We start from the raw sequence: 55076 nt of genomic DNA, 5'->3' as shown, positions 1-55076 counted from the left end.
CGACCGCTTCGCCAAGGCCCACCCCGGGGTCCGGGTCGACGTCCAGTACCAGCAGTGGACGACGAAGAACCAGAAGCTGGACGCCGTCCTCGCCGGGAAGAACGTGCCCGACGTGGTGGAGATGGGCAACAGCGAGACCACCAACTACATCGTCAACGGCGCCTTCGCCACCCTCGACCCGGCCCGCTTCGACCAGTCGGACGCCTGGCTGCCGGCGCTCGCCGACGCCTGCCGCGACAACGGCAAGGCCTACTGCGTGCCCTACTACGTCGGGGCCCGGGTCGGTGTCTACCGCACCGACTACTTCACCCAGGCCGGTGTTCCGGGCGCCCCGAAGACGTACCCCGAACTCCTCTCCGCGTTCGACCGGCTGAAGAGCACCTTCGGCACCCAGGACCCGAACTTCTCCGCCCTCTACATGCCCGGCCGCTACTGGTACGCGGCCATGGCCTTCCTGAAGGACGCGGGCGGCGAGATCGCGGTGAAGGACGGCAACCGCTGGAAGGCCTCGCTGTCCTCGCCCAACTCCGTCGCCGGGCTCACCGAGTGGAAGCGGCTGATCGACGCCTACTACGTCGGCGACCGCGCCAAGGACAACGGCGACCAGCCGGCCGTCGTCGGCCAGGGCCGCGTGGGCGTCTTCTACGGCAACACCTGGGAGGCCGGCGCCGCCGCCGACGAACGCTCCGGCGGGGACCCGAAGCTGAAGGACAAGTTCGCCACCTTCCCCTTCCCCGGCCCGTCCGGCAAACTCCTGCCGCCCTTCCTCGGCGGCTCCACCCTGGCCGTGCCCGCCAAGTCGACGCGCAAGGACCTGGCCGCCGACTGGATCAGGCTGTTCACCGACCGGGAGTCCCAGAAGACGCTGATCGCCGCGAACACCCTGCCCAACAACACCACCCAGCTGACCGAGGTCGCCGCCGGCGGCATCAACGGCCCCGCCGCCCAGGCCGCGGCGACCGGGGGCTGGATGACCCCGTTCGCGCCCGGCTGGACGTCGGTGGAGAAGTCCAACGTCCTGCCCGAGATGCTGGAGCGGATCGCCAACGGCAAGGCGTCGGTGCAGGACGCCGCGCGGGAGGCGGACCGGCGGATCGACGAAGTGATCAATGAGCGCTGACCGGGTCCGGCGGCGGCGTCCGCTGCTGCCGTACCTGCTGATCGGCCCGACCGTCCTCGCCCTCGTCCTGGTGCTCGGCTACCCGCTCGTGGACATGGTCCTCCTCTCCTTCCAGGACATGACCCGCGAGCAGCTGTTCGGCGGCACCTCGCCGCCGTGGGCCGGACTGGACCAGTTCCGCAGGATCCTCGGGGACGGGTTCTTCTGGACGGTGGTCGCCCGCACGGTGCTCTTCACCGCGGTGTGCGTCGCCCTCACCGTGCTCTGCGGGCTGTTCACCGCCCGGCTGATGCACCGGGTCTCCCCGTGGGTGCGCGCCGTCATCGCCGGGGTGCTGGTCACCGTGTGGGCCATGCCCGTCATGGTCGCCTCGTCGGTCTTCCGCTGGCTCTTCGACGCCGACTACGGCGTGGTGAACTGGCTGCTCTCGAACCTGCCCGGGGTCGACCTGGCCCGCCACAACTGGTTCACCAACCCCTGGCAGGGGTTCACCGTCATCGTCGCCGTCGTGGTGTGGGGCTCGCTGCCGTTCGCCGCGATCACCCTGCGGGCCGCGCTGGCCCAGGTCCCGCCCGAACTGGAGGAGTCCGCGGTCCTCGACGGGGCCCGGCCCCTCCAGGTCTTCCGGCACGTCACCCTGCCGGTGATCAGACCGGTCCTCGTCATGGTGACCACGCTGTCGGCCATCTGGGACTTCGGCGTCTTCAACCAGATCTGGCTCATGCGCGGCGGCCAGCCCGAGCGGGAGTACTACCTGCTGGGCGTCTACTCCTTCATCGAGTCCTTCGCCGTGAACCGGTACAGCACCGGGGCCGCGATCGCGCTCGTGACCGTCGTCCTGCTGCTCGCCGGATCGGTCGTCCACCTGCGTCAGATGCTCAGGACGGGAGAGATCGAATGAGGCGACGGCGGTCGCTGGGCCACGACCTGCTCGGACTGCTCGTCGCCGCGGTGATCGGCTTCCCCGTCTACTGGATGGTGCTCACCGCGTTCCGGCCGGCCACCGAGATCCTGAGCCTGCCACCGAAGTTCTGGCCGGGCCGCCCCACGCTCGACAACTTCGCCCGGGCGCTGGGCACCGAGACCTTCTGGGCCAACGTCCGCTCCAGCGTCGTCATCGGCATCGGCACCGTCCTGGTGTCGCTGGTCGTCGGCGCGCTCGCCGCCTTCGCCCTCGCCCGCTTCCGCTTCGCGGGCCGCAAGGCCTTCGTCGTGGTGATCCTCATCGTCCAGATGGTCCCGCTGACGGCGCTGATCATCCCGGTCTACCTGCTGCTGAACGACGTCGGGATGACGGACAGCCTCACCGGCGTGGTCCTCACCTACCTGGTGTTCACGCTGCCGTTCACGGTCTGGATGCTGCGCGGCTTCATCGCCGGGGTCCCCGTGGAACTCGAGGAGGCGGCCATGGTCGACGGCTGCGGCCGCCTCGGCGCGTTCCGCCGGGTGGTGCTCCCGCTGCTCGCACCCGGCATCGTCGCCACCTCCGTCTTCGCCCTCGTCCAGGCGTGGAACGAGTACGTCCTCGTCTACATCCTGCTGTCGACTCCGGAGAAGCAGACCGTCAGCATCTGGCTGGTCTCCTTCCAGACCAGCTTCGGGACCGACTACGGCGGTCTCATGGCCGGTGCCACCCTGACCGCCCTGCCCGTCGTGGTCTTCTTCCTCCTCGTCCAGCGCAGGATCGCCTCCGGCCTCGCCGTCGGCGCGGTCAAGGGCTGAGCCCCGCCGCGCCGGAAGCCGGCCGCCGGGCGGCGCCGACCTCCTACCCGGGGCGGCCTGTCCCGGGACGGGCCCGCTACCCGGTTCGCGGTGCCGGGATCTGGAGTACCGCGTGCCGGGAGCCCGGCCCGGGCAGCAGCGTGCAGGTCGAGCGGCACGGGACGAAGAGCGCCTGGCCGCCCCGGAGCCGGACCGCCAGCGGCACCCGGTGCGCGTCGGTCGGGGCGGTCGGGGCCGTGGAGCCGGTCGGACCGGCGTTCGTACCGGTCAGGGCGGTCGGAGCGGTCGAGGCGGTCGAGGCGTCGACCAGGACCTCGGTGACGGAGGACAGCTGGAGTACCAGGAGTTCCGACTCGGCCTGTCGCGTCTGGACCGCGTGCGGGTCCGCGGGGTCCTGCGGGAGGGCCCGGACGGTGACGCCCAGCAGTGCGCTCAGCCCGGCGGCGAGGGCTGCCGTGTCCTCCGCCGTGGACGGGTCGCCGGTGACGGGGGGCTCGTAGTCCGTCCAGAGGACGGCCGGCCCTCCACCGGTCCGGGCCGAGAGGAACGCGGCCAGTTCCAGGAGGTAGCCGCCCTCGTCGGCCGGTTCGTTCTCCTGATCGTCCGGCCCCCACTGCACCGTCGTCCTCCGTTCCGGAGCCTCGCGTCGGGAGGCTTCCTTTCGCCGGGCTCCATCATGGGTTCCCGCGGTGGCGCCGGGACAGTCACGCGAACCCGGTCCCGGACTCGCGTGACCCTGCCACCCGCGTGCCCTGGCCGCCCCGGCCGCCCCGGCCGCCCCGGGTGCCGCTACTCGCCCAGCAGCCCGGTACGGGCGGCGGCCACACCGGCCTGGAACCGGCTCTCGGCATCCAACTGGCCCATGATGTCGGCGATGTGACGCCGCGCGGTGCGCAGCGACATCCCGAGGCGGCGGGCGATCGTCTCGTCCTTGAGCCCGGCGGCGAGCAGCCGCAGGATGGTCCGGTCGATCTCCTGGGAGACCTGCTCCAGGCCGTCCGCGGTGGCGGCGGAGAACGGCCTGGCACACGACCAGGACTGCTCGAAGATCTCGCACAGGTAGGCGACCAGCGACTCCTGGCGGATCGCCACCGCGCCCCAGGAGCCGTCGCTCGCGGGGATGAAGGCGAGTTCGCGGTCGAAGACGATGATGCGGCCGAACAGCTCGTGGACGGTGCGGTACTCGCCGCCGAGCGGTGAGGCCGCTTCCACGTACGCCTGGCTGGGGCCGTTGAAGCGTGCGGTGTGGTGGTAGAGCGTGCGCATCCGCACCCCGCGGGCGAGCAGCGCGCGGTCACGGCCGAGCGCTTCCTCCATGGCTTCCGGCACCCGGCTTCCGCCACCGGGCTGGCTGGCCAGCACCTCGCTCCGGCAGCTGTCCGAGGCCCGGTCGAGCGCCGCCCGTACCTCCTGGAGGCTGCTGATGACCTCGACCCCCTCACCGGCGCCGGCCACCCGTCCGCCCCGCTGGTAGTGGGGGAAGAAGCCGACGAGCTGGGCCTGTCCCCTGGCCAGCTCCTCCTGCTCGCGGCGGATCCGGGCCTCGACGGGGGCGGCGAGCCGGGCCATCGCGGCCTCCGGTGCGACGGCGTAGCCCGCCGTCGGGTCCTGCGGATCCGGGTACACCAGGCGCAGGGCGCTCAGCCGGCGTACCGAGGCAGCGGCCTGGTCCGGGTCCAGCCCCAAGTCGGCGGCGATGGCGGCGGGTTCGAGCCGGTGGTGTTCCAGTACCCAGGAGTAGACCGCCACGTCGACCTGATCGGGCTCCGTTCCGCCCGCCCGATCGTCCGGTTCGCCGGAAACGTCCATGTACATCCCCCAGTCACTTTGCTGCCACCCAGCTTGGTGAGGTGGTCGACCCGTAGGCGCGTGATCATCTCGGCGACATGCTAGATCACAGGCCGGGACCCGCTCGGCGATCAGTTGAGGTCCCTCCAGGAGGACTCCATGAAGCGTTTCATCACCGCCGCCGTACTGCTCACGGCACTTCTCGGGATCAGCGCCCCCGCCGCGCTCGCCGTTCCGCAGGACCACGCGACGGCGGCCCGCAACGTTCACGCGGACGACACCTCGTGGGGCGGCGCGTGCACGACCCCCGGCTGCCAGCCCATCTACTGAGCGGTCGCCATGACCACCGCTCCCGTTCGACGTCCCCTCAGCCAGGAGAGTGCCCCGATGTCCCGACCCGCCACCGCCGCCCCCGCCCTGAGCCGCCGGGAGGTGGAGGTGCTGGAGCTGCTGGCCCGGGGAGCCACCTACGACACCATCGCGCGCCGCCTCCAGCTCAGCCCGCACACCGTCGACACCTACCTCCGACGGATCCGCAGCAAGACCGGCGCCACCACCCGCGTGCAGCTGGCCCTGTTCGCCTTCACCCACGGCCACGGCCTCCCCGCCTCGTGACGCGGCCCCGGGGCGCAGGTGCGACGTCGGGCCGGACACGGGCCCGCCCCCGCCGGCGGGTCCCGGCAGGGGCGGAGTCAGGTGCGGAATGGAGCGCGGGACGGTCAGGGCTTGATCGTCCAGCGCTGGTTCCAGTCGTTGGTGCAGGTCCAGACGCCGAGCGCCTTGTTGTCCTCGTCGTAGGTGAGGCAGTCGTCGGTGCTGACGCGGATCTGGTACTCGCCGTCGCCGAACGCGAAGACCTCCCACTTCTGGGCGGCGGAGCCGGTCCAGGGGCGCGCCTCGGCCAGGTAGCTCTTGGTGTTCTCGGTGAGGGCGAGGCCGGTGACGGCGTTGGTGATCTTGTAGAGCCCACTGGCGTCCTGACTGAAGACCCAGCCGGTGGACTTGCCGGCGGTGCTGGTGGCGGCGGTGACCGGGGTGCCGCTCGCGGAGCCGTTGGCAGCGGGGGCCCGGCCGTTCTTGACGCTCGGGTGCAGCGTGCCGGTCAGCTGGGCGGCGCCCGAGTCGGCGACACCGAACCCCATCCGGATGTGGCCGCCGGGGATGTTGGTCCCGGTGTCGCCGGTCTCGTGCGCGGGGATGCCAGGGGTCCCCGGGCTGCTGATGGGGATCGCGGGGACGGTGATGATCTGGCCGCCGATCGGCACCTGGGGCGTCGAGGGGGTTCCGGGCGGCGGGGTGGAGCCGCTGGAGGAACCCGGCACCACCCGGGCCGGGAAGTGGATGAGCCGGCCCCCGCGGCCGCTGGTGTCCGAGTCATGGCCGATGAAGGCCCAGTTCATGAAGCCGCCGTCACCGTAGTTGACGAAGGTCGATTCGCCCGCGAAGACCCAGACCTTGAAGTCGTCGTAGCCCTGCGGCCCGCCCTCCTTGTCGTGGTGCTCCAGCTTGACGTCGTCCTCGAACATCACCCCCCGCATGTTCGCCGAGTAGTCGTTCTTGAACCACTTGGTGTCGAAGGCGTCCGTCCCGTCGTACTTGAAGACGAGGACGTTGTAGCCGGGCGCGGCACTGCTCAGCTTCGAGACCAGGGCCTGGGTGAACTGGGCGTTCTCCATCTTCGCCTGGTTGGCCGCACCGAGGACGAACTTGACGGTGTCGGCGACGGCGCCGATCAGGGCGCTGGTGCAGTTGCCGCCCCCGACGCCGTCCTTGCCGGCGCAGTCGGCCGCGGCGGCCGGGGTCGGGGCCGCGACCAGCGCCGTACCGGCCCCGGCGAGGAGGCTGGCGGCCAGGGCGGTGGCGGTGGCGGACTTCTTCAGGCGGGCGCTAACGGCGCTCATGATGGGCTGCTTTCGGGCGGGTTCGGAGGAAGCGTCAGGCGGACCGGCACAACGCGGCACGGGTGCGGGCGGCCAGGGGGGCCTCACCGCCACCACCTGTCCGGTCCGCCTTCCTGCCGGCGTTCCGTTCGGTGAGGTAGATCCTGCCGAGCCGCGATGGTCACGGAAAGTCACGAAGACCCGGTGCCGGAACGGCGGTACCTGGGTCACGTGACACGCGCCGCGGCCGGGACTCCGCACCGCCGGGCCGCCCTCCGCCGGCCCCTCTTCTCCCGCCCTACCGCACCGAGTTGAGCCGGCCCTTCCACCCCGGGTGCCAGGCGACCAGGGCGGGCCCGGATACCCGTCAGCTCGCGGCGTCGCCCTCGGCGGCCACCCGGGCGAGGGAGTCCGCCACCGTCGCGCAGGCCAGCCGGGCCACGGAGCGCAGCTCGGCGTCCGGGGTGCCGGCCCGGCTCAGGACGGCCAGTGACTGGTTGACGGCGACGACGAAGGCGGCGAGCTCGTCGAGCGTCCGGGCGTCGGCCGGGGAGTCCGCCAGCGCGGCGCGGACCCGTCGGTGCTGCAGGTCGAGGAGGCCGCGCACCCGAGCGCCGCTCTCCTCCGTCAGCGTCGGCGACTGCGCGGCGGACTGGGCGACGAGGCACCCGGCGGGCACCGACGGGTCGGCGATGCGGTCCAGGACGACGTCGAAGAACGCCTCGACGGCGCGCACCGGGTCACCGGGGTGAGCGGCGAACGCCTGCTCGTACCGCGCGCCGTAGAGCGCCGCGTAGCGGTCGAGGCACCGGTGGAACAGGGCGTCCTTGCTGCCGAAGGTGCCGTAGAGGGAGCCCCGGCCGAGACCGGTGGCGGAGCCGAGGGCGTCCAGCGAGGCGTCCGCGTACCCGCGCTGCCAGAACACCTCCATGGCCCGGTCGAGGGCCGCTCCGACGTCGAACTGCTTTCGGCCGGACACCGCACAAACCTCCCGTTTCACCCGTCTGCCATGAGCCTACTCGCATCTTGGACCGATCGGTCAAACAATCTTTGACCGATCAGTCCAAGATGGCTACCGTGACGGCCAGTGGCCAGATCAGCCGGCACCGCGAAAGGAAAGATCATGAGCCAGTCACCCACGCCCGAAGGCCCCGGCTCCGTCGCCGGGGCGCCGAACCTCCCGGCCGGATTCGCGCGGACCTTCACCAGCCGGTACGTCGACACCGGGCACCTGCGCCTGCACGCCGTCACCGGCGGCGAGGGCCCGCCGCTGCTGCTGCTCGCCGGCTGGCCGCAGACCTGGTACGCCTGGCGCCTCCTGATGCCCGTGCTGGCACGGGACTTCCAGGTCGTCGCCGTCGATCCGCGCGGCGTCGGGCTGTCCGACAAGCCCCTGGACGGGTACGACACCGGCACGCTCGCCCGCGACCTGGTGGCGCTCATGGGCGCGCTCGGGCACCACCGGTTCGCCATGGTCGGACACGACGTCGGCATGTGGACCGGCTACGCCCTGGCCGCGGACCACCCCGACCGGCTCGAACGCCTGGCTGTCGCCGAGGCCGCGATCCCCGGACTCTCCCCCACGCCGCCGCTCTTCGGCAGCCAGGAGGCCAACGACCGGCTCTGGCACTTCGCCTTCAACCGCCTCGCCGGCGTCAACGAGCAGCTGGTCGCCGGGCGGGAGCACCTCTACTTCGGCCACCAGTTCGCCACGAAGTCCGCGAAGCCCCTGCCCGACCACGCCGTCCGGCACTACGTCGACATCCTCGCCGCCGATCCGCAGGCGCTGCGCTGCAGCTTCGAGTTCTACCGGGCACTGGACACCACCATCGCCCAGAACCGGCAGCGCGCGGCCCGACGGCTCTCCCTCCCCGTCCTGGCGATCGGCGGAGCGGCGAACCTCGGCGCCTCGGTCGGCGCGACGATGCGGCTGGCCGCCGACGACGTGGAGACCCTGGTCCTCCCCGACTGCGGCCACTACCCCGCAGAGGAGTCCCCGGAGGCGATGCTCTCCGCCCTGACCGCGTTCCTGGCGCCGTACCGCACCGGGCGGACCGTCTCGGACTGAGACCGCCCACACCCACCCGCCCCGCGCGTCGCGGCAGACAAATGTTGAGAATTCAACTATGCTGCTGACAGCGGCGCCGGCCACCAGCGGTCGTCCGCCGAGGCGACCCGCCGCACCCGAGGAGGAACCGTGGAGCAGACCGTCACCGACAACACCGAGAAGTCCCGCTTCGAGATCCACGACGGCGGCGAACTCGCCGGCTTCGCCGAGTACCACCGCTCCGGCGACGAGATCGCCTTCATCCACACCGAGATCGACCCCCGCTTCGAGGGCCGAGGCCTCGCCGGCCGACTGGCCCGCGCCGCCCTGGACACGGCCCGCGACCAGCACCTCGCCGTCCTCCCCTACTGCCCCTTCATCCGCGGCTGGATCACCAAGCACCCCGAGTACGCCGACCTGGTCCCCGCCACCCACCGGGCCCGCTTCGGCCTCTGAGCAGCCGCGTACCGCGCCGTCCAGGCCACCGCGGGAGGGCCCGGACGGCTTCGGTCAAGATCCCGAACCCTTGGTCCACCGTTCGGTAAAGACACTGGATCACCGGACGCGTGCCGCCCTACGGTGGCGGCATGAGTGATCACTCCGAAGCACCCGTCGCACCCGTCCAGGCCTTTGAACCCCCGTACTACGTCGCCGTCTTCACCACGCTCCGGACGCAGGACCAGAGCGACTACAGCGAGACCAACGCCCGCATGGAAGAGCTGGTGAACGACATCCCCGGGTACCTGGGGATGGACCACGCGCAGACGCCCGGCGGACTGGGCATCACCGTCGGGTACTTCCGCGACGCCGACGCCCTCACTCAGTGGCGGACCAACGCCGAGCACCGCGCCGCGCAGAAGCGCGGGCGGGCCGACTGGTACGAGAGCTACACACTGCACGTGGCGAAGGTGGAGCGCAGCCACGGGTTCGTGCGGGCGTAGCTCCCGGGTGAGAGCAGAGCGGGGCGGGCGCCGCAGTGAGCAGCGCCCGCCCCGGCCGGCCATCAGGCGTCGAGCCTCAGGCCTCGACCTCAGGCGCGGCAGGTCCCGGTGGACCAGTCGACGGTCGCGGCGGCCTGCGAGTACTTCCACTCGGGGCCGAGCAGGTCGCGGTCGAGCTGCGCGGCCGCGTTGCGGTTCTCGACGATGTAGCCGAAGTCCTGCAGCCAGGCCGGGTACAGGTTCTTCGAGCCGATGTAGAAGGCCGAGTCGTCGACCGCGACCAGCTTGTGGTGCAGCGCGTACGGGTGCCCGTCGGCCCAGGCGGCGGTGGGGGCCGCACGGAAGGAGGCGAGCTGGAGGTTGCCGCAGAGGGCCGCGTCGGCCTTGCCCCGGTCGCCGGTGAGCGCGGTGAGCCGGGCCTTCAGGACGTCGCTGATCTCGGCGAGGGACTTCATCTGCGAGTAGCCCCCGCTGCCCACGGTGCCCCGGTTGGCCGGGTCGCTGACCACGATCCGCACCTTGACCCCGGCGGCCAGCTTGGCGGCCAGCGTGTCGTAGAGCCGGGAGTCGTAGTGCGAGATCGGCGGGCAGGTGCCGTTCAGGTCCTGCTGGGAGATCTCGATGTGCCGCTGGGCGCTGCCGACCAGGGCGCGCAGGGCGTTCTCCTCGGGGTTGACGGTCTCGTAGTCGCGGTCGGCGTTGGTGTTGTCGTGCAGGGTCAGCGGGCCGCACTTGGCGTCCGCCGCCCCGGGGACGGGGCCGGGCCGGTACCCGGAGGAGGGGTCCGCGTCCTTGATGCCGACGCCGAGGCCGCCGACGGCTATCACCGGGACGTTCCCGGCGGCGGGGGCGGTCGGGTTGAGCTCGCGTTCGATCGACGGGCGGCAGGCGCCGCCGTCCGAGGAGGCGAACCACGCGTTGTCGAGGAGGCCGGTCCGGCCGCAGGTCCACTCCCAGAGGGTGTCCAGGTAGCGGCCGGCGGAGGTCGCGGCGGGGCCGGCGAGCGCGAGGTCGACGTCCGAGACGGGGTGTGAGGTGTCGAGGTAGTCCTTGCTCCAGCCGTTGATGCCGCCGGTGAGGACGGTGCGTCCGTCGACCACCAGGAGCTTGGAGTGGTTCCAGGAGAAGGCGGTGCGCGAGGAGGTCATCGAGGCGATGTTGAGGCTGACCGACGAGGCGGCCGGTCCGAGCTTCGCGACCAGGTCGTCCCGGTACCGCGACGGCAGCACGTTGGCGTTGTACAGCGGCGCCGCGCCGACCAGGATGCGCACCACCGGGCGGTGCCCGGCGGCGACCGAGGCCTTGAGCCCGGCGACCAGGGCGTCCTCGAACCCGCCGTCGGGGAACGGCGCGAGGCTGGAGACGTCGACGGTCCGGGTGGCGGCGGAGACGTCGGCGGTCATCTTCGCGAGCAGCGCGCGGGTGCCGGGCCGGTCGGCGCAGGTGGCGTCGCCCCAGCAACCGGGCGTCTGGAACAGCCAGTTCGCGGGGCCGCCGGCCTGGTCGGCGCCGGCCAGGGCGTTGCCGTCGGTGCGCTGCCAGACGGTGCCCTCCAGTCCGGGCGACACCTGGCGCAGCACCTGCTCGACGGCGTCGATGTGGGTGGTGTCCGCGCCCTGTGCGGGGGCGGGGGCGGCATGGGACGGCGCGGCCGACAGGACGGTGATCAGGGTGCTGGCCGCGACGGCGGCGAGGGCGCCGCGCAGGGCGCGGCGGGGTCGGCGGGAGCCGGGTCGGTACACGTGAGGATCCTTCAGAACGTGGCAGGCGTCGTGCTGTTCGCCTACGAGACACCCAGAGACTACCTGCTGGTAACACCCCGTCAAACTTGCGCATGACAAAAGCGCGCGGGGCTCGACCGGCCCCGGCGAACCCCGGCCCCTGGCTGCCCGTCCGGTCAGCGGGTGACGGCGACGCCCCGCTTCCCGCTCGCCGCGACCGTGGCCGCGGCCGCCGCCCCCGGCACCCCGCGCCAGGCGCGGGCGGCCAGCAGGCCGGAGGCGAGGGCGACGGCACCGAGGGCGACGGCGGCCGCGGTGAGGCCCAGGGTGGCACCGAGCCAGCCGGCCAGGGGGTAGGTGAGCAGCCAGCAGCCGTGCGAGAGGGAGAACTGGGCGGAGAAGACGGCGGGCAGGTCCTCGGCGGCCACCGAGTCGCGCAGGACGCGGCCGGTGGGGGTGAGGATCAGCGAGCCGGCCGCGCCGAGGACGGCCCAGACGGCGAGCAGGACGGGCCAGCGCCAGGCGCCCGGCCCGGCGGCCGTGAGCACGGCGAGCAGGGCGAAGAGCCCGACGATGCCGAAGGCCGCCGGGAGCATGACGATCCGGTCCGGCACCCGGTCCAGCACCCGGGGCAGCAGCAGCGCCACGGCCATCGACCCGGCCCCGTAGGCGCCGAGCGCGATCGGGACGTCGGTGGCGGGGCGGCCGAGCTGGCCGCGGACGTAGACGACGGTGTTGACGATCACCATGGCGCTGGCGGCGGCCGCCGCGAGGTCCAGGGCGAGCATCGCGCGCAGCCGGGGCACGGCGAGGAACAGCCGGGTGCCGCGGACGGACCTGGCGAGGACGCCGTCGCCGGCCCCCTCCCGCACCGACCGAAGCGGCTCCGGCCGCAGCGGCTTGGGCAGCACGGCCGAGAGCACCAGGGCGGCGGAGGCGAGGAACCCGGCGGCGGTGCCCCAGAACAGCCAGTTGTAGCTGATCAGCGCGAGCAGGGCGCCCGCCAGTACCGGGCTGACCAGGCTCTCGGTGTCGTAGGCGAGCCGGGACAGCGACAGGGCGCGGGTGTACTCGCGCTCCTCGGGCAGCACCTCGGGGATCACCGACTGGAAGGCCGGGGTGAAGGCCGCCGAGGCGGACTGCAGGACGAAGATCAGGACGTAGACCTGCCACACCTCGGTGACGAAGGGCAGGGTGAGGGCGACGGCGGCCCGGGTGAGGTCGGAGGCGGCCATCAGCCGCCGGCGCGGGATGCGGTGGGCCAGCGCGGTGACCACCGGGGCGATGCCGACGTACGCGAGCATCTTGATCGCCAGCGCGGTGCCGAGCACCGATCCGGCGCCCGCCCCGGCGAGGTCGTACGCGAGGAGGCCGAGCGCGACGGTGGCGAGGCCGGTGCCCACCAGAGCGACGATCTGGGCGGCGAACAGGTGCAGATAGGTGCGGTTGCGCAGCACGGAGAGCATGAGGACCCCGCTCGGACTGGACGCGGTAGGACGACACGTCCAGGATAGGTCAACATGTGCACGCATGTGCACATATTGACCGGAAAAGCGGCCCGGAAGGCGGCGAGGGGAAGGCGGCGCCGGGAAAGCGGCCCGCACCCCGGAGGGCACGGGCCGGTACGGATCGCTCAGTCGTGCGGCGGGAGCTCGCCGATCTGGTGGTCGGCGACGCTCAGCGCCTCGTCGACCAGCCGGCGCAGATGGCCGTGGCGCAGCGCGTACACGACGCGCCGGCCGTCCTTGCGGGTGGTGACCAGGCCCGCCAGCCGGAGCTTGCCGAGGTGCTGGCTGACCGACGTCCGGGGGGCTCCGGCCGCCTCCGTGAGCGTGGTCACGTCGGCCTCGCCGGCGCTCAGCCGCTGGAGCAGCGCGAGCCGGGTGCGGTCCGCGAGCAGCGCCAGGATGCCGGCCGCGGCCTCCAGCCGCTCGTCGTCCCGTCGCTCCTGCGCATGGTGCGCACCTGACACCTGAAGGCTCCCGCTCATGGCGCCATCGTAGGGCCCTGGGCCGTCCGGGGCGCCGTCCGGGCGGGCCCGTGCCCACCGAAGCGCGGAGGCTTCGGCGGGCACGGGCCGGTCATGCGGTCAGGCGTCCGCGCCCCAGAGGAAGCCCGGCACGGGCGTGAAGCGCACGTACGGGCTCCACTCGTCGCCCGGCGGGCAGGGGGTGGGCGGGCACGGCGGCGGCGGACACTTGCTGTCCTCGACCGTGACCGTCACGCACGCGTGGTCCCCGGTCAGCTCGACCCTGGTCACCGAGGGCCGCGACAGGTTGTAGCCCTCGGGTGCGGAGACCTCCTGCCAGTAGTACGTGCCCAGCGGGAGGTGGTCCGCCGAGCAGACGCCCGACGCGGGGGTCGTGCACGGCGGGCCGACGGCGGTGTCGGGGTTGTCCCCCGTGGTCTGCAGACCGGCCACGCCGTTGCTCTCCCGCCACAGCTGGAACACGGCGCCCGCCAGCGGCTGCCCGCTGTCGGCGTCGACCTTCCTGACGGAGGTGGACCCGCTCGGGGCGGTCGGCGTCTGCGTGTCCTGGACGGGGACCTGGACGTTCGGCCGGCCCAGGTCGATGACGACGGTCGTCACCGGCGACTGCGGCAGGTCGTACCCGGGCGGCGGCACCGTCTCCTGCCAGTAGTACGTGCCCAGCGGGAGGCCGGACGCCGAGCAGACGCCCGACGCGGGCGTGACGCACGGGGAGCCCACGGCCGTGTCCGGATTCGGGCCGGTGGCCTGCAGGCCCGGAACGCCGTTGGTCTCGTGCCAGAGCTGGAAGGTGGCGCCCGCCAGGGGCTGTCCGGTCGCGGCGTCGGTCTTCTTGACGGAGGTGGACCCGGTGGGGGCGGTCGAGTGGGTGTCCTGGACGGGGAGCTGGATGTCCTGCCCGTTGGTGTCGAGGACGACGGTCGTCACCGCGGACTGCGGCAGGTCGTACCCGGGCGGCGGCACCGTCTCCTGCCAGTAGTACGTACCCAGCGGGAGCCCGGACGCCGAGCAGATCCCCGACGCCGGGGTGACGCACGGGGAGCCCACGGCCGTGTCCGGGTTGGCCCCGGAGGCCTGCAGGCCCGCCACGCCGTTGGTCTCGTGCCACAGCTGGAAGGTCGCCCCCGCCAGCGGCTGTCCGGTGGCCGCGTCGGTCTTGGTGACGGAGGTGGACCCGGTGGGAGCGATGGTCTTGGCATCGGCGACGGTGACCATGACGTTCTTCCCGTTCGCGTCCAGCACCACGGTGTTCACGTTGAGGTCGGGCAGGTCGTACCCGTCGGGCGCCGAGACCTCCTGCCAGTAGTAGGTGTCCAGCGGGAGGCCCGACGCCGAGCAGACACCGGACGCCGGGGTGACGCACGGGGAGCCGACCGCGGTGTCCGGGGTCGCCCCGGACGTCTGCAGACCGGCGACGCCGTTGGTCTCACGCCACAACTGGAAGGTCGCCCCCGCCAGGGGCTGCCCGCTGTCGGAGTCGGTCTTGGTCACGCTGGTCGAGCCGGTCGGAGCGGCGGCCGGGGTGTCGGCGACGGTGACCGGGGCGCTCTGCCCGTTGGTGTTCAGCACGACCGTGGTCACGTTGAGCCCGGGCAGGTCGTACCCGGGCGGCGCCGCCGTCTCCTGCCAGTAGTACGTGCCCAGCGGGAGGCCGGACGCCGAGCAGACGCCCGACGCGGGCGTGACGCACGGGGAGCCGACCGCCGTGTCGGGATTGGCCCCCGTGGTCTGCAGCCCCGGAACGCCGTTGGTCTCGTGCCACAGCTGGAAGGTCGCCCCCGCCAGCGGCCGCGCGGTGGCGGAGTCGACCTTGGTCACACTGGTGGACCCGGTCTCGACGACCGGGCTCGTGGTGTCCTGGACGGTGACCGGGACGGTCTGCCCGTTCGTGCCGAGGACCACGGTCGTCACCGGCGGCTGGGGCAGGTCGTACCCGGGCGGCGGCGTCGTCTCCTCCCAGTAGTAGGTGCCCAGCGGGAGGTCGGCCGTGGAGCAGACACCGTTGCGCCCGGTGGTGCAGGGGGCGCCGACCTTGGTGTCCGGGGTGGTGCCCGTGGTCTGCAGGCCGGCGACGCCGTTGCTCTCCTTCCACAGCTGGAAGGTGGCGCCCGCCAGGGTCTGCCCGGTGGCCGAGTCGACCTTGGTCACGCTGGTCGAGGCGGTGGGGGCCGGCGGGTTGCCGCACTCCGGGAGGTCGCCGTTGAAGGGGTAGGCGTGGAACTCGGTCCCGGTCATGCCCAGACCGGAGTTGTGCAGCAGCGAGCCGGTGGTGAAGAACCGTCCGTTCAGGCCGGGCAGGTTCATCGTGGCGGTGCTGGCCGGGTTGCCGACCAGCACGCTGCCCTGGAACTGCCCCGAGCCGGTCAGGGTGACGGTCGTCGCGGTGGGGAAGTTCCACAGCAGGCGCTCGCGCAGCTGGTTCCACGGGTCGGTGTCCGCGAGGCTGCCGCTGTAGGTGTTGATGGTGCGGGCGTCGCCGACGAGGTTGACCAGGACGGTCGCGTTCGCGGGGATGCCGGCGAAGGTGACCCCCTGGGTGCCGCCGCCGCGGCCGACGATGTCGAAGTCGACGTTGAAGACCTGGAGGGCGGAGGTGCCGTCGCCGGTGAACAGGGTCTGGTACCCCTGGTTGACGGCGGTTCCGGTGGCCGGGCGGGGGGTGCCGGTCCCGGCGTAGCACGCGCTGGCCGTCTGCAGCTCGCCGCGCAGCGGCGCGTAGGCGGCCACGGCCTGCGGGTCGTGGACCTTCGTGCCGGTGACGGTTCCCGTGGTGGCGCCCGCGTAGCGGACGACGCCGCCCTCGGCCAGGAGCGACTGCCCCGGGGCCACGGTGACGTTGCCGCCGGCGGTGAGGAAGTCCGCGCCGTTCGGCGGGGGAACGCGCGAGCCGACGCCGACGATGCCGATGTTGTACACGGAGCTGACCCCGGCGGCCTTGCTCATGTCGAAGTTGCCGAGGGTCACCACGTGCCCCTCGGCCTCGGCGGCCGAGCCCCGGACGTTGAAGTCGCCGCCGACGAAGACGTTCACCCCGGCGTCGCGGCCCGCGAAGGGACCGTTGTTGACCGGGGGGAACGTCGCCGGACAGTCCGCGCCCAGGCAGGGCCCCAGGCCGCCCGGCAGGCCGGCCGCCTGGGCGGCCGACGGTGCGATGAGCGACATGCCGAAGGGGACGAGCGTCAGGGCCAGGGCGGATCCCATCACCCTGCCGAGCCTTCGTCTCCAGCCGACGGCGGTCGCCTGATTCTGACTGGGCTTCACCACAGTCCTTTCCTCATATGAACCGAACAACAGCCCTCGGAGTGTTCTCGTCGGAGCCCCGAGCAGCGGCGACCCGCCAACCGTTTCGTCTGAACGCCGCACACGTACACCCGATCGGACGCGGCGGACGCCGGGGCGACTGGGTCTCCCGACCCCGGATTGGGGCCCTCCGGCCCTGACGCGCCGTCAACGGCGGCCCCATCCTGGACTCGTCGAGGCCCCGTCCGCCCGCCGCCACCGAACGACACCACGAGTCCCCGGAGGACCCGCATGTTCTGCTACCAGTGCGAACAGACCGACCGCACCGGCGCCACCCCCGGCTGCGCCGGTCCGATCGGCAACTGCGGCAAGGACTCCCCCACCTCGGACCTCCAGGACCTGCTGATCCACGCGGTCAAGGGCATCTCCCAGTACGCCGCCAAGGCGCGCGCCCTCAACGACCCGGACGACGAGGCGGCGGCCTTCGTCCTGTACGCGCTCTTCACCACGCTCACCAACGTCAACTTCAACCCCACCCGCTTCGCCGCCCTGATCCAGCTGGCCGTCGGCGTCCGGAACCGGACCAGGGACCGGTACGAGCGGGCCGCGCGCGCCGCCGGGCAGCAGCCGGAGACGCTCACCGGCCCGGCCGCGTGGGCCCCGGCCGGGGACCCCGGCGCCCTGGTCGGCCAGGCCTCGGGCGTCCGGGTGGACATCGGGCTCCCCCTGGTCGGGCCCGAGGTGGTCGGGCTCCGCTCGCTCCACCTCTACGCGCTCAAGGGCATCTGCGCCTACGCCCACCACGCCGACGTGCTCGGCCGCCGCAGCGCCGAGGTGCTCGGCGGCGTCGAGGACGCCCTCGCCTACCTGGCCGGCGAGCCGACCGACCCCGCCGAGCTGCTGGAGCGCGCCGTCGGCCTCGGCCGGCTCAACCTCGCGGCGATCGAACTGCTGGACGCCGCCAACACCGGCACCTACGGGCCCCAGCGGCCCACCGCCGTCCGCACCACCCCGGTCGCCGGAAAGGCCGTCCTGGTCAGCGGCCACGACCTGCGGGACCTGGAGGCCCTCCTGGTGCAGACCAGGGGCCAGGGCATCAACGTCTACACCCACGGCGAGATGCTCCCCGCCCACGCCTACCCGCTGCTCAAGGCCCACCCGCACCTGGCCGGCAACTACGGCGGCGCCTGGCAGGACCAGCAGCGGGACTTCGCCGCCTTCCCCGGCCCGGTCCTGATGACCTCCAACTGCGTCATCGAGCCGCACGCCGCCTACCGCCGCCGGATCTTCACCGCCGGACCGGTCGGCTGGCCCGGCGTCCGGCACCTCGCCGACCACGACTTCCGCCCGCTGATCCAGGCCGCCCACGCCCTGCCCGGGTTCCCGGAGACCGCCGCCGCGGAGCAGGCCGTCACCGTCGGCTTCGGCCGGGACGCCGTGCTCGCGGTCGCCGACCAGGTCGTCCACGCGGTACGGCAGGGCGACATCCGGCACTTCTTCCTGATCGGCGGCTGCGACGGCCCCACCCCCGGCCGCGACTACTACACCGACCTCGCCTTCGGCGCGCCCCGCGACAGCGTGGTGCTCACCCTCGGCTGCGCCAAGTACCGCTTCAACCGGCACGACTTCGGCGAGATCGCGGGTCTGCCCCGGCTGCTCGACCTCGGCCAGTGCAACGACACCTACTCCGCCATCCGGATCGCCACCGCGCTCGCCGACGCCTTCGAGTGCGACATCAACGACCTGCCGCTCACCCTGGCGCTGTCCTGGACCGAGCAGAAGGCCGTCGCGGTGCTGCTCACCCTGCTCGCGCTGGGCATCCGCGACATCCACCTCGGCCCCTCGCTGCCCGGCTTCCTGACCCCCGCCCTGGTCGAGGAACTGGTGAAGCGGTTCGGCCTGCGGGTGGCCGGCGACCCGGCGGCCGACCTGGCCACCGCGCTCGAACGGACGGCGTCGTGAGCGCGGGGCACGCCCACCCCGTCACCCTCACCACCACCGACGGCGGCCGGCTGGAGTTCGACTGCGCCCCCGGCCGCAGCGTCCTGGAGGCCGCGGCGGAGGCCGGCGCCGCCCTGCCCGCCTCCTGCCGCCGGGGCACCTGCGGCTCCTGCCACGCCTCCGTCACCGACGGACCGTACGACCTCGGGCCGCACAGTGACCAGGCCCTCCCGCCGGACGGGCGCGAGCGCGGCGAGGTGCTGCTCTGCCGCACCTTCCCGCGCGGTCCGCTGACCGCCGCCCTGCCGTACGAGCAGGCCCGCGTCCTGTACGGCGCCGTCCCGGTCCGCGCGGCCACCGTCACGGCGGTGGACCAGGCCACCCCGGACACCGTGCGGCTGGAGCTGCGCCTCGACGACCCGGACTGCCAGTTCGACCCGGGGCAGTTCATGGAGCTCCAGGCACCCGGCGGCGAGGTGAAGCGCGCCTACTCCCCCGCCAACACCGGCAACTGGGAGGGCCGGCTGGAGTTCTACATCCGGCTGCGGGAGGGCGGGCACTTCTCCTCCTACCTCGCCGACCGGGCCCGCCCGGGCGACCGGCTCACCGTGCACGGCCCGCAGGGCGCCTTCGGCCTGCACGAGACCGGCCTGCGGCCGCGCTGGTTCCTGGCCGGCGGCACCGGCCTGGCCCCGCTGCTGGCGATGGTCCGCCGGATGGCCGAGTGGCGGGATCCGCAACCCGCCCGGCTGTTCCTCGGCGTCAACGAGCCGCGGGACGTCTTCGGACTGGACGAACTCGCCGCCGTAGCCGCCGAGTTGCCCGGCTTCCGGTACGAGGTCTGCGTCCGCGGGCCCGGCCCCGACTGGTCCGGCCCGACCGGCACCCCGGCCGACCTGCTCGCCGCCGCCCTGCCCGAACTCGGCGGCGCCGCACCGGACCTGTACGTCTGCGGCCCGCCGCCCCTGGTCGACGCCGTGCTGCGCACCGCCGCTTCCGCAGGGGTGCCGCCCGAACAGGTCCACCGGGAGCGCTTCCTGGCCACCTGACCGCCGGACCGCCGCCGATCCGCTTCGGCGGCGGCCCGGCGGCTATTCCGAACCCCCCTCCGGGGCAACGGCGTTGTACTCGGCGAGGGTCTCGCGGGTGAAGCCGAAGAACCAGGTGGCGAGGAAGCCCGCGAGGTAGCCGGTCAGCAGCCCGCCGCCGTAGACGGCGGCGCTCGCGAGGAGTCCGTGCGGGCCGGCCAGGAGCGGGAAGAGGGCCCAGCCGGAGGGGCCGATGGCGGTGGAGCCGACGGCGTCGCCGAGCTGTCCGGCCACCCCGATGAAGGCGCCGCCGGCCGCGCCGCCGACGCAGGCGGTGACGAAGGGGCGCCCCAGCGGCAGGGTGACGCCGTAGACCAGGGGCTCGCCGACGCCGAGCAGGCCGGCCGGGAGCGCGGACCTGATGGTGGCCCGGATCGAGGCGTTGTGGCGCAGCCGCAGGTAGACCGCCACCGCGCAGCCGACCTGTCCGGCGCCCGCCATGGCGAGGATCGGCAGCAGGACGGTGGAGCCCTGCTGCTGGATCAGGGTGGTGTGGATCGGGATCAGCGCCTGGTGCAGGCCGAGCATCACCAGCGGCAGGAAGAGGCCGCCGAGCACGAGTCCGGCGAGCAGGCCGCCGTGGGCGAGCAGCCAGGTGGCGGCGTGGCCGATGGCGGTGGAGACCTCCCCGGCGAGGTACATCAGGCCGAACAGCGCGGCCAGCCCGCCGAGCAGGACGGTGACGGTGGGGGTGACCAGGACGTCGAGGGCTGCGGGCACCAGGCGGCGGGTCCAGCGCTCCAGGTGGACGGCCAGCAGTGCGGCGCCGAGCGCGCCGACCACGCCGCCCTGGCCGGGCGTGAGGTGGTGGCCGAAGGCCTCCACCTTGGCGACCCCGGCGTAGACGATCACGCTGGCCACCGCGCCGCCGAGCACGGGCGTGCCGCCGAACTCCTTCGCCGTGTTGTAGCCGACGAAGACCGCGATCAGCGACATGAACCCGGAGGAGACCGGGCCCAGGGCGGTGACCAGCGCCGGTGCCCAGCCGAGGTTGGCGAGCGCCCCGGAGAGGCCAGCGACGATCCCGCAGCCGATCAGGGCGGGGATCAGCGGGACGAAGATGTTCGCGATCCGGCGCAGCGCCAGCTTCACCGGGGTGGCGTTGCGCACCCGGCCCTGGGCCCGGATGCGCTCGCCGCGCCCGGCGAGGTCCTCGGCGGTGGGGGCGGCCGCCGGGCCGGGGGACTCCAGGAGTCGGCGCAGCCGCTCGGTGACCCCGGCGACGGCGGCGGGCCCGAGCACGATCTGGTAGGTGTCGTCCTCGACCGTGCCCAGGACCTCCGGCAGCGCCCGGAGCGCCTCGGTGTCGACCAGGGCGCGGTCCGCCAGGCCCAGCCGCAGCCGGGTCATGCAGTGGGCGACCGAGCGGATGTTGGCGGCGCCGCCGACCAGCGGGAGGATCGCCTCGGCCACGGCGCGGTTCTTCTCGTCCGACATGCCGCAGGACGTACCCGGGCGCTCCCCCGGCTCAACCGCCTTGGTACGCGGCCGTTCTGGGCCCCGTGGCCGGAGCCGGTGCGCCGGCGGCGCCGTCCGTCCGGTCCGGGAGCGGGTCGTCGTCGGCCCCCGTGGCGCGCACCCGGTGCACGTACCGGTCGATGAGGTGGCGCAGCACGGTGGCGGTGGTGACGACGTCCGCCTCGGGGATGCCGTCCAGCGCGTCGGCGAGCCCGATGATGTTGGCCTGTTTCAGGCGGTCCAGCACTTCCCGTCCGCCGCGGGTGATGGCCACCTGGCGGGCCCGCCGGTCCTGCGTGTCCTGGCTGCGTTCCACCAGCTGCTGGCCCTGGAGGCGGTCGATCTGGCGGGTGACGTGGGAGGGCTTGACCATCAGGCGGTCGGCCAGGTCGCTCACCCGGCTGGCCTCCGCGCGCTCGGCGAGCGCGCGCAGCAGGTAGACGTCCGAGCGGGCGGCGGTGATGCCGGCCTTGGCGGTGCGGCGCTCGTGCTCCTGTGACCGTGTCAGCAGGTAGGCCAGGGTGGCCAGGACGTCCTCCAGGCCGTCCAGGCCGTTCGGGCCCTGCGGCTGGCAGGCGGTGGTCCGGTCGTCTTCGGCGTCTTCTTCGTCCGACATGGGGGAACTGTAGCGATCCGGTCCGGGCGGTGGCCGGGACGGGGAGGCGGCGCCGGGTTTCGGACAGTTTCGGCCGTCACCCGATCCGCCCTTTCGCCACCACGGAACGCGAGTTAGCGTGACTTTCAGTTAGTTGCTTTGGGCACGTAACTAGGTGCCCACGGCTCGACTCCCGGAAGGGGATCCACCGATGGCCACCGCCGAGAAGACCCCCCGATTCACCCACCCCGCCGCCCGCGGCACCTGCCCGTTCGCCCCGCCGCCCGCGTACGAGCAGGCCCGGCAGGAGGAGCCGGTCAGCCGCGTCACCCTGTGGGACGGCTCCACCAGCTGGCTGGTCACCCGTCACGAGGACGTCAAGGCCGTCCTCTCCGACGCCCGGTTCAGCTCCGACTCCACCCGGCCCGGCTACCCGTTCATCAGCGCGGGCGCCCGGCAGCTGAACACCGGGCGGCCGACCATCATCCGGATGGACGCCCCGGAGCACACCCACTTCCGCCGGATGCTGACCGGCGAGTTCATGATCAAGAAGGTCGAGGCGCTGCGCCCGGAGATCCAGCGGATCGCCGACGACCTGCTGGACCGGATGACCGACGGACGCTCCGGCGCCGACCTCGTCCACGAGTTCGCCCTGCCGCTGCCGTCCCTGGTCATCTGCCTGCTGCTCGGCGTCCCCTACCAGGACCACGACTTCTTCCAGGAGTGCAGCCGCGTCCTGCTGCGCCGCGACTCCGCCGCCGAGGACGTCGCCGACGCCCAGGCCAAGCTGGTCGACTACCTGATCGGGCTCACCGAGACCAAGCGCACCCACCCCGACGACGGCATCCTCAGCCGCCTGGTGGAACGCGGCGAGCTGAGCACCCAGCAGATCGGCGACATGGGCCGGCTGCTGCTGATCGCCGGACACGAGACCACGGCGAACATGACCGCGCTCTCCGTGCTCGCCCTGCTGCGCAACCCCGACCAGCTCGCCCACCTGCGCGAGCACCCCGAGTCCGTGCCCGGCGCGGTCGAGGAGCTGCTGCGCTACCTGACCATCGTGCACTCCGGCGTGACCCGGGTCGCCGCCGAGGACGTCGACCTGGGCGACGTGCGGATCGCGGCGGGCGAGGGCGTCATCTGCATGGTCAACACCGCCAACCGGGACGAGCGGGAGTTCCCCGACGGCGACGAGCTCGACCTGACCCGCGACGCCCGCCGCCACCTGGCCTTCGGCTTCGGCGCCCACCAGTGCCTGGGACAGCCGCTCGCCCGGCTGGAGTTGCAGATCGCGCTGGCCACCATCCTGCGCAGACTGCCCGGACTGCGCCTGACCGTACCGTTCGAGGAGGTCCGCTTCCGCGGCGAGATGCTCATCTACGGCGTCCACGAGCTGCCGATCGCCTGGTGACCCGGGCTCCCCCGGGAGCCCGCAGAACCACACCAACCCACCTGCCCCGCACCGGAGTCCACACCGCCGGGGCGCCCGTTCCGAAAGGAAGACCATGCTCGTCCGGATCGACCAGGAGAAGTGCTGCGGCGCCGGGCACTGCGTGCTCGCCGCCCCCGACGTCTTCGACCAGCGCGACGAGGACGGCATCGTCGTCCTGCTCGACGCCCGACCGCCCGCCGAGCTCCACCAGGCCGTCCGGGACGCCGCCGCGGTCTGCCCGGCCTCGGCCATCACCCTGGACCAGGCGTGACCGCACTGCGGGACGTGGCCGTGGTCGGCGCCGGCGCGGCCGGGCTGCACGCCGCCGAGTCGCTGCGCCGGGCCGGCTACGACGGCCGCCTCACCCTGATCGGGGCCGAGCCCGAACCGCCGTACGACCGGCCGCCGCTGTCCAAGCACCTGCTCGGCGGGGAGTGGCAGCCCGACCGCCTGGCCCTGCGCGGCCCCGAGGCGCTGGAGGAGCTCCGGCTCGACCTGCGCCTCGGGGTCCGGGCCGAGCAGCTGGACCGCCGGGAGCGGACCGTCCGGCTCTCCGACGGCGGACGGGTGCGCTGCGAGGCCGTCATCGTGGCCACCGGGGTCCGACCGCGCCGGCTCCCGGGCGCCGACGCTCCCCGGCCCGGGGCGCACGTGCTGCGCACCCTCGCCGACGCCCTCGCCCTGCGCGAGGAACTGCGCGCGGGCGTAAGGCTGTTGGTGGTCGGCGGCGGGCTGCTCGGCGCCGAGGCGGCGGCCACCGCCGTCGGGCTCGGCGCCGAGGTGACCTGGCTGACCTCCACCGCCACGCCGCTGGCCGCCGTCCTGGGCACCGAGACGGCCGCGCTGCTGGCCGGCCTGCACCGCGAGCACGGGGTGCGGCTGCACCGGGGCGTGGCCACCGGACTGCTCGAACGGCGCGGCCGGGCCATCGGCGTCCGGCTCGCCGACGGCTCCGAACTGGCGGCCGACGCCGTGCTGATGGCCGTCGGCTCCGAACCGGCCACCGAGTGGCTGGCCGGCAGCGGCGTCCCGCTGGACGACGGCGTGGTCTGCGACGCCTACTGCGCCGCCGGCCCCGGCGTCTGGGCGGCCGGGGACGCCGCCTCCTGGCCCGACCCGCGCACCGGCCGCCACCACCGCCTCGAACAGCGCACCAACGCCACCGAGCAGGCCATGCACGCGGCCCGGAACCTGCTGGCCGGCCCGGACGGCGAACGACAGGCCTACCGGCCGGTCCCGTACCTGTGGACCGACCAGTACGGGCTGCGGGTCCAGGTGTTCGGCCGGCCCGGCGGCGCCGAGCGGTTCGAGGTGGTCGACGGCAGCCTGGCGGAGCACCGCTTCGCCGCCGTCTGCGTCCGGGACGGCCTGGTCACCGGCGCGGTCGGGATCGCCTCCGCCCGGGCGCTGCGCGGGCTGCGCGCCCAGGTCGCGGCGCACGGACCGTGGCCGCCCGAGCAGGCCGAGCAGGCCTGAGCCGCCCCGCCGCTGCCGCCCCACCGCCGCAGCCCTGCCAGTGCCGCCCGCCGTCCCCGCCCGCCAACCGGGCGAGGCGGCGGGCGGACCGGCATGGTGCGAGGGCCCCGGCACGGCCCCGCCCGGAGACTGGTGGCACGCCGCCGGCCAGGGGAGAGAGCGCATGGACGACCACAGCCACCGAGCCGCCCGGGGGCCCGCCCCCGCCCCGGGGACGACCTCGCGGGCCGGGGTCCTGGGCACCGCGCTGGCCGCCGTCCTCGCCTTCTCGCTCTCCTCCGGCTCCTGGCAGTGGTTCTCCACCTACCTCGGACTGACCCTCCTCGCGGTGGTCCTCTCCTCCAGCCGCCCGCCGAGCCGCGCGACCGACACCGGGGACGGCTACGCCCGGAGCCTGGCCGCCTACACGCTCGTCATCGGACTGTGCGTGGCCCTCGCCCTGGCCCCGGCGATGCAGCGCTGGTCCTGGCTGTTCCCGATGCCGGGCACCCGCCGCGACTGCCCCCGCCTGGGCGACTACGCCCGGCTGCAGGCCCAGGCCTCCCTCGGCGACCTGGCCGCCCGGGACGGCGCCGCGCTCGCCGCCGCCCAGGGCGAACAGGCCCGGCACGCCGTCGCCGACTGCCTCTCCGCGACGACCACGCTCTGGCTGCCCGTGTACGCGCTGGCCGCCGCGCTGCTGGCCGCGCTCGCCGTCCGACTGCTGGACCGGGGCGGCCGCCGGGGGCCCTCCCGGTCCGTCGAGGGCTGAGGGGCGACGGAGGGCGGACGGGCGGCGCGCCCCGGACACTCCCCCGCGCTCCCCGTGCCCCGGCCGGGTCTACCGGTCGAACATCCACCGGACTATCGTTAGTTGGCGGAAGCTATCGAATTCCCCACGCCGACCCGCCGGCCGGCCAGCAGGAGGCAGCGGTGGCGACACGACTCTCCGACGGCGGCAGGACGGGGCGGCCGCACCCGGTCGGCCACGGTGTGGCACCGGAGCACCCCCGGTACAAGTGGGTGGTGCTGTCCAACACCACGCTCGGCACCCTGATCGCCACCGTCAACGCCTCGATCGTGCTGATCTCGCTGCCCGCGATCTTCAACGGCATCGGCCTGGACCCGCTCCGCCCCGGCAACGTCAGCTACCTGCTGTGGATGCTGATGGGCTACATGCTGGTCACCGCCGTGCTGGTGGTCACCCTCGGCAGACTGGGCGACATCCACGGCCGGGTGCGGATCTACAACGCGGGCTTCCTGATCTTCACCCTCACCTCGGTGGCGCTCTCCCTCGACCCGCTGCACGGCGGGCCCGGGGCCCTGTGGCTGATCGGCTGGCGGGTCGTGCAGGCGGTCGGCGGGTCGATGCTGATGGCCAACTCGGCGGCGATCATCACCGACGCCTTCCCGGCCCGCCAGCGCGGCACGGCCCTGGGGGTGAACATCGTCGCGGGCATCGCCGGGTCCTTCATCGGCCTGGTCCTGGGCGGGCTGCTGGCCGAGTGGAACTGGCGGTCGATCTTCTGGGTCAATGTGCCGATCGGCATCCTCGGCACGGTCTGGGCCTACCGGTCGCTGCGCGAGACCGGGGTGCGCAAGCCCGCCCGGATCGACTGGTGGGGCAACATCACCTTCGGCGTCGGCCTGACCGCCCTGCTCGCCGCGATCACCTACGGCATCCAGCCGTACGGCGGCCACACCATGGGCTGGACCAACCCCTGGGTGCTGGCCGGACTGTTCGGCGGGGTGGCCCTGCTCGCCGTCTTCTGCCTGGTCGAGTCCCGCACCGCCGAGCCGATGTTCCCGCTCTCGCTCTTCCGCGACCCGGTCTTCGCGGGCGGCAACGCGGCCACCCTGCTGGGCTCGATCGCCCGCGGCGGGCTGCAGTTCATGCTGATCATCTGGCTGCAGGGCATCTGGCTGCCGCTGCACGGCTACGACTACGCCGACACCCCGCTGTGGGCCGGGATCTACCTCGTCCCGCTGACCGTCGGCTTCCTGGCCGCCGGACCGGTCGCCGGCTACCTGTCCGACCGCGCCGGAGCCAGACTCTTCGCCGCCGGCGGACTGGTGGTGATGGCGCTGTCCTTCGCCGGGCTGCTCCTGCTGCCCACCGACTTCGGCTACCCGTGGTTCGCCCTGCTGGTGTTCGTCAACGGCCTGGGCGGCGGCCTGTTCGCCGCCCCCAACACCTCGCTGATCATGTCCAGCGTGCCGGCCGCCGCCCGCGGCGCGGCCTCCGGCATGCGGGCCACCTTCCAGAACGCCGGCATGGTGCTGTCGATCGGCGTCTTCTTCTCCCTGATGGTGGCCGGCCTGGCGGGCTCGCTGCCGCACACGCTCACCGCCGGACTGACCGCCCAGGGCGTGCCCGCCGCCGACGCGCACGCCATCGCCTCGCTGCCGCCGGTGGGCACCCTGTTCGCCGCCTTCCTCGGATACAACCCGATCCAGCAGCTGCTGGGCCCGCAGGTACTCGGGCAGCTGCCGGCGGACAACGTCCGGACGCTGACCGGCCGGGAGTTCTTCCCCCAGCTGATCTCGGGGCCCTTCCACGACGGGCTGGTGGTGGTGTTCTGGCTGGCGATCGCGATGTCGCTGGTCGCCGCGGCCGCCTCGCTGGTGCGCGAGCGGACCCGGCCCGCCGCCGCGCGTCCGGCCTCCGCACCGGCCGGCTCCGTACCGTCCGGCGCCTCACCCTCCGGTGCCTCACCGGCCACCACCGCGCCCGCCCCCGCGCGGCCCGCCGCCCCGCCGACGAAGGAGCCCGGGCCGTGAGCGCGGACGGCGGCGGCCTGTCCGCCGAGGCCGTCGTCCGGCTCCGGCTGGCGATCGGCCGGCTCAACCGCCAGCTGGTCCGCGCCTCCGGCGACCAGGACCTCACCGCCGCCCAGCTCTCCGCCCTGGCCCGGGTGGAGCAGCACGGGCCGCTGCGGCTCGGCGAACTCGCCGCACGCGAGGGCGTCGCGGTGCCGTCCATGGTCCGTACGGTCACCCCGCTGGTCGCCGACGGGCTGGTCGCCAAGACCCCCGACCCGCAGGACGGACGCTCCCAGCTGCTCGCCCCCACCCCGCTCGGGCTGGAGACGCTGGCCCGGATCCGCCGCGAGCGCACCGCCCTGCTGGCCCGCCGCAGCGCCCGGCTCAGCCCCGAGCAGTGCCGCGCCCTGGAGGCGGCGCTGCCCCTCCTGGAGCTGCTGCTCGACGAACCCGGCACCCCCTGACCCGGGTCCGGCCCCGGTCCGCCGACGGCCGGACCGCTACCGCTGCCCCGGCCAGGGCACCGAGGTCTCCACCCCGACGGTGTAGTCGACGCCGGGGACGTCCCAGCCGTACAGCTGCCGGAACTGGTTGTAGAACCAGGCGGCCCCGGCCGGATCGGCGGCCAGCGCGGCCGCCGGGTCGGCCCACAGCTCCCGCACCCGGTCCTGCACGGCGGGGTCGAGCTCCCAGCCGTCCAGGCGGATGCGGCCCCGGTCGTCCAGGGCGGGTTCCTTCGCGCCGGTCAGCTGCTCCCACAGGTCCACGGCCTGGTCGTCGGTCGTGCGCCAGCCGTCCTCGCCGAGGACGTTGCGCAGCAGCGAGGTGTAGAGGGCGATGGAGGGGATGGCGGTGGACGCCTGGGTGACGGCCGCGCCGGCGACGACGGTGAACGCCCGGCCGCGGTCGGCGAGCACCCCGGTCTGCAGCTCCCGGGCGGTGGCCTCCAGGTGCTCCTTGGCGGCGCCGATCGTGCCCTGCCGGTAGACCGGCGCGGTGATCTCGGAGCCGACGTAGGACAGGGCCACGGTGGTGAAGCCGGGGGCGAGCAGGTCCGCCTCGGCCAGCGCCCGCACCCACAGCCCCCAGTCCTCGCCGCCCATCACCTTGACGGTCGCCGCCCGCTCGGCCTCGTCGGCCGGGGCGAGGTCGACGGTGCCGACCTGCGGGGCCCCGTCGTCGAAGAGCAGGGACGGCGAGGTGTACGGGGAACCGACCGGCTTGATCACCGAGTGGTGGACCTCGCCGGTGGCCGGGTCGGTGCGCCGGGGCGAGGCCAGCGAGTAGACGAGGTGGTCGACCGGGCCGTACCGCTCGGCGAGCAGCTTGAGCACCTCGGCGCGGGTGGCGTCGGCGTAGGCGTCGGCGTTGAGGAAGGTGACGTCTCCCCCGCTGCCCTCGGCCAGGGCGGAGGTCGCGGCGGTGCGGTACCAGCCGGCGGTGGCGGTGCGCCGCTCGGTGGCGGCGCCCTCGTAGGCGACGCCGATCCCGCGGACGCCGTGGCGGCGCAGCCCGGCGAGCAGGATCGCCTGGCCGTACCCGGCGCTGGCGCCGAGGACCAGGACGACCGGGGCCCGGCCGGTCGCGGCCGCGGGCTCGATGCGCCGCCACTGGCGGTCGACGGTGGCCTCGCTGCCGGCCGGGTGGGAGTTGACGATCAGGTAGCCCCGCTGCTTGGGGGTGATCTGCTGGATGCTCACGCGGTGGCGCCCTCTCCGATCCGGAGATCGTGATCAAGGTGTCGGTCGTCCGGAGCCTATCCGCGCCGGCGGGCGCCGCCCTTGCCATGCCGTCACGGAAGTTGCGGCCCGCGGTTGTCGGGGGTCGTCATTGCGGCGGGCGTCCGCGTGGGCTATCCCGCTGGGCGGTCCACGAGGTCCCCCGGTCGATCTCCACGAGGTCCCTCCGGTCGGTGACGTTCCCCGGTCGCACCGTGCCGGCCGTGCCGCTGTCCCGGGCGGCTCACCGCAACGGCCGCCCGTTCCGCCGTTGGAGTGCTCTGCCGCCGCCGACCGCGCTCGGCCGCCCCGCGTGCCGTACGGCCCACTAGGTTCCTGCCGTGGACGAAACCAGGGCTTCGAACGGGCACCAGCCGTCCGCCGGCGAGCGCCTCACGGCCCGCCTGGACGGGCGGCTGCCGGTCACGGAGGCGGGCCGGGAGCTGCTGCGCAAGGTCTTCCCGGACCACTGGTCGTTCCTGCTCGGCGAACTCGCGCTGTACAGCTTCGTGGTGCTGCTGCTGACCGGCGTCTACCTGACCTTCTTCTTCCGGCCGAGCATGAACGAGGTCGTCTACCAGGGCGCCTACCTGCCGCTCGACGGCGTCCGGGTGTCCGAGGCGTACGCGTCGACCCTGCGGATCAGCTTCGAGGTGCGGGGCGGACTGCTGATCCGTCAGATCCACCACTGGTCGGCGCTGCTGTTCGCCTCGGCGATCGGCGCGCACCTGCTGCGGGTGTTCTTCACCGGGGCGTTCCGCCGCCCGCGCGAGCTCAACTGGGTGATCGGGGTGACGCTGTTCAACCTCGCGCTGCTGGAGGGGTTCTCCGGCTACTCGCTGCCCGACGACACCCTCTCCGGCACCGGCCTGCGGATCGCCGAGGGCGTGCTGCTCTCGGTGCCGCTGGTCGGCACGTACCTCACCCTGTTCGCCTTCGGCGGCGAGTTCCCCGGGCACGACGTCATCCCCCGGCTGTTCACCGTGCACGTCCTGCTGGTCCCCGGCCTGCTGCTGGCCCTGGTCGGGGCGCACCTGACGCTGGTGGTGGTGCTGAAGCACACCCACTGGGCCGCCCCCGGCCGTACCAACCGCAACGTGGTGGGGATGCCGTTCTTCCCCCAGTTCCTGACCCGCACGACGGGCCTGCTGTTCGCGGTGGGCGGCGTGATGGCGCTCTCGGCGTTCCTCGCCGAGGTCAACCCGGTCTGGCGGTACGGCTCCTACCGCCCCGACGTGGTCGGCACGGGCGCGCAGCCGGACTGGTACATCGGCTTCATCGAGGGGGCGTTGCGGCTGATGCCGGCCGCGGAGACCAGGGTGCTCGGGCACACCCTGTCCTGGAACGTGCTGCTGCCCGCCCTGGTGGTGCCCGGCCTGCTGTTCGCGGCGCTGTACGCCTACCCCTTCGTGGAACGGTGGCTCGACCCCGGCACCGGCGAGCACCACCTGTGCGACCGCCCGCGCAACAGGCCCACCCGCACCGCGCTGGGCACCGCCGGGATCACCGTCTACGCGGTGCTGCTGGTCGCCGGCGGCAACGACGTGATCGCGTACACCTTCGGGCTCGACGTCAACGCGCTCACCGTGGTGCTGCGGACGGCGCTGGTCGTGCTGCCGCCGCTGGTCTTCCTGCTCACCCGGCGCCTCTGCCTGGCCCTCCAGGCCCGGGACCGCGACCGGCTGCTGGACGGCGACGAGACCGGCCGGATCGACCAGGCCCAGGACGGCGGCTTCTCCGGCCACCGCCGCCCGCTGCCCGAGGCCGAGCGGTACGTGCTGCTGGCGCGCGCCGAGGCCAAGCCGGTCACCGCCCCGCAGGGGGCGCCGCGGCACGAGCGGGTGCGCGCCGCCGCGAGCTCCTGGTTCCACCGCGACCGGGTCGAACTGCCCGCCACCGCAGGGGAGTCGGAGCGGATGGCGGCCGTCCTCACCGCCCCGGCGCACCCCGCTCCCCCGGCCGTCCCGGCGCCCGGGGCGGGCCCGGGCGGCCCGCTCCGGCGGCTGCTGCGCCGGCTCAGCCCGCGCCGTGGTCGCGGTACTGGAAGATGAAGCCGGCGACGGCGAGCGCGAGCACCAGGGCGCCGACGACGATCAGCCACCGCGCGAACACCAGCCCCAGGGCGAAGACCGTCACGCCGACCGCCGCGAGGACCGGGTAGCCGCTGCGGGCCGGGAAGAACCCCACCGGCCCGGCGGCCTCCGCGATCTCGGCCTCCTCGCGGTCCTGCGCCCGGCCGCCGCCCGACCGCCGGTACTGGACGAACCAGAACAGCGCGACCAGACCGGACATCAGGAACGCCACCGTCAGGATCGCCTTGCCGGCCGGCTCCCGGGCCCAGAGGCCGTAGACCAGCCCGGTCACCGCGAAGAACGCGGTCATCACCGCGAACAGCCACCCCTCCGCCTTCACCGCCCGCTCCCCCGTCCGCCGGTACGGCCGTACGGCACACCGGAGTCGCCGGTCGGCGACTCCGCCGCGGACACCTCCGGATGGTGCAGGTCGAAGGCCGGCGACTCCGAGCGGATCCGGGGCAGCGCGTGGAAGTTGTGCGGCGGCGGCGGGCTGGAGGTGGCCCACTCCAGCGACCGGCCCCAGCCCCACGGGTCGTCCTCGGCGACCTTCTCGCCGTACCTGGTGGTCCGCCAGACGTTGTAGAAGAACGGCAGGTTGGAGACCCCGAGCAGGAACGAGCCGATCGAGGCGCACACGTTCAGGGCCGTGAAGTCGTCCACCGCCAGGTAGCTCGCGTAGCGGCGCGGCATCCCCTGGGCGCCCAGCCAGTGCATCACCAGGAAGGTGGTCTGGAACCCGGTGAACAGGATCCAGAAGTGCGCCTTCCCCAGCCTCTCGTCGAGCATCTTCCCGGTGAGCTTCGGCCACCAGAAGTAGAAGCCCGCGAAGGTCGCGAAGACGACCGTCCCGAACAGCACGTAGTGCAGGTGGGCCACCACGAAGTAGCTGTCGGTGACGTGGAAGTCGATCGGCGGCGCCGCCAGCAGCACCCCGCTCAGCCCGCCGAACAGGAAGGTCACCAGGAAGCCGACCGACCAGAGCATCGGGGTCTCGAAGGAGAGCGAGCCGTTCCACATCGTCCCGACCCAGTTGAAGAACTTCACCCCGGTGGGCACCGCGATGAGGAAGGACATCATCGCGAAGAAGGGCAGCAGCACCTGGCCGGTGGCGAACATGTGGTGCGCCCACACCGACATGGACAGCGCGGTGATGGCGATGGTCGCGCCGACCATCCCGTGGTAGCCGAACAGCGGTTTGCGGCTGAACACCGGGATGATCTCGCTGATGACGCCGAAGAACGGCAGCGCGACGATGTACACCTCCGGGTGGCCGAAGAACCAGAACAGGTGCTGCCACAGCAGCGCCCCGCCGTTCGCCGCGTCGAAGGCGTGCGCGCCGAACTTGCGGTCCGCCTCCAGGCAGAGCAGCGCGGCGGTCAGCACCGGGAAGGCCAGCAGCACCATGACCGAGGTGAACAGCACGTTCCAGGTGAAGACCGGCATCCGGAACAGCGTCATGCCCGGCGCCCGCAGGCAGGTGATGGTGGTGATGAAGTTGACCGCGCCCAGGATGGTGCCGAGGCCGGCCACCACCAGGCCGAACGCCCACAGGTCCCCGCCCGCCCCCGGCGAGAACAGCGGGCCGTTCAGCGGCGCGTAGGCGAACCAGCCGAAGGAGGGCGCGCCCCCGGTGGTGAGGAAGCCGCTCAGCACCGTCAGCCCGCCCAGCAGGAACGCCCAGTAGGTGAAGGCGTTCAGCCGGGGGAAGGCGACGTCCGGCGAGCCGATCTGCAGGGGCATGATCGCGTTGGCGAACCCGGCGAAGGTCGGGGTGGCGAACAGCAGCAGCATGATCGTGCCGTGCATGGTGAACAGCTGGTTGTACCGCTCGTTCGACAGCAGCCCGGTGTCCGGCCCCAGCAGCTGGGCCCGCATCAGCAGCGCGAGCACGCCCCCGACCAGGAAGAAGCCGAAGGCCGTCGCCAGGTAGAGGTTCCCGATGACCTTGTGGTCCGTGGTGAACAGCCAGCGCAGCAGCGTGCTGCCCTGCCGGACCCTCACCCGGGTGCGGTCCCGCGCAGGGGGCGGCGCGGTGGACGAAGCGTTCATGGAACCTCCGCAGCGGAGCCGGTGACGCCCCCGGTCGCGGCGCCGACCCCCTCCCCGGCCCGGCGGAGGGCCCGCCCTCGCACGCCATCGCCGACCCTAGCGGCGGCGGCCCGGGCCGCCGGGGCGCCACGCGGTACGGCCCGTCGACCGGGCGCGGCGCTCCCGCGGACCGGGGCTTCGCTTACGCGGGCCGGGGCTCCGGGGTGTCCGGGCTCAGCGCTCCCGCAGGTCGGGGACCACCTCGCGCAGGCGCTCGGCGCTGATCGCGCCCGCCCGCAGCAGGACCGGCACCTCGCCGGTGATGTCCACGATCGAGGAGGGCACGGCGGCCGCGGTCGGGCCCCCGTCGAGGTAGACGGCCACCGAGTCGCCGAGCATGCCCTGGGCGGCGTCGCAGTCCTGCGGCGAGTCGTGCCCGGTCAGGTTCGCGCTGGAGACGGCCAACGGCCCGGTGGCGTTGAGCAGTTCGATGGCGACCGGGTGCGCGGGCATCCGCACCGCGACCGTCCCGTTGGTCTCGCCGAGGTCCAGCTCGACCGAATCCAGGTGGCGGGCGACCACGGTCAGCCCGCCCGGCCAGAACTCCTTGACCAGGTCCCGCGCGCGCTCCGTCACCTCGACCAGCCCGTCCAGCGCCTCCGGGGAGCCGACCAGCACCGGCGAGGGCATGTTCCGTCCCCGGCCCTTGGCGCGCAGCAGGCGGTCGACGGCCTGCGGTGCGAAGGCGTCCGCGCCCACGCCGTACACGGTGTCCGTGGGCAGGACGACGAGTTCACCGCGGCGCACCGCGGCCACGGCCTCGCGCAGCCCGGCCGCGCGCTCCGACGGGTCCGAGCAGTCAAAACGACGAGTCATCAGGGGTCTCCACCGGCGGGCCGCCGGCCCGCCCCGTTCCTCCGGCCCGGCCACCTCTCCGGCCGGACACGACCTGGTCAGCCTACCCGTCCCGCTCCCGCCGCCCGGCCACGCCCCGGGGTCGCGGTGTGCGGGGCTCCTCGGCCGCCCGGGTGGCTCGGGACAGTGCCGCCGTACCGGGCCGCCTTCCCCGGGGGCGGCCGGTGGCGGGCGGACGTAGGTTGCGCACATGACCAGTGACGAGACGGTCCCGGCCGTGGGAGTGCGTCCGCTGGACGAGGTGTTCGCCGCGATCGACAAGGTCAACCGGCGGCCCCGGCCCTGGACCGGCTTCGAGCACGGCGTGCTCGGCGCCTACCGGTGGGCCGCCGGCGCCCAGGTCGCGGCCCCGGTCACCGCCGCCGCCACGGCCGGCTCCATCGGCCCGTGCCTCGCCCAGCTGCTGGCCGAGTGCCAGGCCGCCGCCGTCCGCCTCCACCTCGTCCGCACCCAGGGGGCGGACCACACCTACGTCCTCGGCGTCCACCGGGCACTGGCCTGGCTCTGCGGGCTGCACGAGGACCGTCCCTGAACGACCGTCCCCGAGCCCGCCGGGCCCGGGGCGTCGAACGGGTGGCGCACGGCGGTGAACAGGGCGCAGTCCCGGTCAGTAGTAGTGGCGGCGGCCGCCGACGGCGTGCCCGAGCGTTCCGGCGAGCCACAGGACCAGACCGACGACGGCCAGCACGATGCCGATGGTCCACAGGATCGAGATTCCGGTGACGAAGCCGATGATGAGCAGGATGACGCCGAGGAGTATCACGAGGGTCTCCCGGGTTGGTGGGTGGCTGTCGGCGGGGGCGGCCCGGTCGGCCCGAACCGGCCGCAGCGGTCGTCCCCGGGGATCGGGGCCCGTCCTGCCCGGCCCGTCTCCACACCCCCCGCGTCTACCGCGCCTCGGCCCGGGCAAACCGCCCCGCCGCTCCCCCGTCAGCGCCGGTGGCGGCCGCCCTGCCGGCGGGGCGGGGCAGCCACCCGGGGCGCGGGCAGGAAGAGCCGGGCCAGCTCGCGGCCCAGGTTGACGCCGATGGCGAGGGCCATCGCCATCGCGGCGGCCCGCCCGATGCCGCTCAGCCCGATCTCGGGCTCGCCCCGGACGAAGGCCAGCATCCCGAAGTACAGCACCGAGCCGGGCAGCAGCGGCCCCAGGGCGGCGGTGATGTGCGGCAGCGCCGAGCTGCCCCGGCAGCGCGCCATGAGCTGGCCGGACAGGCCCACCAGCCCGGCGGCGAGACCGGTGGCCAGGATCGGCTCGCCGCCCGCGTTCACCAGCACCCCGTACGTGGTCCAGCCGGCCGCGCTGTTCAGCAGGACCGCCGGCAGCGTGGCCGGCTCGGTGTTCAGCAGCACCGCGAACGCCAGGGTGAGCAGCACCGCGGCGGCGAGCTGCAGCGGGGGGTTGACCGCCCCGGGCGGGACGTCCTGGGCGGCGAGGTCGGCGCCGTTGTTGACGCCGACGTAGAGCACCGTCATCACCCCGACCACCACGCCGGTCATCAGGTAGACCGCTTCGAGCAGCCGGGCGGCGGCGGTGAGGTAGAAGCCCGCCAGACCGTCCTGGGCCGCCGCCACCATGGGCCACCCCGGCAGCACCGCGAACAGCCCGCCGGTGATCACCACCGATCCGCGCAGGTGCAAACCGTTGAACGAGAGCAGGATGCCGATCACGGCGGCGGGCACCGCCGCCACCACGAACTGGTAGAACGCCGGGAGGTCGTGGCGCGCCACCAGGGCCGAGAAGCGCTCGCCCACCAGCGCGGCGACGACGGCGCTGGCGAACACCAGCCAGGCCCGGGCGTCGGCCCGGCCGCCGATCAGCAGTGTGGCGGCCCCGGCCATCCCGCCGCAGGAGAGCACGAACAGCCGGCCGGAGTACCGGCGGCGGCGACGGCGGGCCGCCACCAGGCGGCCGTGCGCCTCGGGGACGGCCATCCCGCCCACGGCGATCTCGGTGACCAGCCGGAACACCAGGGCCAGCCGCGCGTAGTCGACGGCCGGGCGGCGCACCCAGCACTCGGCGGTCAGCGAGGGCTCCGACGGGCCGGGCTGGTAGGAGATCGCCACCCGGGTGAAGGTCACCTGCGGGTCGCAGGGCTGGACCCGGTAGGCGTGGGCGACGGCGAGCATCGCGGCCTCGACGTCCTCCGCCGCCTCGCCGCTGGCCAGCAGCAGCTCGCCGACCAGCAGCGCGAGGTCCAGCACCCGGGCCGGCTCGACGCCCGTCGGCGGGTCCGCGCCGGCCCCCTCCGGCGCGGGCCGGCGGTCGGCCGTGGGGGTGCGCAGCAGCGGCAGCATCAGGTCGGGCCAGGGAACCGCGGTGCCGTCACCGTCCGGCCCGGGCCGGGCGCCCGCCCCGCGCTTCCCGGACGCGGAGGCCTGGGGCGGCACCCGTTCGGGCCGGGTGGGGTGTCCTTCCGGGCCGGCGGGCGCACCGAGCTGCTCGTGTTCCGTCATCGCGACTCCCTGACCCCACCCCCTCCGCCAACACCGTGCAGCCCTTCAACTACCCGGAGTGACGCTGCGGCGAACGCGCCACACCCGGCACACCCGTACGAACCGGAGCACGACCGGCCGTACACGCCCCAGCGCCCCGCGCGTGCCGACCTCGGGGCGGGGGCCGGCCGGGCCCCGGGGCCCGGTGGCACCGACGGGGCGTGGCCGCGCGACGACGGCGGACAGGCGGCGACCGGGAGGCGGCCGGGTCAGAACCGCGGCGTCAGCAGGCTCGCCAGCTCGGCCTCGAAGAGCAGCCCGGGACGGAAGCCCATGCCGGTGAAGTGTCCGGCGAGCTCCAGGGACAGCACGCCATGCAGACGGGTCCAGAAGGCCAGGAAGCGGTGGAGCACCTCGGGCGGGGCCGGCTGCTCGCCCGCCCAGTCCCGGTGGCCCAGCAGGTGGGTGGTGAACGGCGCCTCCGGGGTGTCCGCTCCGGCCGGGGCGAGCGCCGCGCAGGCGTCGACCAGGGTCCGCATGACCTCGTCGGCGATGGCGGTGGTGTCCTCGGGCGCGCGGTAGCCGGGCACGGGGGTGCCGTAGATCAGGAAGTACCGCTGGGGGTCGGCCAGCGCCCAGTCGCGCAGGGCGTGGGCGAGCCCGGCCAGGTCGGCGCCCTCGGCGGCGGCCGCGCCGAGGGTGTCGGCGAGGCTGCGGTACGCGTCCCGGACGAGCTCGGTGATCAGCTCGTCGCGGCCGGCGAAGTAGCGGTAGAGCGCGGGGCCGCTCATGCCCATCCGCTTGGCGATCGCGTTGACGGAGAGCGCCGAGGCACCGGCCGTGGCGATCTGCTCCCAGGCGTGCGCCTTGACCTCTTCGCGCACCTGGGCCCGGTAGCGCTCGCGCGGAGTGTCCGCGCCCGTCCTCGCCATGGCTCTCGCCCGCTCCCCGCGTCGCCCGACTACATGTTCACGCTTCCGTTAGAAGGTATCACGGGACCTGTTGACGCCCCGGCCCTCGCGGAGTTACAACTTCTAACGAAGGCGTGAGCATCTAGCTCGCAAGGCGTCCGAGCCGTCCCGACGGCCGACCAGTGAATGGGGAGTTCCATGTCCGCCACGCGCAGCTCCACCCGCGGCACCGGCATCCGCACCGCCCTGCTGACCCTCCCGCTCGCCCTCGGGCTGCTCGGCGCCGCCGCCGCGCCGGCCGGGGCCGCCACCGCCCACCGCCCCGGCTCCTCGCTCACCTGCGGCGGGGCGGGCGTCGACCCCGACGCCCGCGTCCGCTACCGGACGGAGGCGGTGATCCACGCACCGCTGCGGACGGTCTGGCGGCTCCAGACCGACGTGGCGCGCTGGCCCGACTGGCAGGCGCCGGTGCGGAGCGCCGAGCGCCTCGACGGCGGCCCACTGCGGCCGGGGTCGGCGTTCCACTGGACCACCCCGCTGCCCCCGAACCCCGCCTCGGCCGACCCCGTCCTGGAGATCACCTCCACCGTCCGGCAGCTGCGGCCCGGCGCCTGCATCCGCTGGACCGGCCCGGCGGTCGCGACCGGGCTGCGGATCGACGGCGTCCACGTGTGGAACTTCACCGAGGTCCCCGGCGGCGTCCTGGTGCGCACCGAGGAGACCCACACCGGCCCCCAGGTCGACGCGAACGTCCCCGCCGCCACCGACATCCTCCGCCAGGGCCTCGAAGGCTGGCTGCACGACCTGAAGACCGCCGCCGAGGCCCGCACCCGGTAGGACCGGCCGGACCGACTCGCCGGACCTGTCCCGACGGACCGACTCGCGGGCCTTGCGCATGGAAGCCCGCGCCCCGGGCAGACGCCGCCCGGGGCGGACCTTCGCCCCGTCGACGAGAGGAGGCACCCGCCATGGGTACCGAGGACAAGCTGCGCAACATGGCGGAGAAGGCCGGCGGCAAGGCCAAGGAAGCGGCCGGGAAGGCCACCGGCGACCGTTCGACCGAGCTCAAGGGCAAGGCCGAGCAGGCGAAGAGCGACCTGAAACAGGCCGTGGAGAAGGTCAAGGACGCGGGCAAGCACTGATCCGGCACCCGGCCGGTCGTCCCCGGACGGCCGCCGGGTGTCCGCGCTTCCACCGCGCCCGGCGAACCGGCGTCGCCGGCCGGCCCGGGCACGGACCCCCGGAGCCCCTCAGGGGGCGAGCAGCCCCTGCCGCCCCGCGTAGGCCGCGAGGCCGTCGGCGGTAGCGCCGGCCCACCCGAGGTAGCCGTCCGGCCGCACCAGGAACACCCCGGTGCCGTACGCCTCGTAGGCCGGGATGCGGACCACCGGGGCGGTGACGGCGGGCAGCGGGGTGTCCGTGCCGACGGTGAGCAGCGTCCAGTGCGGGCCGCGGAAGGCGTCGAACAGCCGGGTGCCGCCCCGGCGGCCGTCGGGGGCGCGGTCGCCGGCCCGCAGCGCGTCCGCCGGGAGGTCCTGGCGGGTCTCCACCGAGAGCGCGGACTCCCGGTAGCCGAGGTCGAGTTGCTGGGTCGCCCGGCCGCGGCGCTGCTCGCCGCGGTGGACCCTGGTGGACAGTTCCAGCATCGCGGCCGCGTTGCCGCGGCGCTCCTCCTGGTAGCTGTCGAGCAGCCCCTCCCCCGCTCGCCCGGTCAGCACCGCGGCCAGCTTCCAGCCCAGGTTGTAGGCGTCCTGGACGCTGGTGTTCAGGCCCTGCCCGCCGGCCGGCGAGTGGACGTGCGCGGCGTCGCCCGCCAGGAAGACCCGGCCCGCGCGGAAGCGGTCGGCGAGCGCGGCACGAGGGCGGAACTCGGAGATCCAGCGCAGTTCGGTGACCTGCTCGGCGGCCAGGTGGGAGCGGGCCGCGACCACCGTGCGCAGCCCGTCGAGGGTGAGGTCGACGGCCGTCCCCTCCGGGAACTGGGCGACCAGCTGGAAGTCCTCGGTGCCGCCGAGCGGGCAGATCGCCAGCATCCCCTCCTCGGAGCCGAACACGTGCCAGTGCTCGCGGTCCAGCCCGTCGATCCGGACGTCCGCGACCAGCATCGGGTCCGGGTCGACGGTCTCGCCGGTCATCCCGATGCCGAGCAGTCGCCGCACCGTCGAGCGGCCGCCGTCCGCCGCGACGACGTACCGCGCCCGGACCGGGCCGCCGGCAACGAACTCGGCGGTCACGCCCTCCTGGTCCTGCGCCAGGCCGACCAGCTCCCGGCCGAACGCGACCTCGCCGCCCAGCTCGCGCAGCCGCCCGTACAGCACCTGCTGGGTGCGCCACTGGGGCAGCATCAGCGCCTCGGTGTACGGCTCGGCCTCGGAGGGCTCGGTCGGGTCGAACATCCGGCGCTCGCCCTGCGGTTCGCCGTCCCGCCAGAACAGGTTGGGCGGGTAGTGCCCGGCGACCGCGCGGACCCGGTCGAGCACGCCGAAGTCGTCGAGCACCTCCAGCGTGCGCGGCTGGAGGCCCTTGCCGCGCGAGCCGGGGAAGAGTTCGGCGCCGCGCTCGACCACCAGCGCGGCGACGCCGTGCCGGGCGAGGTCGAGCGCCAGGGCCAGTCCGGTGGGCCCGGCGCCGATGACCAGGACGTCCGTGTGCATGCCGTGAGAAGCCACGACAACCTCCTTAACGTTGTTAAGTAGCCGTTGCCGACAGCGTGCACTTAACGGCGTTAAACTGTCAACCGTGACCCCCCAGAGAACCCCCAAGCTCGACCGCGGCCAGGTCGTCGACACCGCGCTGGACCTGCTGAACGAGGCCGGCCTGGACGGCCTGACGCTGCGCGCCATCGCCGCCCGGCTCGACGTCAAGGCGCCCGCGCTGTACTGGCACTTCAAGGACAAGCAGGCGCTGCTGGACGAGATGGCGACCGAGATGATGCGCCGCATGACGGCCCGGGCGGCGGCGGACGCGGGCGCCGGGGCGGACGGGGCCGACGCGGCCAGCGGGGCCGACGGGGCCGACGCGGCCGGTCGCGCCCCGGCCCCGGGCGACTGGCGGGAGACCTACCTGCGGACCATGCGCACCCTGCGCGCCGAGCTGCTGCGCTACCGCGACGGCGCGAAGGTCTACAGCGGCTCCCGGTTCACCGACACCGGCTACGCGGCCGAACTGGACACCTGGCTGCGCCTGCTGGTCGAGTCCGGGTTCACCCCGGTGGCCGCCGCCCGGGCCTGGCAGACCGCCTACAGCTACACCATCGGCTACGTCATCGAGGAGCAGGCGATGGGCCCCAACCCCTTCGACGGCGAGGAGGGCTACGACCTGGACGCCCGCGCCGAGCGCCTGGCCGCCCACCCGCTGGCCGCCGAATCGGGCCGGGTGATGTTCCAGGACTTCGACGAGGGCTTCGAGCAGGGCCTGGCGGCGGTGCTCGCCGGGGTCGAGGCCACCCTGCTCGGCTGACGGCTCCGGCGCGGTCGTCCGCCGTCGGCCGTTCGCCGTTTCACCGGTTCGCCGTTTCACCGGTTCACCGCTCGCCGTCCCGGAAACGACCGCACCGCCGGGCCCGTACCAGGGCCCGGCGGTGTCCGTGCCGCGCGGGAGCTCGGGTCAGGCGGTCATGAACTCGCCCACCCGCAGCGCCCGCTTCACGATCCGGACGTCCCCGATGTACCCGTGGAAGACCTTGTCCAGCACCCCCGCGTACGCGTAGCCGCCCAGCATCCACGGCCGTCCCAGCGTGGTCAGCCCGACCGCGGGCGTCGACGGGTTGCGCGCCACCTCGCAGCCGTCGACGTACATCCGGCTGAGCTTCCCGTCGTTGACCACCGCGACGTGCCACCAGTGGTCCAGCGGCAGCTGGTGGCCCCAACAGGTGGACGCCCCGGTCTGGTTGAGCGGGTAGACGCACCACTGGAGGGCCGGCGCCTCGGAGACGCTGAGCGTCGCGACCGGCTCGTCGGCGTCCGTCCCGGGCCCGCTCCTGCCCGCCTCGGCGCTCGTCCCCCAGCGGCTGAGCAGGGCGGACCAGCGGCTCTGCGCGGAGTCCCAGTCGGCGGGCAGCTTGAAGAAGGCCTCGACGGTGAACCCGCGCTCGAAGGTCTCCCGGTTCACCGGCGCGGTGGGCACCGTCTGCAGGTAGCCGCCGCGGACCGGCGAGCGGGTGCCCCTGAACAGCAGGCTGCCGTGGCCCGGCTGGTCCGGGTGGTGCTCGGCGGACCAGCTGAGCGCGCCGTCGGGCGTGCCGGGGGCGCTCTGCCAGAGCAGGTCGTTGCCCTGCCCGCTCAGGTCCTTGACGACCTGCTGCGGGGTGACGGCCGCACCGTCCGCGCCGCCGTTGTCGAACCGCCAGTAGGCCACCGTGTCGCGGACCAGCAGCTCCCCCGCCCGGCGCGCCGGGCGCTGCGGGACGGGTGCGAAGCCGGCGAAGCGGCGCTCGAAGTCGATCGCGAGCGAGAAGCGGTCCACGTCCGAGGTCAGCTCGACGTGCTGGGCCGCCAGCGCGTTGCGCTCCTCGGCCGCGATCTGCTGGATCCACGGCGAGAAGGTCGACACGTCGACGGTGCCGCGGTCGAGGTCGAAGCGGTACGCCCGGATCATCGCCGCACCGCCGTAGTAGCGGTCCTGGTAGTTGGTGATGTGGACGTGCACGTCGTGGCCGGCCCTGTTCCGCAGCACGGTGCGCCCGGGCGGCCAGTAGTGCCCGTTGACGGTCAGGAAGATCTGGTCGTTGCCGTCGATCAGCCGCTCCCAGAGCCGCTTCCCGTTGTCGGACAGCTCGGCGCGGCCGCCGTCGTCGGCGTGCGCCAGGTCGTGGGTGGTCAGGATCACCGGAAGCTTGGGGTTCGCCGCGATCACCCCGTTCGCCCAGGCGAAGCCCGCGTCGGAGAGCCGCCAGTCCAGCGAGAGCACCATCCAGTCGCGGCCCGCCGCCCGGAACACGTGGCAGGTGTTGTAGCCGTCCGGGCTGGAGCCGCGGTAGCCGGAGGTGCGGGCGGCCCTGGCCTTGCTGAAGGTCTCCAGGTACGGGGTGGTGCCGCGCTGGTCGTCGGTCGAGGAGCGGACGTCGTGGTTGCCGGCGAGCACGCCGTAGGCCGCGCCCGCGTCGTCCAGCAGGCCGAACACCTTGGTGACGGCGGCGTACTCGACGGCCAGGCCGTTCTCGGTGACGTCGCCGAGGTGGGCCAGGAAGACGATGTTGTCGTCCGTCCCGTCCTCCCGGTTGACCCCGCCGTCCAGCACGTAGCGGACCGAGGCCTCCAGCGGCGCCGGGTGGATCCGGTCCTGGTCGAACAGGTACTGGGTGTCCGGCATGACCACGACGGTGAACTGCCGGGCGTCCGGGTCGGGCTGCCACCGCCCCTTCCCCTTGCCCTTCTTGGGCGCCTTCACGGCCGCACCCGCAGCGCCCGCCGCCTCGGGTGCGGCCGCCTGCGCCGGCACCGCGCCGAGCAGACCGAGCCCGGCGGTGCCGACCCCCGCGCCCAGCAGACCGGCCCCGCGCAGGAACCGGCGCCGACTGTCCGCGGCCGGCCCCTCGCCGTCGAGGTCGGCCGTCCGCGGGCAGCCGCACTCGTGCTCGGTCGCCTGGTTGTCGTGCATGTTCGCTCCCGGAAGTGGTGTGGGCCCTGACGGTAGGGACCGGGACTGGTCGGAGATCATCGGGCGGGCCATGCCCCGGTGAACAGCGGCCGAATCCGCCGGGCTTCGGGGCCCGGGCGGCGGTGGGCGACGGTGGGCATCGGCGGGCCGGTGCGGGCGGGTGCCCCGCGGGCGTGTGCCGGCGCCGGAACCGGGTAGGCGCGCCGGCGGAACACAACCGGCCGAATCCGTTCGGGGGCCGTCATGGCCGTACGACCCAGCCCAGACCTGCCGCACGCGGGCGGGGCCCGCCGCCGGAGCGGCGAGCGCCACGACTTCCCGCACACCCCGCAGGGCCCCGGCCGGACGATGCCCCAGCTCCGGCCGCAGGAGACGGTGCGCCGGGGCACCGAGCCGGTGACCGCCCGATCGGACCTGGAGCTGCGGCGGGTGCTCTCCCGGGTCTTCCTCCTCCTGTTCCTCGGCGGGGCGGTGGCGTTCGCCGTACTGGCCGCGCTGGCCGGCCCGGGCCCCGCACCCAACCAGGGGACCTACGCCTTCTTCGCCGCCCTGTGCGCCGGGTTCGCCGGCATCACCGCGCTCGACCTGCTGGTGATCCGGCGCCGCCTGGCCGCCGGCCAGGGCCGCGACCGGGCGGGCGGCCCGGGGAGCACAGACTCGGGGACCACGGCCTCGGGAATCAGGCCTCCGGGGCCTCCAGGACACCCGGGCCCCGACCGGCGGGACTGAGCGTGCGGCCCCCGACCGTCGCCCGCCCAACCGTCACCGGCGCCTCAACCATCCCACCGGGTCTGGCCCGGTGGCCGTTCGGCAGACCGCGGGTTTGCATGGAGTCACCGAGCCCCCAGCGATCCGGAGGTAGCGCCGTGTACGAGATGTGGGCCGAGCACGACCCGGCGGTCTCCCCACCCGCCGTGGTGTGGCACGTGGTGGCCAAGGACGACGCGAGTTCCTCGCTGTGCGGGCGGTTCCTGGAGCCCTCCCAGCGCGTCGTCCCGGTGGGCGACGGCGCCGGTGCGGCCGGGCCGGACCGGTACTGCGACCCCTGCCTGGTCACCGTGCGCGAGGCCTTGGCCGCCAGCGCTCGGTGACCTTGTCGTTGCGACCTCCGCCCTCCGTCGCCTTCCTCTTCCTCTCGACACGCGTCGTGGCCGTGTGCGCACGGCCGCCTGCCCACGACCACGCGCTCACGGCCCACGTGCTCACGACGACGCGCTCTCGGTTCACGACGAGGTGCTCACGGCAGCGGCACCGCCATCAGGCAGGGGTGCCGACTGCCCGTTGTGGGAGCCGCCAGGACGGTGGCCACCCCGCCGGTGATCTCCACCCGAAGGTCGCCGTCCGAGCTCTCCCAGACCAGGCCCCCGCCGGGACCGACGGCCTGCGTCTCGTACACGACGACGACGGACGGTGGAGCGTGCCCGCCGATCGGGCCGGGGAGCGTCACCGCGTAGCGGCGCGTGAGGCTTTTCATCTCGGCCTCCTTCTCCCCCCTCCCTGCGCCATGGATTCTCCCCTCATCCGGCCGCTTGTACACGGAGGACCATTGCCCTTCCCGGGGCGACCGGCGCCGTTCCCGTGTCTGCCCGGGCCCGGTGCGCCCGCACAGCGACGCGGCCGACATGCCGCTGTCCGGGTGACGGGACCCGGCGGCGCCGCAGGGCGAACCGTCGCGGTATGGGTCATCGTGACGTGAGAGGACGACACCCGGCCGAGCCCGAGGAGACCGCCCGTGGGAGTGAACGGCGCCGGACCGGACCGGCGGCCCGTGCCGCTGGGCAGCCGCCGCCCCCGGGTGTCGGCGCGCCGGACCCGGGCGGGGGCTCAGGGCCCGGGCCCCGACCCGTATCCGCCCGGGGAGCACGTCCCCTCCGGACTGCGGACGACGGCCGGGTACACCTGGCGGCTGGTGCTGCTCGGGCTCGCCGCCTACCTGGTTGTCGGCGTCCTCGCCCGGCTCGAACTGCCGGTCGTCGCACTGTTCGTGGCGCTGGTGATCACCTCCGTGCTGCGCCCGCCGGTCGACCTGCTGGCCCGCGGCATGCCGCGCTCGCTCGCCGTCCTGGTCGTCCTCCTCTGCGCCCTCGCGGTCGTCGGCGGGGTGCTGGCGCTGGTCGGCACCACCGTCGCCGACGAGTGGGGCCGGCTGGGCAACGAACTGCGCGGCGGCCTCTCCCGGATCGACCACTGGCTCACCGGCGCCCCCTTCCACCTGCGGCCCGGCACCGTCACCGACCTGCGGGCCAAGATCGGCGCGTTCGTCTCGGCCCACCGCTCCACCCTGCTCAGCACCGCGCTGAGCGGCGCCGGCCGGATCGTCGAGCTGGTCACCGGGCTGGCCCTCGCGGTGTTCTGCTCGGTGTTCTTCCTCCACTCCGGCGACCGGATGTGGACCTGGGCGCAGCGGCAGCTGCCGGTCCGGAGCCGTTCGGCCTGGGACCGCGCCGGCCGCGCCGCCTGGCTCACCTTCGCGGGCTACACCCGGGGTGTGCTGATCGTGGCGGCCTCCAACGCGGTGCTGGTGGGCATCGCGCTGGCGATCCTGCGGGTGCCGCTGGTCCTGCCGCTGATGGTGCTGGAGTTCGCGGCGACCCTCATCCCGCTGATCGGTTCCCCGATCGCCCTGGCGGTCGCCGCCGTGGTCGCGCTCGCCGCCCGGGGGCCGGTGATCGCGCTGCTGGTGCTCGCGCTGATCGTGGTCATCGGCCAGATCGAGGGGCATCTGCTGCATCCGCTGGTGCTCAGCTGGTCCGTCCGCATCCACCCGGTGGTGATCGCGGTGTCGGTGGCCGGCGGCGCGGTGCTGGCGGGGGTCCTGGGCGCGGTGGTGGCGGTGCCGGTGGTGTCGGTCGGCTGGGCGGTGCTCGGCGAGCTGCGCACCCGCGGCACGCCCGGCCTCCCGGGGGCGCGGGCCGCTGCGGCGAGCGACCAGCCCGGCCGCGGAGCGGACCGGGGTCGGCGCCCGGAACCGGGTGGGGGCGGCCGGCCCGGCGAGTGAGGGCGCCGCGCCTGTTCGTCACAGGCCCGGCTCGTCGTCGGGCTCCCGGTCCGCTGTCAGCAGCCGCCACCGCAACACGCCGCGCTCCCCCGTAGCGGCGCCCACCGGCCGAGGCTCGGTGCCTCTCCCGTCCCGTTCACCGGCGCGTACTCCGGCGGCACGGGTCGCCCTCCCCACCGCCCGGCTGGTCCGCCCGGCCCCCCGCAGTGGGGCCGTTGGGCCCTGGCCGCGCGGCCGGGGGCCCGGGATCCTGGTCGCCGGTATGCGCCGGCTGGGAGTGGAAGGGCCTGGGGATGGGCGAGTTGGTCACGGTGAGGGCGTTCGAGGGGCTGACCGGCGAGGTCCTGGCCGAGACGCGGGCCCGGGTGGCCGCCGCGGCGGCGGCTCCGGGGGTGGGGACGCTGGTGGAGGCCCTGCGGGTCCGGCTCGCGGCCGTCGCCGGGGGCGTGCTGGCGCAGGTGAACGCCGAGGTGGACGGTCGGCGGATCCGCGTCCAGGAGGCCGCGGCCGGGCTGGGCGACTCCATCGACCAGGTGAGCGACGCGCTGCGCGGCAGGATCAGGGCCGTCACCGGGGCCTGGGCGCCGCGCCCCTGGCCGGGCCACCGTGCGCCGGACTCCGGTGGGCCGGCCTCCGACGGGCCGGGCGGCGGGGCCGTCCGCGAGCTCCGGGTGGTCCGGCGCAAGGAGCCCTCGCTGGTGTGGTGCTCGCCGGCGGCCGCCGCCCGGACCATGGACGCGATGGACTACGACATCCACCTGTTCACCGATCCGGCGACCGAGACCGACGCCGTGGTCTACCGGGTCGGGCCGACCGGCTACCGCCTCGCCCGTACCGTCCCCGCCGGACCGGCCGGCCGCCGGACCTCGCCGATCACCCTCAGCCCGTACGGCGCGCCCCGGCTGACGGAGGCGCAGGCCGTCGACCGGCTGGCGGGCGCGGAGCTGCCGTTCCTGTTCTTCGCCCACCCGGTCAGCGGCCGGGGCCGGGTGCTCTACCGCCGCTTCGACGGCCGGCTCGGCCTGATCGCCGGGCACGCCTGACGGCCACGGGGCCCTTTCCAGCACCCCTGGCCCTTGGGCGGAACCGCGCCGCGCCCCCGCCGAGCGGTCGCTCGACGGGGGCGCGGCGTGCGCTCGGGGAGGGCGCGTCACATGTTGATCATGTGACCGGCGAGGCCGTGGATGGCCTCCTTGACCGCCTCGCCCAGGGTCGGGTGGGCGTGCACGTTGCGGGCGACCTCGTGGACGGTCAGGTCCCACTGCTGGGCCAGCGTCAGCTCCGGCAGCAGCTCCGTGACCTCGGGGCCGATCAGGTGGGCGCCGAGCAGCTCGCCGTGGGTGCTGTCGCTGATGACCTTGACGAAGCCGATCGGGTGGCCGAGCCCGTGCGCCTTGCCGTTGGCGGTGAACGGGAACTTGGCGACCTTGACGTCGTAGCCCAGGTCGCGGGCCTGCGCCTCGGTGTAGCCGAAGGAGGCGATCTGCGGCTGGCAGTAGGTGGCGCGCGGGATCATGGCGAAGTCGACCTCCATGGTCTCCGCCCCGCCGATGGTCTCGGCGGCGATCACGGCCATCGTCTCGGCGGCGTGCGCGAGCATCAGCTTGGCGGTCACGTCGCCGATCGCGAAGATGTGCTCGACGCTGGTGCGGCCGCGGCCGTCCACCGCGATGGCGTTGCGGTCGGTGAGCTTGACCCCGGTGTTCTCCAGGCCGTAGCCGTTGACCCGCGGCGCGAAGCCGATCGCCTGGAGCACCTTGTCGGCCTCCAGCACCTGCTGCTGGCCGTCCTTGGTGACGGTGACCCGGACCTTGGCGTTCGGGTCGCTGTCGTCGATCGACTCGACCCGGGTGGAGGTCAGCACCTCGATGCCCAGCTTTCGGTACTGCTTGGCGAGTTCGGTGGAGACCTCGACGTCCTCCAGCGGCACCACGCGGTCCAGGAACTCGACGATGGTGACCTTCACGCCGTAGTTGTGCAGCACGTAGGCGAACTCGACGCCGATCGCGCCGGCGCCCGCGATGATGATGCTCTCCGGCAGCTGCTCGGTGAGGATCTGCTCCTCGTAGGTGACCACGCGGTCGCTCAGGCTGGTGCCGGGCAGCAGGCGGGTGGTGGCACCGGCGGCGATGACGCAGTGGTCGAAGGTGACGACGTCGAAGCCGCCGCCGCTGAGCGCCACCTGGAGGGTGTGGTCGTCGACGAAGGTGCCCCAGCCGTCGTACTCGGTGATGCCGTTCTTCTTCATCAGGTAGTGGACGCCCTTGACCCGGCCGTCGGCCACCGACCGGCTGCGCCGGAAGGCCTCGCCGAAGTCGAAGGTCACCTGGCCCTCGACCTTGATGCCGAAGGTCTTGGCCTCCTTGGTGAAGATGTGGGCGAGCTCGGCGTTGCGCAGCAGGGCCTTGGAGGGGATGCAGCCGACGTTGAGGCAGACGCCGCCCCAGTACTTGGCCTCGATGACCGCGACCTTCAGCCCCAGCTGGGCCGAACGGACGGCGGCGGTGTAGCCGCCCGGGCCCGCGCCGAGGACGACGACGTCGTAGTGCGTGCTCATGTTGCTGACTCCTCCGAGGGTGTCACGGTGTCGTGATCTCGGTCCCATGGTGTCAGGACCGTGCTCGGCGCACCCACCGGGTCTCGGCGGATGCGCCCCGCGCGGCACCGTACCGGCCCGCGGCCGGATTTGTCAGCGGTCTCCGCTACGGTGACGGCACCCGTGGCCACCAGGGGCGATGACGGAGGGAGGTCCCGGATGGAGCAGTCGCGTACGGCGGTCGGGTGGGCCCGCCGGCCAGGGGTGGCGGTGGGCCCACCCGGGCGTCAGGCCGCCACGCCGTGGGAGCGGTCGCCGTTGGTGCCGCCGATACCCGTCGCGCCGGCGCCGGGCGCCGCCTTCGCGGCCGGGCGCTGGGCCGGGACGGGCCGGTGCAGCGAGGAGAGGTCCCAGGCGTAGGTGCCGACGGCGTTCGCGATCACGTCGATGTTGACGTCGAAGGCACCCATGTCGATGTTGCCCAGGTTGTCGCAGGCCTTGTGGTAGCACGGGTCGTACGCGACGCCGGCCGTACCGCCGTAACGGGCCGCCTGCTCAGGGGACTTGACCTTCTCGGCACCGGTGTCGGTACCACCGGCCGGGATGCCCGCGTCGATGAACGGACCGTAGTCGGAGCGGCCGTCGAAGGCGGTCGGGTCGTGCGGCAGGCCCCGGCCCTCCAGGTAGCCGTTGATGTCCCGCTCCAGCTGGGCCGAGCCCTCGGGGCCCGCGTCCCCGCCGGCGCTGCCGGAGCCGTTGTAGACGAACTGCGCGTAGTTGGGGGACGCGATCATGTCGAAGTTGAGGTAGAGGCTGATCTTCTTCTTCTCCGCGTCGGAGAGGGAGGTCACATACTTCTCGGCACCCTTGAGGCCGAACTCCTCGGCCGACCACCAGGCGAACCTGACCTTGTTCTTCACCGGGTGGACGCTGAGGTTCTTCGCGACCTCCAGGATTCCGGCCGTGCCGGAGCCGTTGTCGTTGATGCCCGGCCCCTCGGGGACGGAGTCGAGGTGCGCGCCGACCATCACGGTGTGGTTCGGGTCGCCGCCGCGGGTCTCGGCGATGACGTTCCAGGTCTTGCGCTGCTCCATGAAGGTGCGGATGTCCAGGGTCACCCGGACGGGCCCGACGGCGGCCTGGGCGGCCAGCGCCTCGCCCGCGGCCTCGGTGATCCCGCCGGTCGGGATCCTCCCCGCCGTCGGCTCGCTGAGCGTCCCGTTGAGGCTGCCCTCGGTGTTGTTGTAGATGATCGCCCCGGCCGCCCCCGCGCCGGCCGCGGCGGCCTGCTTCTCGGCGAAGCTGCACCCGCCGCGCCGGATCAGGGCGATCCTGCCGGTGAAGGCGCCCGCCGGGTAGTCGGCGGGCGTGCAGCCGGTGGTGGCGCCGACCGGAGCGACCGCCAGGTCCGCGGTCAGACCCGCCTCCGGACCGCTCACCGAGTACGTCATGGCGATCACCGGCACCGGCTCGGCCTTCGGGGAGACCACGTCGAGGTGCTCGGAGCGGGCCTCGAAGTAGGTGTAGACGAACTCCTGCTTGGACACGTTGAGTCCGGCCCGCCGCGCCTGCTCGTAGACGTACTGCGCGGACTGGTCGTGCCCCTTCGAACCGGCCGGCCGGGTACCGCCGTTGCGGTCCGCGATCAGCTGGAGCGCGGCCAGCGTGGCCCGGGCGTCCCGGGCGCTGCTCGCCTCGACCAGCCGGGAGGCCAGCTTGGCGCCCTTGCGCGCCGGGTCCGGGTCGGCCGAGGCGCTGCCGGCGCCAGCCAGCAGCAGCGGGGCGACCAGGGCGGCGACGGTCAGGGCGGCGCCCGCGCTCCGCCGGGTGGCGGCGGTTCGCGGGCGTCCCGGGGAGGTGGTGCGGTCGTACGGGGTGGAACGGGCGGGCGAGGAGGTGGAACGGTCGAGCGGCGAGGTGGAGCGACGGGTGCGCAGCATCAGGGCGACTCCTTCCGACGGGCCGTGAGGGTCATGATTGGACATGATCGGAATCCCGTTGCCAAGCCTTTACGCACACCTTGCGGGATGCGGACCGCAGCGCACGCGGCGATATTGGAGGGGTGGGGGCGTCTCATCCAGGAGTGTGACCAGATGTCCATGATGGATAAGCTCAAGAGCCTGCTGAAGGGCCACGAGGACCAGGCCGACAAGGCCGTCGACAAGGCGGGCGACGCCGTCGACCAGCGCACCGAGGGCAAGTACAGCGGGCAGGTCGACGCCGCCCAGGAGCAGCTCAAGAACCAGTTCCGCGACCAGCCGCCCCAGTAGCGGCGGCTCCGCGGGGCGCCGGCCCGGCTGACCCCGGCCGGGCCGGGGTCGGTCTCAGTCGCCTGACCCGTCGCCCTACGCGTCGTCCTGCGCGTCCGCACCGTCCGTGCCGTCCGCGCCGCAGTTCTCGCAGCTGCCCGGGCCGGTCCGCTCGCGCAGCCGTCCGCACTCCGGGCACACCCGGCCCAGCCAGCAGGCCGGCTCGCCGCCTTCGTCCACGTGATCGGTCACGCGATCGATTCTGCCCGGGCTTCGGTGCGACCGCGAGTAGACACTGTCTACGCCCGGCTGGTAGACAGTGTCCTCATGACCGAACAGGAGCAGGACCTGCGGGCCCGACTGGTGGCCGCCGGCGTCGAGTTGGTGGCCGAGGGCGGCGTCCAGGCGCTCGGCCTGCGCGAGATCGCCCGCCGCGCCGGGGTCTCGCACGGCGCGCCCCGCCGCTACTTCCCCACCCACCGCGAACTCCTCGCCGCCATCGCCCAACAGGGCTTCGGCAGGCTCACCGACACCCTCGCGGGCGCCGACGCCCTCACCGCCGCCACCGGCGCCGACGCGCGCACCCGCCTCGACGCGCTCGCCCGCGCCTACCTCGGCTTCGCGGCCGCCAACCCCGGCATGTTCGAGCTGATGTTCCGTCACGACCTGCTGGAGGGCAGCGGAATCGAACTCCGTCGCACCACCCTGCCGCTGTTCCTCACCTTCGTCGGCCTGGTCACCGAGGTGCACCCGCAGTCCGACGATCCGGCCGCCGCCACCGCCGCCCTCTGGTCCAACCTGCACGGCCTCGCCCAACTGCGCACCTGGGGCAGCCTGCGCCTCATCACCGGCGACGACTCCGTCGAGCCACTGCTGCGCGCCACACTGGACGCCCACCTCGGCCCCTCCACCCCGTGAACCCGCCACGGCACCACCGGGGGCTCGTCCTGGCCGCGAGCATCACCGGCGCCGTCCTGGTCGCCGTCGACGGCACCGCTCTGACCGTCGCCCGACCGGCCCTCCAGCACGACCTGCACGCCTCCGTCGCCGCCGTCCAGTGGGCCAGCACCGGCTACCTGGTCACCGTCGCCGCCCTGCTGGTCTTCGCCGGCCGCCTCGGCGACCGGTACGGGCACCGGCGGGTCTTCGCGCTCGGCGTGACCGGCTTCGCCGCCGCCTCGCTCGGGATCGCCGTCGCGCCCGGCATCGGCTGGGTCGTCGCGCTGCGCGTCCTGCAGGGCGCGGCCGGCGCGCTGCTGCAACCGGCCACCCTGGGCATGCTGCGGGCCGCCTGGCCCGCCGACCGCCTGGCCGGCCCGATCGCGATCCGCACCGCCGCCATCGGGCTCGCGGCGGCGGCCGGACCGCTGGTCGGCGGCGCACTGACCGCGCACCTCGGCTGGCGGTCGGTCTTCCTGCTGGGCCTGCTGCCCGCCGCGGCCGCCCTCCTGGCGGCCCTCGCGGTACCGGCCGGAGCCGGATCGCCCGACACCCGATCCCCGGCCGCCGGGCGCGGCAACCGGCACGGCAGCGAGCACGACGGCCGTCACGGCAGCGGGCTCGACCTGCCCGGCGCGGCCCTGCTCGCACTCGCGCTGGCCCTCCTGGTGCAGAGCCTGGTGACGCTGCCGGACACCGGCCGACCGGCCGTTCCACTGCTCGGCCTCACCGCGGCCGGAGTCCTCGCCCTCGTCCTGGTACGCCACGAACGCCGGACCGCCGACCCCCTGCTGCCGCCCGCGCTGCTCCGCTCCACGGCCGTCGCGCCGCCCCTCGTCGTCCTGCTCGCCGCCTCCGCCGCGCTCCAGGGAACGCTCTTCCCGGCCACCTACTACCTCCAGGACGTACTCGGGCTCGACCCCCTGCGGAGCGCCCTGCGGGCGGTGCCGCTCGCGGTGACGATGATCCTCGCGGCGCCCGGTTCCGCCTGGCTGGCGAAACGTCACGGCGAGCGGGCGGTGGTGCTGCCGGGAATGGCCCTGATCACCACGGGAGCGCTGCTCACGGCACTTCTCGGCACCGGCACCGGCACCGGCACCGGCACCGGCACCGGGACGCTCGCGATCGGCGGCTGCTTCGCGCTGCTCGGCACCGGCTTCGGTGCGGTGATGGCCACCGCCACCACGATGGTGGTCCGGGGCGCGGCCGCCGCCCGGGCCGGGGTCGCGGGCGGCCTGCAGCAGACCGTGCTGAACATCGGCCCGGCGCTGGGCATCGCCCTGGCCACCGCCGCCGGCCGTACGGACCCCGGCGCTGCGCTCGCGCCGTCCGCGCTGACCATGGCGGCGGTGGTCGGCGCGGGGACGCTGGTCGCCGCGCGGCTAACCGGACGGGCGGCCGGACCGACGGCCGGTGGGGCTGCCGACCGGGCTGCCGGTCCGGCGTCGGGCGCGCGGCCGGAGTCCGCCGGCCGGCGCTGAGCAACGCCCGTGCCGTCAGACCCCGGTTTGGTTCACACCCCGGTGGCGCCGTCGACGGACTCCCGGAGCAGGTCGGCGTGGCCGTTGTGGCGGGCGTACTCCTCGATCAGGTGCACCAGGATCCAGCGCAGCGAGACGCTGTCCGCGCCGATCACCGCGGCGACCTGCGGGGAGAGCGGGCCGGCCGCCTCCAGCGGCTTGTCCGCGGTCAGCTCCCGGCCCCGGTCGACCTCCGCCTGCCAGTCCCGCAGCGCCTCGGCCATCCCGCGCTCCGGGGCCAGCCCGTAGCCGTCGGCGTTGTCCGCGCCGTACACCGGCGGGACGTCCTGCCCGGCGAACACCCGCTGGTACCAGGTGCGTTCGACCTCGGCGAGGTGCTGAACCAGGCCCAGCAGGGTCATCGTGGACGGTGGGACGGACGCCAGTCGCACCTGGTGGTCGTCGAGGCCGTCGGCCTTCCGGGCGAGCGTGGCCCGCTGGAAGTCCAACCAGTTCTCCAGCGTGGTGCGTTCATCGGTGTGCGGGGGCGGGATCGGCCGCCCGTCCGGGGTGTGTGCCATGGCCCCCACCCTGGCACACACCACCGACAGTCCCCCGCGGACTCCGCGACCGTGTCAGTGTGGCGAGCAGCGCGAGCTGCACGGCCGCGCCCACCGCAGGCCCGAGCCACACCCCCGACACCCCCAGCGGCCCGGACAGGGCCGCCGAGGCGGCGAGTTGGGTCCCGAGACCGAGCAGGACGGAGACCACCAGCGGGCGTCCGGCGCCCGCCGCCTGGTGCACTCCGCCGACCGCCACCACCAGCGCGTACGGCAGCAGGTAGAGGGCCGCCGAGCGCAGGAAGCCGACGGACTGCGCGGCCACCGCCCGGTCCTCGGTGAAGAGCGCGGTCAGCGGCACGGCGAGCGTGACGGCGAGCAGCGCCGCCACCCCACCGAGCAGCGCGGCGAGGCGTCCGGTGGCACGGCGCAGGGTGTGCAGCGCGGCGACCTCTCCCGCACCGGTCAGCCGTGCCGCCTCGATCGCGGCGGCCTGGCGCAGCGCGTAGAAGGCCATGGTGGCGACGAGCAGGACGCGGTAGCCGAGGCCGTAGCCGGCCACCGCCGCGACGCCGAAGCCCGCGACCAGGCCGAGTTGGGCGGTTCCGACGGCCATCCGGGCGGTGAAGTCCAGACCGAACGGTGCGCCCGCGCGCAGGATCCGTACCGCCGCCGCGCCCGCTCCCCCGGTGCCGCCGGGGTCCTGCGGCCGCGGTTCCTCGCGTCTCACCGGCTTCCGTAGTCGCCGCCGTCGCCGCACTCGCAGGGTGACGGCGAGGGCGATCGCCCGGGAGAGGACCAGGGCCAGGGCGGCGCCCGGCACGCCGAGGGCGGGCAGCGGCCCCGGGCCGAGGATCAGCAGGGGGTCGAGGAGGAGCAGCAGCGCGTTGGAGAGCAGGGCGATCCGCATCGGGGTGCGGGTGTCGCCCGCGCCCTTGAACAGCTCGTCGGCGACGCGCTGGCCGACGAAGAGCGCGAAGGCCGGGAACGCGACGGCGAGGTAACCGGCGGCCTGTTCGGCGGCTTCGCCGTCCAGGAAGGCGCCTGCCAGCCGGTCGCGCAGCAGGAAGCCGGGGACGGCGAGCGCCGCGCTGACGGCGGCACAGAGCCGCCAGGCCGCGCGGGTGGTCCGGGCGGCTTCGGCGTGGTCGCCGGCACCGAGGGCGTGGGAGAGCCTGACGCTGGTACCGGAGGCGACCACCAGGACCAGGCCGAGCAGCAGGTTCTCGACGGTGCCGACCAGGGTGACGGCGGCGACCGCGGCCCCGCCGAGACCGGCCACCCAGAGGGCCCCGATCACCGAGGCGATCACCCCGGACAGCAGCTCCGCGTAGACGGGTACCGCCAATGCCGTGAGTCGGCGCAACTGGCCGCGCATGCCCTTCCATACCTTTCTTCGTGGGATCGTTCTGGTCATTCGTAAGATCAGGGCACCCAGGGATGCCGGGTGTGGCTGTCATGTCATTGCCGCGTCC

The 55076-nt window shown here is 74.0% G+C and carries 53 protein-coding genes (1 of these 53 running past the window's edge); 28 read left to right on the top strand and 25 right to left on the bottom strand.

From position 1 onward, the window contains the following. The 3 genes in view from ACFY4B_RS37265 to ACFY4B_RS37255 are tightly spaced (each overlapping or abutting the next) and all read left to right on the top strand, a layout consistent with a single transcriptional unit that may run on beyond the window. Positions 1-1120 carry the 3' portion of an extracellular solute-binding protein gene (locus ACFY4B_RS37265; protein ID WP_049653369.1) on the top strand. 173 nt of this gene lie to the left of the window's left edge, so only the last 1120 of its 1293 coding nucleotides appear in the window; the start codon falls outside the window, past its left edge; its stop codon occupies positions 1118-1120. Then, positions 1110-2021 (top strand): carbohydrate ABC transporter permease, encoded by a 912-nt coding sequence (locus ACFY4B_RS37260; protein ID WP_117486432.1) that lies wholly within the window; start codon positions 1110-1112, stop codon positions 2019-2021. The genes ACFY4B_RS37265 and ACFY4B_RS37260 overlap by 11 nt, the downstream gene beginning before the upstream one ends. Beyond that, positions 2018-2842 carry a carbohydrate ABC transporter permease gene (locus ACFY4B_RS37255; RefSeq protein ID WP_053112138.1) on the top strand — a complete coding sequence of 275 codons (825 nt, stop codon included), beginning with the start codon at positions 2018-2020 and terminating at the stop codon, positions 2840-2842. The genes ACFY4B_RS37260 and ACFY4B_RS37255 overlap by 4 nt, the downstream gene beginning before the upstream one ends. A gap of 76 nt (positions 2843-2918) precedes the next feature. On the opposite strand, the gene ACFY4B_RS37250 is transcribed toward ACFY4B_RS37255, so the two are convergent. Together ACFY4B_RS37250 and ACFY4B_RS37245 are read right to left on the bottom strand one after the other, a co-directional pair. Beyond that, on the bottom strand, positions 2919-3461 hold the full coding sequence (locus ACFY4B_RS37250; RefSeq protein ID WP_387975502.1) for a hypothetical protein: 543 nt from the start codon (positions 3459-3461) through the stop codon (positions 2919-2921). A 170-nt stretch (positions 3462-3631) separates the two neighbouring features. After that, the gene (locus tag ACFY4B_RS37245; protein WP_387975499.1) at positions 3632-4657 is read right to left on the bottom strand and encodes a LuxR C-terminal-related transcriptional regulator; all 1026 of its coding nucleotides are present in this window, start codon (positions 4655-4657) and stop codon (positions 3632-3634) included. A gap of 132 nt (positions 4658-4789) precedes the next feature. Between ACFY4B_RS37245 and ACFY4B_RS37240 the strand changes: the two genes are divergently transcribed. Beyond that, positions 4790-4960, top strand: a complete 171-nt coding sequence (locus tag ACFY4B_RS37240) for a hypothetical protein (RefSeq protein WP_159028496.1) — start codon at positions 4790-4792, stop codon at positions 4958-4960. Between the two features lie 57 nt (positions 4961-5017). After that, the gene (locus ACFY4B_RS37235; protein ID WP_387975496.1) at positions 5018-5245 is read left to right on the top strand and encodes a response regulator transcription factor; all 228 of its coding nucleotides are present in this window, start codon (positions 5018-5020) and stop codon (positions 5243-5245) included. 104 nt (positions 5246-5349) lie between these two features. Here the strand turns inward: ACFY4B_RS37235 and ACFY4B_RS37230 are convergent, their stop codons facing one another. Together ACFY4B_RS37230 and ACFY4B_RS37225 are read right to left on the bottom strand one after the other, a co-directional pair. Continuing rightward, positions 5350-6531, bottom strand: a complete 1182-nt coding sequence (locus ACFY4B_RS37230) for an RICIN domain-containing protein (protein ID WP_387975494.1) — start codon at positions 6529-6531, stop codon at positions 5350-5352. Positions 6532-6877: 346 nt separating this feature from the next. After that, positions 6878-7489, bottom strand: coding sequence for a TetR/AcrR family transcriptional regulator (locus tag ACFY4B_RS37225; protein WP_387975491.1), 612 nt, complete (start codon positions 7487-7489; stop codon positions 6878-6880). 144 nt (positions 7490-7633) lie between these two features. On the opposite strand from ACFY4B_RS37225, the gene ACFY4B_RS37220 reads away from it, so the two are divergent. The 3 genes from ACFY4B_RS37220 (at position 7634) to ACFY4B_RS37210 (ending at position 9498) form a co-directional block, all read left to right on the top strand. Further along, positions 7634-8578, top strand: coding sequence for an alpha/beta fold hydrolase (locus ACFY4B_RS37220; RefSeq protein WP_387975488.1), 945 nt, complete (start codon positions 7634-7636; stop codon positions 8576-8578). A 129-nt stretch (positions 8579-8707) separates the two neighbouring features. Then, positions 8708-9013, top strand: coding sequence for a GNAT family N-acetyltransferase (locus tag ACFY4B_RS37215; RefSeq protein WP_049653355.1), 306 nt, complete (start codon positions 8708-8710; stop codon positions 9011-9013). A gap of 131 nt (positions 9014-9144) precedes the next feature. After that, positions 9145-9498, top strand: a complete 354-nt coding sequence (locus ACFY4B_RS37210) for an antibiotic biosynthesis monooxygenase (RefSeq protein WP_049653354.1) — start codon at positions 9145-9147, stop codon at positions 9496-9498. Between the two features lie 89 nt (positions 9499-9587). Here ACFY4B_RS37210 and ACFY4B_RS37205 read toward each other — a convergent pair whose 3' ends face one another. The 4 genes from ACFY4B_RS37205 to ACFY4B_RS37190 form a co-directional block, all read right to left on the bottom strand. Further along, a complete protein-coding gene (locus ACFY4B_RS37205) occupies positions 9588-11240 on the bottom strand; it encodes a phospholipase D-like domain-containing protein (protein WP_387975484.1) in 1653 nt (550 codons plus the stop codon). Positions 11241-11395: 155 nt separating this feature from the next. After that, positions 11396-12685: an MFS transporter gene (locus ACFY4B_RS37200; protein WP_387975482.1), complete on the bottom strand. Its 1290-nt coding sequence runs from the start codon at positions 12683-12685 to the stop codon at positions 11396-11398. Positions 12686-12852: 167 nt separating this feature from the next. Further along, positions 12853-13209, bottom strand: coding sequence for a metalloregulator ArsR/SmtB family transcription factor (locus ACFY4B_RS37195; RefSeq protein WP_049654374.1), 357 nt, complete (start codon positions 13207-13209; stop codon positions 12853-12855). Between the two features lie 99 nt (positions 13210-13308). Next, positions 13309-16410, bottom strand: a complete 3102-nt coding sequence (locus ACFY4B_RS37190) for a SpaA isopeptide-forming pilin-related protein (RefSeq protein WP_387975612.1) — start codon at positions 16408-16410, stop codon at positions 13309-13311. A 330-nt stretch (positions 16411-16740) separates the two neighbouring features. On the opposite strand from ACFY4B_RS37190, the gene hcp reads away from it, so the two are divergent. Beyond that, entirely contained in the window at positions 16741-18411 is a 1671-nt protein-coding gene (hcp, locus tag ACFY4B_RS37185) for a hydroxylamine reductase (RefSeq protein WP_387975479.1), read from the top strand. Then, the gene (locus ACFY4B_RS37180; protein ID WP_387975477.1) at positions 18408-19439 is read left to right on the top strand and encodes an FAD-binding oxidoreductase; all 1032 of its coding nucleotides are present in this window, start codon (positions 18408-18410) and stop codon (positions 19437-19439) included. The genes hcp and ACFY4B_RS37180 overlap by 4 nt, the downstream gene beginning before the upstream one ends. A 42-nt stretch (positions 19440-19481) precedes the next feature. Here ACFY4B_RS37180 and ACFY4B_RS37175 read toward each other — a convergent pair whose 3' ends face one another. Continuing rightward, complete coding sequence (locus tag ACFY4B_RS37175) at positions 19482-20915, bottom strand: PTS transporter subunit EIIC (protein ID WP_387975474.1); 1434 nt, start codon at positions 20913-20915, stop codon at positions 19482-19484. 31 nt (positions 20916-20946) lie between these two features. Continuing rightward, positions 20947-21552, bottom strand: a complete 606-nt coding sequence (locus ACFY4B_RS37170; protein WP_387975471.1) for a MarR family winged helix-turn-helix transcriptional regulator — start codon at positions 21550-21552, stop codon at positions 20947-20949. Between the two features lie 190 nt (positions 21553-21742). Between ACFY4B_RS37170 and ACFY4B_RS37165 the strand changes: the two genes are divergently transcribed. From ACFY4B_RS37165 to ACFY4B_RS37140, 6 genes are all read left to right on the top strand, one after another. Beyond that, complete coding sequence (locus ACFY4B_RS37165; RefSeq protein ID WP_380777125.1) at positions 21743-22942, top strand: cytochrome P450; 1200 nt, start codon at positions 21743-21745, stop codon at positions 22940-22942. 94 nt (positions 22943-23036) lie between these two features. Further along, on the top strand, positions 23037-23234 hold the full coding sequence (locus tag ACFY4B_RS37160) for a ferredoxin (RefSeq protein WP_049654383.1): 198 nt from the start codon (positions 23037-23039) through the stop codon (positions 23232-23234). Further along, a complete protein-coding gene (locus ACFY4B_RS37155; protein ID WP_387975468.1) occupies positions 23231-24439 on the top strand; it encodes an NAD(P)/FAD-dependent oxidoreductase in 1209 nt (402 codons plus the stop codon). Before ACFY4B_RS37160 ends, ACFY4B_RS37155 begins: the two co-directional genes overlap by 4 nt. Before the next feature lie 163 nt (positions 24440-24602). Further along, positions 24603-25190, top strand: a complete 588-nt coding sequence (locus ACFY4B_RS37150; RefSeq protein WP_387975465.1) for a hypothetical protein — start codon at positions 24603-24605, stop codon at positions 25188-25190. 221 nt (positions 25191-25411) lie between these two features. Beyond that, positions 25412-27199, top strand: a complete 1788-nt coding sequence (locus ACFY4B_RS37145) for an MFS transporter (protein ID WP_387975609.1) — start codon at positions 25412-25414, stop codon at positions 27197-27199. Further along, positions 27196-27645, top strand: coding sequence for a MarR family winged helix-turn-helix transcriptional regulator (locus tag ACFY4B_RS37140; protein WP_049659418.1), 450 nt, complete (start codon positions 27196-27198; stop codon positions 27643-27645). The genes ACFY4B_RS37145 and ACFY4B_RS37140 overlap by 4 nt, the downstream gene beginning before the upstream one ends. Positions 27646-27681: 36 nt before the next feature. Here the strand turns inward: ACFY4B_RS37140 and ACFY4B_RS37135 are convergent, their stop codons facing one another. Then, the gene (locus ACFY4B_RS37135) at positions 27682-28881 is read right to left on the bottom strand and encodes an enoyl-[acyl-carrier-protein] reductase FabV (protein WP_387975463.1); all 1200 of its coding nucleotides are present in this window, start codon (positions 28879-28881) and stop codon (positions 27682-27684) included. Positions 28882-29240: 359 nt separating this feature from the next. Here ACFY4B_RS37135 and ACFY4B_RS37130 point away from each other — a divergent pair, with 359 nt between their 5' ends. Beyond that, complete coding sequence (locus ACFY4B_RS37130; RefSeq protein ID WP_387975460.1) at positions 29241-30950, top strand: cytochrome bc complex cytochrome b subunit; 1710 nt, start codon at positions 29241-29243, stop codon at positions 30948-30950. On the opposite strand, the gene ACFY4B_RS37125 is transcribed toward ACFY4B_RS37130, so the two are convergent. The 3 genes from ACFY4B_RS37125 to ACFY4B_RS37115 all read right to left on the bottom strand — a co-directional run bounded on the left by ACFY4B_RS37125 (position 30916) and on the right by ACFY4B_RS37115 (position 33878). Beyond that, complete coding sequence (locus ACFY4B_RS37125; RefSeq protein WP_049660513.1) at positions 30916-31311, bottom strand: cytochrome c oxidase subunit 4; 396 nt, start codon at positions 31309-31311, stop codon at positions 30916-30918. The two genes, ACFY4B_RS37130 and ACFY4B_RS37125, sit on opposite strands and share 35 nt — an antisense overlap. Further along, positions 31308-33023 (bottom strand): cytochrome c oxidase subunit I, encoded by a 1716-nt coding sequence (ctaD, locus tag ACFY4B_RS37120; protein ID WP_380742478.1) that lies wholly within the window; start codon positions 33021-33023, stop codon positions 31308-31310. Before ctaD ends, ACFY4B_RS37125 begins: the two co-directional genes overlap by 4 nt. 213 nt (positions 33024-33236) lie before the next feature. Continuing rightward, complete coding sequence (locus ACFY4B_RS37115; RefSeq protein WP_387975457.1) at positions 33237-33878, bottom strand: L-threonylcarbamoyladenylate synthase; 642 nt, start codon at positions 33876-33878, stop codon at positions 33237-33239. Between the two features lie 229 nt (positions 33879-34107). Here ACFY4B_RS37115 and ACFY4B_RS37110 point away from each other — a divergent pair, with 229 nt between their 5' ends. Then, positions 34108-34449, top strand: a complete 342-nt coding sequence (locus tag ACFY4B_RS37110) for a hypothetical protein (protein ID WP_049660132.1) — start codon at positions 34108-34110, stop codon at positions 34447-34449. A 75-nt stretch (positions 34450-34524) separates the two neighbouring features. Here ACFY4B_RS37110 and ACFY4B_RS37105 read toward each other — a convergent pair whose 3' ends face one another. From ACFY4B_RS37105 to ACFY4B_RS37095, 3 genes are all read right to left on the bottom strand, one after another. Beyond that, complete coding sequence (locus tag ACFY4B_RS37105; RefSeq protein WP_143204583.1) at positions 34525-34680, bottom strand: DUF6131 family protein; 156 nt, start codon at positions 34678-34680, stop codon at positions 34525-34527. Between the two features lie 167 nt (positions 34681-34847). Then, the gene (locus ACFY4B_RS37100; protein ID WP_387975454.1) at positions 34848-36371 is read right to left on the bottom strand and encodes a threonine/serine exporter ThrE family protein; all 1524 of its coding nucleotides are present in this window, start codon (positions 36369-36371) and stop codon (positions 34848-34850) included. Between the two features lie 248 nt (positions 36372-36619). Beyond that, positions 36620-37282: a TetR/AcrR family transcriptional regulator gene (locus ACFY4B_RS37095; protein ID WP_387824612.1), complete on the bottom strand. Its 663-nt coding sequence runs from the start codon at positions 37280-37282 to the stop codon at positions 36620-36622. A gap of 177 nt (positions 37283-37459) precedes the next feature. Here ACFY4B_RS37095 and ACFY4B_RS37090 point away from each other — a divergent pair, with 177 nt between their 5' ends. Both ACFY4B_RS37090 and ACFY4B_RS37085 read left to right on the top strand, forming a co-directional pair. Further along, a complete protein-coding gene (locus tag ACFY4B_RS37090; RefSeq protein WP_387975451.1) occupies positions 37460-38098 on the top strand; it encodes an SRPBCC family protein in 639 nt (212 codons plus the stop codon). Positions 38099-38229: 131 nt separating this feature from the next. Beyond that, positions 38230-38403 carry a CsbD family protein gene (locus tag ACFY4B_RS37085; protein WP_387975448.1) on the top strand — a complete coding sequence of 58 codons (174 nt, stop codon included), beginning with the start codon at positions 38230-38232 and terminating at the stop codon, positions 38401-38403. A gap of 108 nt (positions 38404-38511) precedes the next feature. Here the strand turns inward: ACFY4B_RS37085 and ACFY4B_RS37080 are convergent, their stop codons facing one another. Beyond that, positions 38512-39915 carry an FAD-dependent monooxygenase gene (locus tag ACFY4B_RS37080; protein ID WP_387975606.1) on the bottom strand — a complete coding sequence of 468 codons (1404 nt, stop codon included), beginning with the start codon at positions 39913-39915 and terminating at the stop codon, positions 38512-38514. 85 nt (positions 39916-40000) lie between these two features. On the opposite strand from ACFY4B_RS37080, the gene ACFY4B_RS37075 reads away from it, so the two are divergent. Next, entirely contained in the window at positions 40001-40720 is a 720-nt protein-coding gene (locus ACFY4B_RS37075; protein WP_387975445.1) for a TetR/AcrR family transcriptional regulator C-terminal domain-containing protein, read from the top strand. A gap of 147 nt (positions 40721-40867) precedes the next feature. On the opposite strand, the gene ACFY4B_RS37070 is transcribed toward ACFY4B_RS37075, so the two are convergent. After that, entirely contained in the window at positions 40868-42859 is a 1992-nt protein-coding gene (locus tag ACFY4B_RS37070) for a LamG-like jellyroll fold domain-containing protein (protein ID WP_387975442.1), read from the bottom strand. Between the two features lie 243 nt (positions 42860-43102). Here ACFY4B_RS37070 and ACFY4B_RS37065 point away from each other — a divergent pair, with 243 nt between their 5' ends. Both ACFY4B_RS37065 and ACFY4B_RS37060 read left to right on the top strand, forming a co-directional pair. Next, on the top strand, positions 43103-43588 hold the full coding sequence (locus ACFY4B_RS37065; protein ID WP_387975439.1) for a DUF6343 family protein: 486 nt from the start codon (positions 43103-43105) through the stop codon (positions 43586-43588). A 137-nt stretch (positions 43589-43725) separates the two neighbouring features. After that, positions 43726-43950: a hypothetical protein gene (locus tag ACFY4B_RS37060; RefSeq protein WP_049656887.1), complete on the top strand. Its 225-nt coding sequence runs from the start codon at positions 43726-43728 to the stop codon at positions 43948-43950. Positions 43951-44096: 146 nt separating this feature from the next. Here ACFY4B_RS37060 and ACFY4B_RS37055 read toward each other — a convergent pair whose 3' ends face one another. Then, positions 44097-44333: a DUF6296 family protein gene (locus ACFY4B_RS37055; protein WP_049656889.1), complete on the bottom strand. Its 237-nt coding sequence runs from the start codon at positions 44331-44333 to the stop codon at positions 44097-44099. 264 nt (positions 44334-44597) lie between these two features. Here ACFY4B_RS37055 and ACFY4B_RS37050 point away from each other — a divergent pair, with 264 nt between their 5' ends. Together ACFY4B_RS37050 and ACFY4B_RS37045 are read left to right on the top strand one after the other, a co-directional pair. Beyond that, the gene (locus tag ACFY4B_RS37050; RefSeq protein WP_387975603.1) at positions 44598-45857 is read left to right on the top strand and encodes an AI-2E family transporter; all 1260 of its coding nucleotides are present in this window, start codon (positions 44598-44600) and stop codon (positions 45855-45857) included. A gap of 293 nt (positions 45858-46150) precedes the next feature. Beyond that, on the top strand, positions 46151-46900 hold the full coding sequence (locus ACFY4B_RS37045; RefSeq protein ID WP_387975436.1) for a sigma 54 modulation/S30EA ribosomal C-terminal domain-containing protein: 750 nt from the start codon (positions 46151-46153) through the stop codon (positions 46898-46900). A 107-nt stretch (positions 46901-47007) separates the two neighbouring features. Here the strand turns inward: ACFY4B_RS37045 and lpdA are convergent, their stop codons facing one another. Next, the gene (lpdA, locus tag ACFY4B_RS37040) at positions 47008-48414 is read right to left on the bottom strand and encodes a dihydrolipoyl dehydrogenase (RefSeq protein ID WP_074003526.1); all 1407 of its coding nucleotides are present in this window, start codon (positions 48412-48414) and stop codon (positions 47008-47010) included. A gap of 266 nt (positions 48415-48680) precedes the next feature. Beyond that, positions 48681-50333 carry a M28 family peptidase gene (locus ACFY4B_RS37035; protein WP_387975433.1) on the bottom strand — a complete coding sequence of 551 codons (1653 nt, stop codon included), beginning with the start codon at positions 50331-50333 and terminating at the stop codon, positions 48681-48683. A 153-nt stretch (positions 50334-50486) separates the two neighbouring features. On the opposite strand from ACFY4B_RS37035, the gene ACFY4B_RS37030 reads away from it, so the two are divergent. Beyond that, a complete protein-coding gene (locus ACFY4B_RS37030) occupies positions 50487-50663 on the top strand; it encodes an antitoxin (RefSeq protein ID WP_049656309.1) in 177 nt (58 codons plus the stop codon). Between the two features lie 75 nt (positions 50664-50738). On the opposite strand, the gene ACFY4B_RS37025 is transcribed toward ACFY4B_RS37030, so the two are convergent. Then, a complete protein-coding gene (locus tag ACFY4B_RS37025; protein WP_387975430.1) occupies positions 50739-50894 on the bottom strand; it encodes a hypothetical protein in 156 nt (51 codons plus the stop codon). 75 nt (positions 50895-50969) lie between these two features. Between ACFY4B_RS37025 and ACFY4B_RS37020 the strand changes: the two genes are divergently transcribed. Together ACFY4B_RS37020 and ACFY4B_RS37015 are read left to right on the top strand one after the other, a co-directional pair. Beyond that, the gene (locus tag ACFY4B_RS37020; protein WP_387975427.1) at positions 50970-51560 is read left to right on the top strand and encodes a TetR/AcrR family transcriptional regulator; all 591 of its coding nucleotides are present in this window, start codon (positions 50970-50972) and stop codon (positions 51558-51560) included. Beyond that, positions 51557-53062, top strand: coding sequence for an MFS transporter (locus tag ACFY4B_RS37015; protein WP_387975424.1), 1506 nt, complete (start codon positions 51557-51559; stop codon positions 53060-53062). The genes ACFY4B_RS37020 and ACFY4B_RS37015 overlap by 4 nt, the downstream gene beginning before the upstream one ends. 32 nt (positions 53063-53094) lie before the next feature. Here ACFY4B_RS37015 and ACFY4B_RS37010 read toward each other — a convergent pair whose 3' ends face one another. Together ACFY4B_RS37010 and ACFY4B_RS37005 are read right to left on the bottom strand one after the other, a co-directional pair. Next, the gene (locus ACFY4B_RS37010; RefSeq protein ID WP_387975421.1) at positions 53095-53622 is read right to left on the bottom strand and encodes a DinB family protein; all 528 of its coding nucleotides are present in this window, start codon (positions 53620-53622) and stop codon (positions 53095-53097) included. Continuing rightward, entirely contained in the window at positions 53573-54979 is a 1407-nt protein-coding gene (locus ACFY4B_RS37005; RefSeq protein ID WP_387975418.1) for an MATE family efflux transporter, read from the bottom strand. Before ACFY4B_RS37005 ends, ACFY4B_RS37010 begins: the two co-directional genes overlap by 50 nt. Positions 54980-55076 lie beyond the last annotated feature (97 nt).

The sequence above is a fragment of the Kitasatospora sp. NPDC001261 genome, assembly GCF_042896795.1.
Lineage (GTDB): Bacteria > Actinomycetota > Actinomycetes > Streptomycetales > Streptomycetaceae > Kitasatospora.
This window is presented reverse-complemented; position numbering and strand designations above follow the sequence as displayed.

Excerpts from the sequence above, each read along its gene's own strand:
- ACFY4B_RS37260 (WP_117486432.1), top strand. The coding sequence starts at position 1,110 with ATGAGCGCTGACCGGGTCCGGCGGCGGCGTCCGCTGCTGCCGTACCTG.
- ACFY4B_RS37255 (WP_053112138.1), top strand. The coding sequence starts at position 2,018 with ATGAGGCGACGGCGGTCGCTGGGCCACGACCTGCTCGGACTGCTCGTC.
- ACFY4B_RS37245 (WP_387975499.1), bottom strand. The coding sequence starts at position 4,657 with ATGTACATGGACGTTTCCGGCGAACCGGACGATCGGGCGGGCGGAACG.
- ACFY4B_RS37240 (WP_159028496.1), top strand. The coding sequence starts at position 4,790 with ATGAAGCGTTTCATCACCGCCGCCGTACTGCTCACGGCACTTCTCGGG.
- ACFY4B_RS37235 (WP_387975496.1), top strand. The coding sequence starts at position 5,018 with ATGTCCCGACCCGCCACCGCCGCCCCCGCCCTGAGCCGCCGGGAGGTG.
- ACFY4B_RS37230 (WP_387975494.1), bottom strand. The coding sequence starts at position 6,531 with ATGAGCGCCGTTAGCGCCCGCCTGAAGAAGTCCGCCACCGCCACCGCC.
- ACFY4B_RS37220 (WP_387975488.1), top strand. The coding sequence starts at position 7,634 with ATGAGCCAGTCACCCACGCCCGAAGGCCCCGGCTCCGTCGCCGGGGCG.
- ACFY4B_RS37210 (WP_049653354.1), top strand. The coding sequence starts at position 9,145 with ATGAGTGATCACTCCGAAGCACCCGTCGCACCCGTCCAGGCCTTTGAA.
- ACFY4B_RS37200 (WP_387975482.1), bottom strand. The coding sequence starts at position 12,685 with ATGCTCTCCGTGCTGCGCAACCGCACCTATCTGCACCTGTTCGCCGCC.
- ACFY4B_RS37195 (WP_049654374.1), bottom strand. The coding sequence starts at position 13,209 with ATGAGCGGGAGCCTTCAGGTGTCAGGTGCGCACCATGCGCAGGAGCGA.
- ACFY4B_RS37190 (WP_387975612.1), bottom strand. The coding sequence starts at position 16,410 with ATGGGATCCGCCCTGGCCCTGACGCTCGTCCCCTTCGGCATGTCGCTC.
- hcp (WP_387975479.1), top strand. The coding sequence starts at position 16,741 with ATGTTCTGCTACCAGTGCGAACAGACCGACCGCACCGGCGCCACCCCC.
- ACFY4B_RS37175 (WP_387975474.1), bottom strand. The coding sequence starts at position 20,915 with ATGTCGGACGAGAAGAACCGCGCCGTGGCCGAGGCGATCCTCCCGCTG.
- ACFY4B_RS37170 (WP_387975471.1), bottom strand. The coding sequence starts at position 21,552 with ATGTCGGACGAAGAAGACGCCGAAGACGACCGGACCACCGCCTGCCAG.
- ACFY4B_RS37165 (WP_380777125.1), top strand. The coding sequence starts at position 21,743 with ATGGCCACCGCCGAGAAGACCCCCCGATTCACCCACCCCGCCGCCCGC.
- ACFY4B_RS37160 (WP_049654383.1), top strand. The coding sequence starts at position 23,037 with ATGCTCGTCCGGATCGACCAGGAGAAGTGCTGCGGCGCCGGGCACTGC.
- ACFY4B_RS37150 (WP_387975465.1), top strand. The coding sequence starts at position 24,603 with ATGGACGACCACAGCCACCGAGCCGCCCGGGGGCCCGCCCCCGCCCCG.
- ctaD (WP_380742478.1), bottom strand. The coding sequence starts at position 33,023 with ATGAACGCTTCGTCCACCGCGCCGCCCCCTGCGCGGGACCGCACCCGG.
- ACFY4B_RS37115 (WP_387975457.1), bottom strand. The coding sequence starts at position 33,878 with ATGACTCGTCGTTTTGACTGCTCGGACCCGTCGGAGCGCGCGGCCGGG.
- ACFY4B_RS37110 (WP_049660132.1), top strand. The coding sequence starts at position 34,108 with ATGACCAGTGACGAGACGGTCCCGGCCGTGGGAGTGCGTCCGCTGGAC.
- ACFY4B_RS37100 (WP_387975454.1), bottom strand. The coding sequence starts at position 36,371 with ATGACGGAACACGAGCAGCTCGGTGCGCCCGCCGGCCCGGAAGGACAC.
- ACFY4B_RS37095 (WP_387824612.1), bottom strand. The coding sequence starts at position 37,282 with ATGGCGAGGACGGGCGCGGACACTCCGCGCGAGCGCTACCGGGCCCAG.
- ACFY4B_RS37090 (WP_387975451.1), top strand. The coding sequence starts at position 37,460 with ATGTCCGCCACGCGCAGCTCCACCCGCGGCACCGGCATCCGCACCGCC.
- ACFY4B_RS37085 (WP_387975448.1), top strand. The coding sequence starts at position 38,230 with ATGGGTACCGAGGACAAGCTGCGCAACATGGCGGAGAAGGCCGGCGGC.
- ACFY4B_RS37080 (WP_387975606.1), bottom strand. The coding sequence starts at position 39,915 with ATGCACACGGACGTCCTGGTCATCGGCGCCGGGCCCACCGGACTGGCC.
- ACFY4B_RS37070 (WP_387975442.1), bottom strand. The coding sequence starts at position 42,859 with ATGCACGACAACCAGGCGACCGAGCACGAGTGCGGCTGCCCGCGGACG.
- ACFY4B_RS37065 (WP_387975439.1), top strand. The coding sequence starts at position 43,103 with ATGGCCGTACGACCCAGCCCAGACCTGCCGCACGCGGGCGGGGCCCGC.
- ACFY4B_RS37055 (WP_049656889.1), bottom strand. The coding sequence starts at position 44,333 with ATGAAAAGCCTCACGCGCCGCTACGCGGTGACGCTCCCCGGCCCGATC.
- ACFY4B_RS37045 (WP_387975436.1), top strand. The coding sequence starts at position 46,151 with ATGGGCGAGTTGGTCACGGTGAGGGCGTTCGAGGGGCTGACCGGCGAG.
- lpdA (WP_074003526.1), bottom strand. The coding sequence starts at position 48,414 with ATGAGCACGCACTACGACGTCGTCGTCCTCGGCGCGGGCCCGGGCGGC.
- ACFY4B_RS37035 (WP_387975433.1), bottom strand. The coding sequence starts at position 50,333 with ATGCTGCGCACCCGTCGCTCCACCTCGCCGCTCGACCGTTCCACCTCC.
- ACFY4B_RS37030 (WP_049656309.1), top strand. The coding sequence starts at position 50,487 with ATGTCCATGATGGATAAGCTCAAGAGCCTGCTGAAGGGCCACGAGGAC.
- ACFY4B_RS37020 (WP_387975427.1), top strand. The coding sequence starts at position 50,970 with ATGACCGAACAGGAGCAGGACCTGCGGGCCCGACTGGTGGCCGCCGGC.
- ACFY4B_RS37010 (WP_387975421.1), bottom strand. The coding sequence starts at position 53,622 with ATGGCACACACCCCGGACGGGCGGCCGATCCCGCCCCCGCACACCGAT.
- ACFY4B_RS37005 (WP_387975418.1), bottom strand. The coding sequence starts at position 54,979 with ATGCGCGGCCAGTTGCGCCGACTCACGGCATTGGCGGTACCCGTCTAC.